Origin of the sequence: Deinococcus fonticola (assembly GCF_004634215.1) — a bacterium.
Classification (GTDB): domain Bacteria; phylum Deinococcota; class Deinococci; order Deinococcales; family Deinococcaceae; genus Deinococcus; species Deinococcus fonticola.
Map to the genome: position 1 here is coordinate 1 of NZ_SMMH01000010.1, position 55884 is coordinate 55884.

Here is a 55884-nt window from a genome sequence, read left to right on the forward strand (position 1 = left end):
CAGCGATGCGTAAATTAGCCCAGCAGATTTATGGGGTCTGGTCATCCCGTCGACCTTACAACGCCACCCACGGACTTCCTTCACTGGAATCTTTTACCGCTTGACTTTCAAGACGGAATCTCCGCTCTTCCTCATGAGTCCAGCCCATGAGTCCAGCACTGAGGAGCCAGCCGCCTGTTGATACTGAACCCAACCTGAACGTTCACTCACGCGCAAGGCCGCCGGGCAGCACACGCTGAGGTATGACTGACGACCGCGACAAGATCATCCCGGTAGACCCCACGCTGTCCGCCCGCCAGCCCGAAACTCGGGATGAACCCGTCCAGGCCGAACAGGGGCCGCCCCCCGCCGATTACGCCGAACGGCCCGCTTCCGGGGCGCCGCTGCCGAACGGGGAAAGGCTCTCCGGCAGTCAGGTCACCGACCTGCTGGGCACCGAAGAGGCCGATACGGTCAATGGCACCAACCGGGCCTTGCAGGAAGCGGGGGGCCTCGATCCGGACGCCAGCCAGAACTGAATACCCCACCTCCAGACGCCGGGCTGCCCCCTGGCGTCCTTACACTGTCAGGTGTGCAAAGCCTCACTGAACTGCGCCAGGTGTGCGCGGCCCTTCCCCACTCGCAGGAAACTTTTCCCTTCGACCTGACCACCCTGGTGTTCAAAGTGACCGGCAAAATGTACGCCCTGACCAGCCTCGACGCCCAGCACCCCAGCGTCAGCCTGAAAGTCAAGCCGGACGACGGCGAGGAACTCCGAAGGGCCTTCAGTGCCATCACGCCCGGCTACCACCTGAACAAACGCCACTGGATCACCGTGCCGCTGGACGGCAGCGTGCCGGACGCCCTGCTGCGCGAGCTGGTTCAGGGCAGTTACGCGCTGGTGGTGCGCGGCCTGACCCGCGCCGCGCGCAAGGAGCTGAATCTATGAAAGGAGTTGGGCCTATGAAAGTGATCCTGGGAGCGGGTGAGCAGCGCTGGGACGGCTGGTTTCCCACCCAGCAGGCCGAACTGGACTTGACCCGTCCGGCCTCGTTCGCCGCGTACTTCGGTGACTCGCGGGCCGACGCGATCCTATGCGAGCACGTCTGGGAGCACCTGCACAGGCACGAAGCTGTCGCAGCGGCGAAACTCGTGTTCGACTTCCTGAAGCCCGGTGGTTTCCTGCGTGTCGCCGTGCCGGACGGCCACCACCCGGATCCGGCTTACCTGGCGCTGGTGGCCGTCCACGGGCCGGGGCCAGCCGCCGACCATCAGGTGCTGTATACCCTGGACACCTTCACCGCCGTGTTCGAGCAGGCCGGTTTCACGGTGCGCCCCCTGGAATGGTGGGACGCCGACCATCACTTTCACCATACCGACTGGAACCCCGAGGACGCGCCCGTTTATCGCTCAAGCCGCCTGGATCACCGCAACGCCGCCTGGCGCGAGGGACATGCCCCGCCCGGCTTCACCAGCCTGATTCTGAACGCACTGAAACCGGCCTGATAAGCGTCCCGTTTGTTTCGTTCTCCCTCCGGCAGAGCACCGGAGGGTTCACTTCACGTCCGGGACGCTTTTTCTTCCTGCTCCCGTTGGTCGGATTGAACAGTTCTTCTATAACTGTTCAACCGGAATCCTTAGGGGCCAGCTGCCACAGTGCATGCCATAGTGCAGGGCGTGACTGCTCAGACCGCGCCCATTGTCCTGGACACCATTCGCCAGCGCCGCACCATCGACCTCCTGAAACTGAAGCCGGATCCGGTGCCGCAGGATGTGCTGGAAGCCATTCTGACCGCCGGAACGTGGGCGCCCACCCACGGGAAACATCAGCCCTGGCGGTTCACGGTGTTCACGGGCGAGGGCCGCCGCAAACTGGCCGACCTGTTCGCCCGCGCCTACGCGGCCAGCAGCGCCAAGGATGCCGGCAGCCCGGACGCGCAGGAAAATCAGCGCGTGCGCGTCATGCGGGCGCCCGTGTGGATCAGCCTGGAGCTGCACGTGCCCCAGCCGCCCCGCTTTCCGCAGTGGGAGGAGGAACACGCCCTGGCCGCCGCCGCGCAGAACATGCTGCTGGCCGCCACCGCCTTTGGCCTGGCCAGCAAGTGGGTTTCCGGCGTGGCCATGATCAGCCCGCTGACCGCCCACGAACTGGGGGCACCGGAACTGCGCGGCTTCATTTTCCTGGGGTACGCCGCCGAGCAGCCCAAGGACAGCACCCGCACCCCGCTGGAAGAAAAAGTCGTGTGGGTCAGGGACTAAAGATCAGGGTCACTGCGGGGTAAGGCCTGTTTCTACAGGTTCTCCTTGAAGAATTGCACGCTGCGGCGCAGGGCCAGGCCCAGGTTGCCGCTGAGGTTGTGGTTGTCGCCCTCGTACCGGAAGGCCGTGAAGGGCTGCTGCGCGGCCCGCAGGTCGCTGGCCAGGTCGACCTGAAAGCTGTACGGAACGTCCTTGTCGGCAGTGCCGTGGTGCAGTTGCAGCGGGCGGCCCCGGAGGTCTTGCAGGTAGGCGTTGGGGCTGAGCAGGCGCAGGTAACGCCGGTTCAGGCTGTCCAGCGTGGGTTTTTCCTCGCCGCCGGGGGGGCGCCAGTCGGTCGCCAGCACGTCGTAACTGGCGATCACGCCAGCCCACAGCGACGCGGCTTTCAGGTCCGGGTCGACCAGCATGGCCCGCAGGCTCAGTTGCCCGCCCATGCTGTGCCCCCACAGGCCCAGCCTTCTGGCGTTGACGCGCGGGTCTTTTTTGAGACTGGCTGCCGCGTTCAGCACGTCGACCGTGTAGCCGGGGTCGTTGTACCCGCCGCCCGCGCTGCCCTCACTGTCGCCGTGGCCCCGGTAATCACTTTTCAGCGTGACGAAGCCGTTGCGTGCAAAGGCGTCCTGGTACGCCACATACCGCTCGGTGGTGCGGTACTCGTCAGGCGGAATGTACCCGTGGTTGAACACGATAGCGGGCCAGCCCCCTTTCGGCGCGGGGCCGTCCGGCACGGTCAGCAGCCCGTAAATCTTCAGCCCATCCGACTGGTACGACACCACGTAGCGAGCATAATTCGCGCCCCGGTTCAGTGTCCTGATTTTGGTCAGGGCGCTGCCGGGGTACTCACGCGCCCGCAACGCCTGAAGGCTGATGGGTTGCTGCGCCACGAAGGTCTTCAGGGCCGCGTCGGTGACGTTGCCGAAAGGATCGGTGCGAATCACGTTGCCCGGATCGCTTTGCACGGGCGTTTGTGGAACAGGCGTTTGCGGAGTGGGCGCACCCGGTTCGCTGGCCGGCGCAGCGCTTTGCCAGGGCACCTCGAAGGGCAGGCGCTGGGGCTGCGTGAAGGCCACGTACCCGGCCCCGCCGATCAGCAGCAGCAGGGCGAGGTTCACCACTCCCCTCACAGGCGCTCCTTGAAAAACGCCACCGAGCGGTTCAGCGCCACGGACAGGTTGCGGCTGAGGTTGTGGTCGTCGCCGGGGTACACGTAACTCTGCACGCTTTTCCCGGCGGCTTTCACCTGCCCCGAGAGGGCCGTGTGAAAGGCCACCGGCACCTCGGCGTCCGCCGTACCGATGTGCAGTTGCAGGGGGCCGCCCAGGTCTTTCAGAAAGTGGTTGGCGCTCAGGGAATTCCAGAAACCCGGGTTCGCCTCTGGCGTGCCGTACTGCGCCACGGCCTGCTTGCGCAGGTTCAGGACGCGCCGCGGAATGCTGCTGGGCGCGCGGTTATGCCACTGGGTCATCATCTGGTTGTAGTCACCGACCACCCCGGCCCAGATCACCCCGACCTTGATGCGGCGGTCGATGACCATGCTGCGCAGGGTGATAAACCCCCCCATGCTGTGGCCCCACATGCCGATGCGCTCGGCGTTCACGCGCTGATCCTGCCGCAGACTGCCCAGGGCGTTCAGAACGTCGGTGGTATAGCCGGGCGTGTAATAAGCGCCCAGTGCCTCACCCTGACTGCTCCCATGGCCCCGGTAATCACTTTTGAGCGTAATGAAGCCGTTGCGCGCAAAAGCGTCCTGGTACGCCACATATTTCTCGGTGGTGCGGTAGACATTGGGCGGAATGTACCCGTGGTTAAACACGATAGCGGGCCAGCCCCCTTTCGGCGCGGGGCCGTTCGGCACGGTCAGCAGGCCGTAAATCTTCAGCCCGTCGGACTGGTACGACACCACGTAACGCCGGTAATTGCTTCCGGCCCGCAGGGTCTGCTCGACCTTCAGGGCGCTGCCGGGGTACTTTTTCGTGCGGGCGGCGGCAATGCTCATGTCGGCAGCGTCCACTTTTGCCAGCGTGGCGGCCGACTGCGCCGGGGCCATCCCGAGAGAACCGAGCAGCAAAGCAGCAAGGAGACGCTTCATGCCGCCACTGTAAGGAATGCGCTGCGGACTGAAGGAAGTGGAAGGCACGCTGGGCCTTATGGCGGCCCTTAGCGTCGCTTCAGCAAAACGGCATAAAAAAAAGTGTTTCTGGAACCCGCCGCAGCTTTCAGCTGAACTCAGGGCAACGTTTGAGGGCTCGGCAGACTGATATCCCGGGATTTCAGTGAAGGCTATGGCCCACTGAAAAAGAATCCGTCAGGCTACGGCCATGCCGCACGAACAACTGGATATGCAGCGCCTGACTGGCGCCTCCGCCGCCCGCGCCTTGAAGGAAAACTTCGGTTTCCTGGGCCTGTTCGTCCACCCCCGCTCACCCAGCGAGGTGGCCGGGAAGGCAGGCATGCCGCCCAACCTGGCGCACCACCACGCCCGCAAACTGGCCGACCTGGGCCTGCTGTTTCAGCAGCGCCGCGAGGGCCGGCGGGTGTACTACCAGCTGGTCGCCCGCGAGTTCCGGGTGCCGTGGGCCGTGGTGCCGCCCGTTGACGAAACCGCCGGGGAACTCGGCAGCATTGGGCGCCTGAGCGCCGCTTTCAGGGAAGCCTATGAAAAGTCGTGGCTGGCCGCGGGAGAAACCGCCGAGTATGTCGCGGGGTTCAGCGACGTGGCCACCCCCAGCCTTTCGCCAGAGGAAGTTCTTGACCCCCCGGCGCAGCCCATGCCGACGCACTTCGACGCCCTGACCCTGCGCCTCCCCCCGGAGCGTTACCGCCAGCTGGCCCGCGACCTCAGCCGTCTGCTGGACGAAGCCATGCAGGAGGGCCTCAAAGAGCAGGGGCACGTCTGCACGCTGGCGGTGCTGGCCTTCGAGGGATCGGCGGAACAGGCTTCAGAGGCCCAGGGGGAGGGCCGGGTGTCCAGGCAGGTCAGCAGTTTCCTGGGGGCGAAAGGGGAAGCGCAGGGGGCCGGCGCTCCTGCCCCGTGACGGGCAAGGAAAGGGGCACTTCTCCGGCCGGCACGGCCCGGCTTGTGCCAGCATGGGCCGCAGAGGAGTAACCCCATGACCGATCCACCCAACACCATTCACCTTCCCGAGCTGGCGCTGGTGGCGCTGGTAGGGGCCTCGTCGGCCGGTAAAAGCACCTTCGCGGCGCGGCACTTCCGGCCCAGCGAGGTGCTCAGCAGCGACACCTTCCGGGCGCTGGTCAGCGACGACGAGAACAGCCTGGAGGCCACCGCCGACGCCTTCGAGAGCCTGTTCTTCGTGGCGGGCAAGCGGCTGGCGCGCGGCAGGCTGACGGTGGTGGACGCCACCTCGGTCAGGCCGGACGACCGCCGCCGGCTGGTGGATTTAGCGCGGCGGCACGACGTTCTGCCAGTGGCCGTGGTACTGGACTTGCCGAGAAATGTGCTGGAGGAACGGCACGCGGCCCGCCCGGATCGGAATTTCGACCCGGCGGTGATCGGGCGGCAGATCGCAGAGTTGCGCCGCACCCTGCGCGGCCTGCCCAAGGAGGGCTTCCGGCACGTCTGGGTGCTGCGCAGCCCGCAGGAGGTCGAGGCCGCGCGGGTCGAGCGGGTGCCGCTGCACACCAACAAAAAGCACCTGCACGGCCCGTTCGATTTCATCGGGGACGTTCACGGTTGCCTGAACGAATTGCAGGAACTGCTGGTGAAGCTGGGTTACACCGTCAATGGCCTGGAGGTCACGCCCCCGCCGGACCGCACGGCGGTGTTCGTGGGCGACCTGGTCGACCGGGGGCCGGACAGCGCCGGGGTACTGCGCCTGGTCATGAATATGGTGAAGTCGGGCGCGGCGCTGGCCGTGCCGGGCAACCACGACGAGAAACTCAAGCGCGCCCTGGACGGCAAGGCGGTCAAGGCGCTGCACGGGCTGGACGTGACCCTGGCACAACTGGAGGCCGCTGGCAGCGATTTTAAAACAGAAGTGCGCGACTTTCTGGAGCGGCTGGTGAGTCACCTGGTGCTGGACGACGGCCAGGTCGTGGTGGCGCACGCGGGCCTGCCGGAGCATTACCAGGGGCGCAGCAGTGGCCGCGTGCGCAGTTTCGCGCTGTACGGCGACGTGGACGGCAGCCAGGACGAACTGGGCCTGCCGGTGCGGCGCGACTGGGCCGCCGCGTACCGGGGCGCGGCGCGGGTGGTGTACGGGCACACGCCGGTGGCGCGGGCCAGCTGGGTCAACAAGACCATCGACATCGACACCGGCTGCGCCTTCGGCGGGTCGCTGACGGCGCTGCGGTATCCGGAGCTGGAACTGGTCAGTGTGGCCGCCCACGCGCAGTATGCTGTGCCGGCCCGCCCGCTGCCGGGCGAGGCCGACCCCCAGCCGGAGCGCGGGTTCGATCTGGCGGACTTCCTGCAACCCGGCCGGGTAGACACGCGCACGCACGGCGGCATTCTGCTGAAGGCTGGCGAACGGGCCGCGGCGGTCGAGACCTTCAGCCGCTTCGGCGTCGATCCGCGCTGGTGCCCCTACCTGCCGCCCACCATGAGCCCGGTGGAAACCAGCACACTGGACGGCTTTCTGGAGCACCCCCAGGAGGCTTTTGCGTACTACCGCGCCCAGGGCATAACGCAGGTGATCTGCGAGGAGAAGCACATGGGCAGCCGCGCCCTGCTGGTGCTGACCCGGAACGAAGACGCAGCCAGCACGCGCTTCGGCGTTCCAGGCAGCAGCGGCTGCATCTACACCCGCACCGGGCGGCCCTTTTTCAACGCCGAGTGGGAGGCGGTCATTCTGGAACGCGCCCGCGCCGCCGTCACGAAAGCGGGCCTGTGGGACGCCCTGAACAGCGACTGGCTGCTGCTGGACGCCGAAATTCTGCCCTGGAGCCTGAAGGCCGGGGAACTGATCCGGGCGCAGTACGCCGCGGTGGGGGCCGCCGGAAATGCCGCTTTGCCCGCCGCGGTGCAGGTGCTGGAAACGGCGGCAGAGCGCGGTGTGCCGGTCCGTGACCGGCTGGAGCGCACGCGCGAGCGCCTGGGTGACCTGCAAGCGTACCGCGACGCCTACCGCGCCTATCTGCGCCGGGTCGAGGGGCCAGACGACGTGAAGATCATGCCGTTTCACCTGCTGGCCAGTGAGGGCGCCGTTCATACGGACAGGGATCACCTGTGGCACCTGAATACCCTGGGCAGCCTGGCGGCGGCGGACGGCACGCTGTTCGGCCAGACCGCGCACCGCGCCGTGACCCTGGGCAGTCCCGACGAACAGGCCGCCACCGACTGGTGGCTTGACCTGACCGCGCGCGGCGGCGAGGGCATGGTGGTCAAACCCCTGGCCTTCCTGAGCGCTGAGCCGCGCAGCCTGCAACCCGCCGTGAAGGTGCGCGGGCGCGAGTACCTGCGCATCATCTACGGCCCGGAGTACACCCGCCCCGAGCACCTGACGCGCCTGCGGGCCAGAGCACTGGGCGCCAAACGCGCCCGCGCCCTGCGCGAGTTTCACCTGGGGCTGGAGGGCCTGCACCGATTCGTGGAGCAGGCCGGCCTGGCCCGCGTCCACGAGTGCGTGCTGGGCGTCCTGGCGCTGGAGGCTGACCCCGGAGACGCGCGGCTGTAACGCTGGGGCCTTACTCGCACGCATATCCAGGCGTGGGCCAAAGACAGCGCGACAGTGGAACGGTCACGGCTGACCCGCACTCCATAAGAGCTATCAGCGAAGTGATCAGCCGCTCATTTGTTTCGTTCTCCGCGCAGAACAACACCGGAGGGCGCATTCCACCTCCGGAACTCTTTCACGCTCCCGTCAGTCGTCCCATCCCAGTCAGTCCATCAATGAGGCGCTTGCGGCCCGCCCCTGGTCAGGATTTACAGTAGGCCATGCCGACTCGCGTTCTCCTCTTCAATGCCGATGGCAACGACACCGAGTTGCCGTTCACCGCAGCGGCGCTGCAAAAACCGGGCGGGCGGCAACTGCTGTGGGTGGATCTGGAAGGCGAGGTGCCGGAGAACCTGGCCGACACGCTGGTCGCGCTGGAACTGGACGCTTCCTCGCTAGGCCGCCTGGCCCGTCCGCCCGCCGGTCACCCTTACCTGACCCACTCCGGCGCGTACCTGACCCTGGGCGTGAAGGCCGCCCAGAACGCGCGGACGTTCATTCCGTTGACGGTGGTGGCCGGTGAGAACTTCGTGGTAACGGCGCACCCGCAGGGCATCGGCCCGCTCTCGACCTTCATGGGGGAAATGCAGGGGGACACGCAGCTGGGGCAACTCGACTCGGCGGCGTTCGTGTCGGTGCTGCTCTCGCGCGTGCTGGAAAGTTACTTCACGGCCATGAACGGCCTGGAAGACCAGACCGATCACCTCGACGAGCGCCTGCTGCGCCCGGATCCGCCCGAAGACCCGCTGGAGGAACTGGTGGACTTGCGCCGTCAGGCGGGCGATCTGCGGCGCGAACTGGCCCGTCACCGCCCGGTGTTCATGCACCTGGCCGGCGCGGACTTCGTGGTGTACGCCGGCGACCAGCACGAGGCGCAGTTCGGGCGGCTGCTCACGCAGTTCGAGCACACCCTGGAAAGTGCCCTGCACACCCGCGACATGGTGGTGGAATCCTTCGACCTGTACATGGCCCGCCTGGGGCAGCGCACCAACGACATCATGCGCGTGCTGACCATCGTGACCCTCACGCTGGGCATTCTGGCCGCCGTGGCCGGCCTGATGGGCATGAACTTCCAGGCGGACCTGTTCAAGACCGGCAACGCCGGCTTCCGTGACGTGCTGATCGGCTCGGCCCTCCTGATCGTGGTGATCCTGGTGATCAGTCGGCGACGCAAATGGCTGTAAACAGGTGGCTGAAAGCAGTGACAGGGCAAAGTCCGATCCCCTGGTGGCGCCATGCCGCCGAACGGCTGGGCGTGAATCTGTCGAGGTTGTTCATCCCTGGGTAACGGCTGGGTGGGCCTGCGGGCTTAGAGTGGGCGCAACTCGAAATCCTGCATTCACGGAGGTTGCCCCATGAAAACGCCGCTGACTCCTCTTGATCTGGTTCGCCGTGGCCTGAAACTCTACCCGAACAACGTGGCGGTCACCGAGCCGGGCGGCCCGCAGTTCACTTACCGCGAGTGGGCGCGGCGCGTTTACCAGCTCGCGCGGGCGGTGCAGGCCGCCGGGTATGCGGGGCGGCACGTGGCGGTGCTGGCCCCGAACACCCACGGGGGCTTACTCACCTACTCCGCGGTGCCGTGGGCGGGCAGCGTGCTGGTTCCGCTGAACACCCGCCTGACCCCGGAGGAATACGACTTTCAGCTCAGGCACGCCGAGGTGAAACTGCTGCTGGTGGACGAAAGCCTGCATGACAGGGTGGCGAAGGTCGCGGGCGACCAGGGCATCGAGGTGTGGGTGATGGGCGCGGCGAACGGCGCGGGGAAGGATTTTGAAGCGAGACTGGCAGCCCAGAACGACTCTCCCCTGCCCCCAGCCGTGCAGGACGAGGACGACACCATCACCATCAACTTCACGAGCGGCACCACCTCGGACCCGAAAGGCGTGATGCTGACGCACCGCAACTGCCTGCTGAACGCCATCGAAACGCTGTACTACTTCAAGGTCGATCAGGACAGCGTGTACCTGCACACCCTGCCGGATTTTCACGCGAACGGCTGGGGCGGGGTGTGGAGTCCGTTCGGGGTGGGGGCCACCCACGTGTGCCTGCCTGCCGTGCAGGCCGACGCCGCTTACGACGCCATCGAGGAGTACGGCGTGACCCACCTGAGCGCCGCGCCCACGGTGCTATCCATGCTGACCGACCCCGCCTGCGCCAGAAAAGTCACCCGCGAAATTCGCGTCGCTACCGCCGGCAGCCCGCCGCACGCCCGCACCATCGCCGACATGAACAACCTGGGCTTTCACGTCATTCAGGTGTATGGCCTGACCGAAGTCAGCCCCCTGATCACCATTGCAGAACTGTCCGCCGATCAGGAGGCGCTACCCATCGAACGCCGCGCCCCCTTGATCGCCAAGCAGGGCTTCGAGATGCTGCTGGCCGGCGAGGTCGAGGTCATGGACGAGCACCTGAGTTCCATCCCGCACGACGGCGAAACGCTGGGCGAAATCATGGTGCGCGGCAACCTGGTGCTCAAGGGCTACTACCGCAACCCCGAAGCTACCGAGAAAGCCATGCATGGCGGCTGGTTCCACACCGGGGACGTGGCGGTGGTTCACCCGGACGGGCGCATTGAAATCCGTGACCGCAACAAGGACGTGATCATCTCGGGCGGCGAGAACATCAGCAGCGTGGAAGTCGAGGGCGTGCTGTACGCCCACCCGGCCGTGCGCGAGGCGGTGGTGGTCGCCATGCCCGACGCGAAATGGGGCGAAGTGCCGTGCGCCTTTATCGCTCTGCACGCGGGCCAGAGAGCCACACCCGAGGAACTCACGCAGCACGTCCGCGCGCACCTGGCCGGATTCAAGACCCCCAAGCACTACGAGTTCCGCGACGATCTGCCCAAGACCGCCAGCGGCAAATTCCAGAAATTCATCCTGCGGGCCGAACTGTGGCACGGCAAGGCGCGGGGCGTGAACTGAGACCAACTCGGGTTGAATCATCGCCCACCGTTCCCCTCCCCCGGCCACACCCGCTGGGGGCATCGGTGCGTTTTCTGTCAGGAAAAACCCGCTACACTAAATGAAGACTTATGGTCAGCGGCGACTTACAGGTGTTTCCCCTTCTTCCCGTGATGCAGATGCTTCTCAGCAGCGGACGCAGCGGCGAATTCACCGTGGATCACCCCCGCGGCGGCACCCTGTGGTTCGAGCATGGCGAACTGACGCACGCCCGCAGCGGCCAGCTGAAAGGCGAAGCGGCACTGCAACTGATGTGCAGCCTCGATCAGGGCACCTTCACCTTCGAGGCCGACCGACTGCCCCCGGAACGCACCCTGAACCTCAAGCAGGACATGGCGCTGCGCCGCATGCTGATTGACAACGAGAGCTGGGCGCAGCTCATGCGGATTTTCCCCGACTGGAGCCGCACCCTGCGCTTCACGCCCCGCTGGACGCCGCAGCAACCCGTCACGCACCCGCAGTACCTGGCCCTCACCCTGGTGGGGCAGGGGCATAACCTCCGCCAGATGATCGACCGCAGCGAACTGCCACCCCGCGTGCTGCTGGACATGCTGCGCCCCTTCGTGGCGAACGGCCTGATCGAAGTGGCCTAGCCGCTCAGGCGCTCAGCTGCACAACGCCTGCATGTCAGCCAGTTAAGTACACTGCGTTTCGATTCTAGAGAAATCGCGCGAAGCGCGTGGCAGAAAAGTGCTGTGAACTGGGAATGGAGAGTTTCCGGCGCTTTCCCGGAAAGTCGCAATGTTAAGTTCTCAGCACTTAAATTCGACGGCCGTTTGCGAGTGTGTTCCCGACAGGCCAAAAATTCCCTTGCCGGATTCCGGTAGCGTGCCGCGCGGTTTGCCTGGAGAATGCACGGCATGACCCTTGACCGCCAGACCATGCTGAGCCGGATGCTGGCGGCGGACGCGGCGTTTGATGGGCGCTTCATTACCGGCGTGATGAGCACCGGGATCTACTGTTTGCCGTCGTGCCGGGCGCGGAAACCCAAACCAGAGAATGTGGTGTTCTATGCGGGGCCGCCCGAGGCGCGGCAGGCGGGGCTCCGTCCATGCCGGCGCTGCTGCCCGGACGCCTTTTACGGTGGGGGTGGAGTTCAGGAAACGCAAATTGAGGCGCTCCATACCCTGCCGGCAGGAGAGTTGCGGGATGTGCCGGGCCTGGCGCGGGTGGCGGGCGTCAGTGTGCGCTCACTTCATTCGCTGCTGCTCGAGCAGTTGGGGTGCTCCCCGGCGGATTACCTGAATCGCCGCCGCGTGCAGCAGGCCCAGGAGGAACTGCTGTCTTCTGATGCCAGCGCTGCTCAGATCGCCTTCGGGGCGGGCTTTCAGAACCTGTCCACCTTTGGAGCGCAATTTCGCCGCCTGACCGGGCTGTCCCCGTCGGCTTTCCGGGCTTTGCCGGGCAGCACGGGCTTTCAGCTGGGTTTGCCGGCCCATTACCCAGCCGCGGCCATGCTGCTTGACCTGGGCCGGAATCGCCTGGGCACCACCGGACAGGTGAACGGCAACACGTACCGCATGGGCCTGAATCTGCCTTCCGGGGCGCAGGTGGTGGAGTTGAGGTTTAGCGGACAGCAGGTCAAGGTGAACTGTCAGCGGCCTCTTAGCGTGGCGGACGCGCCGGCCCTGCACCGCATCCTCTGGCGGGTGCTGGGACTTCACGCTCAACCCGTGAAATTGGGGACGTTCGCGGCAGCTTCCCCGCTTCGCCGGGTGGTGGAGGCCGCGCCGGGGCTGCGGGTGCCGCTCTCGCCCACGCCTTTCGACGCGCTGGTGTGGGCGGTGCTGGGCCAGCAGGTGACCTTCACGTTCGCCTGCACGCTGCGTCAGCGCCTGTGCCAGCGCTTGAACACGGCGCTGGACGCGAACCTGTACGCACCGCCCACGCCCGCCCAGGTGTTGACGCTCAGCGCAGACGATCTCACCCGGTTGGGCTTAACCCGCCGCCGCGCCGAAACCCTGCTGCGGGTGGCGCAGCTGACGCACTCCGGCGAGTTGGACTTCGGCCCCGACATCCCGTTTTCCCGCATTTCAAGGCAGCTCAGCGCCCTTCCCGGCGTCGGCGTATGGACGACCCAGTACGCCCTGCTGCGCGGGTTCGGTGCGCCGGACGCCGTTCCGGTGGGTGACACGGCCCTGGCGACGGCCCTTCAGGACGTGTTTCAACTCCCCCACCGCCCCAGTGCGCCGGAAGTCACCGATCTGATGAAACCCTTCGCCCCCCACCGCAGCCTGGCGACGTTCCACCTGTGGCAGCACTTCGCCCGCTTGCAAAGGGCCAGCCAGCAGCATTCAACCGCCCAATACGAACTCCGATTGAATCGCCCATTCAGGGCGATGAAATCCGACCGGCCTTGCAAAGCTGCGCAGCAGAGGGAGTGGGAGCGAAACGGGTTCCGGGCGTGGAATCCACCATCCGGCGTTTTTCCGGATGATGGATGAAACAGACGGAATCCGTAGAAATCAGATCGTCCAATCACAGAGAACCATTGGCGCACGCCCTGACCCACGCCAGGCAAACCGTAACGCCTTCAAGGAGAGAACACATGACCCAGACCGACCTTTTCCGCCACCTGCACACGGCTGGTTTCCTTTTGCCCAACGCCTGGGACGCCGCGAGCGCCCGGTTGTTCGAGGCGGCGGGTTTCCCGGCAGTGGGAACGACGAGTGCAGGCATCTCTTATGCGCGGGGTCGGCAGGACGGGCAGTCGCTCAGCCGGGCGGACATGCTGCGGGAGGTGCAGGCCATCGTGACGTCGGTGGGCGTGCCGGTAAACGCGGATATCGAGGCCGGGTACGGCGACGCGCCCGACGGAGTAGCGCAGACGGTGAGGGAATTTGCGGCACTGGGCGTGGCAGGCGTGAATCTGGAGGACGCCACCGGACGCCCGGCCTCCCCCCTGTACCCTCTGGAAGATCAGCTGCGGCGCGTGTCAGCAGCGCGGGCAGCGGCGCCGGACATCTTCCTGAACATTCGCACGGACACCTTCATCACGGGATTCGGGCGGGATGACGAGGAGCGATTGACCGAGACCATCCGGCGCGGGCAGGCGTACCTGGAAGCGGGAGCAGACGGCGTTTTCGTGCCGCTGGCGGTGGACGCCGCCACGATTGGTACGCTGGCACGTGAGCTGGCCGGGCCGCTGAACGTGATGGCGTTCCCCGGTGCGCCCAGCGTCCCCAAGCTGCTGGCAGCCGGCGCGAAGCGTGTCAGCGTCGGTCAGAGTGTGATGCTGGCCGTGATGGGTTTCACCGCCCGCATGGCGCAAGAACTCCGCGAAACAGGGACGTATGACGCGATGGGCACGAATTTCTATGGCTTTGGCGAGGCCGAAAGGTTATTCGCCCGGTCTTAAAAAATTTGTAGATTTACGTGAATAGCGTTACGATTGAGTATGCCTATCCCAGATCCCGCGCAGCTTCCCGCTGCCTACGCCGAGGCCGTCTATGCCAGGAACGTCGAGGCTTTCCTGGCGCTCTATGCCGAGAACATCCGCATATTCGACGCCTGGGAAAGCTGGCAGGCGGCCGGCAAAGAAGCGCTGCGTCACTCGACCACCGAGTGGTTCGGCTCACTGGGCGACGAGAAAGTGGTCGTCACCTGCCAGGACATCCAGGTCGTGAGCAGCGACACCCTCGCCACCCTTCACGCCCTGATCGAGTACAGGGCCGTGTCTGCCGACGGGCAGGACTTGCGCGCCATGCAGGAGCGCGTGACATGGGTGATGGAACGCACGACCGCCGGGTGGGTGGTCACGCACCAGCACACGTCGCTGCCCGCCAGCCTCCAGACGGGAAAAGTCATGAAATTTGCTCCTGACTCCGCCATCTGACGCATTGCCAAGCCGCCCCGCCCGGATTTACACTGTGCGGGCAGTGACCGGGAAGAGTACCCGGACAAGCGCCTTCTCAGAGAGTTCAGGTCGTGGCTGAGAGCCTGAGCGAAAGCGCCCCGGAGAACGTCACCCGTGAGCAAGACGGAAGAAAGGCCAGCGAGAAAAGGCAGAGTAGACCCGTCCGGGAGCGCCCGTTACAGCGCGTCAAGAGCGCCAGGGCATCCAGCCCCGGAACAGCGGTGGTACCACGGGAACGTCCATCTCGTCCGCTTAGAGCAGCCCTGCTCGGCGGGCGTTTTTCTATTCACAGGAGTGGACGTATGCCACCAGTCACCCCACAAACCCAGCTTCTTTCCCAGGCCGAAGCCCGCGCCCTGGCGCAGCAGGAAGGCTGGCCTGAAAAGGTGCTGGCCTACATCACCCGCCGGCCTGATGAACTGCTGGTCTTTGAACACACCGCCGAATACCCCGAGGCCGGCATTCAGATGCCGGCCGGCGGTGTGGACGCGGCAGAAACCCCGGAACAGGCCGTGCTGCGCGAGGTCTACGAGGAAACGGGCCTGCGTCTGAGTCACCCGCTTGACCTGGGTTCGCAGCTCTGGACGACGCCTGCACCGTCCAGAATTCGCCATTTCTACTGGCTGACCGCGCCACAGGACACGCCGGACACCTGGTCGCACGTCGTCTCGGACGGCCAGGACGATAAAGGCATGACTTTCCTGTTTCGTTTCGCCCCCTTAAGCGACCCGCAGCTTATTCCCGGTTACGGCTTCGAGTCCGCGCTGCCTGCATTGCAGAAGCTTCAGCAGCGCGACCCTTCAGACACAACACTTTAAAAGGAGTTCCCCGCATGACTGACCCCGCATCCACGACCCTGGCCCCGCAGTTCGACCCCACCGCCATCGAGCCGAAGTGGGCGCAGAAGTGGCGTTCCGAGCCGTTCCGGGCTGACGCCAGCAGCAGCAAGGAACCCTTTACCATCGTGATTCCGCCGCCCAACGTGACCGGGAACCTGCACCTGGGGCACGCGCTGGACAACACCCTGATCGATACGCTGATTCGCTACAAGCGCATGGCGGGCTTCGAGGCGCTGTACCTGCCGGGGATGGACCACGCCGGCATTTCCACGCAGGTGGTCGTGGAGCGGCAACTGCGTGATCAGGGCGTGTCCCGCCATGACCTGGGGCGTGAGAAGTTTCTGGACAACGTGTGGGAGTGGAAGGCCGAGTCGGGCGGCATGATCCTCAATCAGCTTTCGCGCCTGGGCGTCAGCGCCGACTGGACGCGCGAGCGCTTCACCATGGACGAGGGTTTAAGCCGCGCGGTGCGGCACCAGTTCGTGAAGCTGTACGCGGGTGGCCTGGCCTACCGGGGCGAGCGCATGGTGAACTGGGACGTGGCGGCCCAGACGACGCTTTCCGAACTAGAAATCGACCGCGAGAACCGCAAGGTGAAGATGGTCACCCTCTCCTACAAACTGGAGGACGAGAACGCCGCCCCCAGCAACGGGGAGGCGGGTGAGATTCGCATTTCCACGGTGCGCCCGGAAACCATTTTTGCCGACCAGGCGATTGCGGTTCACCCCGAAGACCCTCGCTTCAGGCATGTGGTGGGCCACAAAGCCCGGATTCCCCTCACGGATCGCTGGATTCCCATTATCGCGGACGAGGCGGCGGACATGGAATTCGGCGTAGGGGCACTGAAAATCACGCCCGCGCACGACCCCACCGACTTCGAGGTGGGTGAGCGCCACGGCCTGCCGCGCCCCAGCGTGATCGACCTGGAAGGCAACCTGACCAGCGACGACCTGGTGCCCGCCGAGTTTCAGGGGCTGGAGCGCTTCGCCGCCCGCAAGGCCGTGATGAAGGCGCTCGCAGAGGCGGGCCTGAGCATCGAGGAAAAAGACCACGACGCGCCGCTGGCGATCAGTGAACGTACCAAAGTGCCGGTGGAGCCGATCATTTCCGAGCAGTGGTTCGTGAAGATGAAACCCTTCGCGGATCAGGTTCTGGAAGGCCTGGAGAAAGGCGACATCAAACTCACGCCCGAGCGTTACACGAAAGTAAACCGCGACTGGCTGGAGAACATCCGCGACTGGAACATCAGCCGGCAGCTGTGGTGGGGTCACCAGATTCCCGCCTGGTACGACGAACAGGGCAACACCTACGTCCCGGATCCGGAAAATCCCGACCTGGACTGCGACCTCGACCCCAGGTACGCGGGGCTGAACCTGCGCCGCGACCCGGACGTGTTCGACACCTGGTTTTCCAGCAACCTGTGGCCCTTCTCCACGCTGGGCTGGCCGGACACCGACGCCGAGGACTTCCGCAAGTTCTACCCGACGCAGGTGCTGGTAACCGGGTACGACATCCTGTTCTTCTGGGTGGCCCGCATGCAGATGGCCGGGTACGGCCTGACCGGGCAGGCGCCGTTTTCCACGGTGATGCTGCACGGCCTGTACCTGGACAGCAAGGGCCAGAAGATGTCCAAGAGCAAGGGCAACGGCCTCGACCCACTGGAACTGTTCGACCAGTACGGTGTGGACGCCAGCCGCTTCGCCTTCGCCTTCCTGAGCACCGGTGGGCAGGACATCAAGCACGACCCCCGCCGCTTCGAGCAGGGCCGCAACTTCGCCAACAAGCTATGGAACGCCACCCGCTTCGCGCTGATGCGTCTGGGCGAAGCCATTCCTAACCTCACGGGCGACGACGAACTGACGCAGTATGTGCGCAGCACCACCGTGAAACCCGAGGGAATCAGCATTCGCAGCGAGGATGCACTGGCGCAGGTGAAAGGCCGTGAAGACCTCACGCTGGCCGACCGCTGGATCATCTCGCGCCTGAACGCCGTGACCGCTGAAGCCAGCGCGCAACTCGACGCCTTCGACATCGGCGCGGCCATTCGCACGCTGTACTCCTTTACCTGGGATGAATTCTGCGACTGGTACATCGAGGCGGCCAAGCCCACATTGAGTAGCGGCAACCTGGGCACCCTGGTGACCCTCAAGGCCGTGCTGGAGCACATCCTGAAACTGCTGCACCCCTTCATGCCGTTCATTACCAGCGAGCTGTACGCCGCGCTGGGCCACCGCCGCCAGCTGGCCGTGCACCACTGCCCCCGGCCCGACGCGGCGCTGCACGACGCCGAAGCCACCCAGGCGTTTAATGCGCTGCGCTCGGCGGTGGACAGCGCCCGCAGCCTCAAGAGCGAACTGGGCCTCTCGCCGCAGGACAGGTTGAACGTCGCCGTGGAAGGCGAGCTGGCCGGGATCGTCACCGACAACGCCCGCGTGGTGGAAGGGATCGCCCGCGTGCAACTCGTTCCTGCACTGGAAGGCCGCACATTGAGCGCCGTCGAGCCGGGCGTGACCATCCTCGCCCCGCTGGAAGGCACGGTGGACATCGCCGACTGGCTGGGCAAGCAGAAAAAACGCCTGACCGAGTTCGACAAGCAGATCAAGCAGGCGCAGGGCAAACTGAGTAACGAGGGCTTCGTGGCCCGCGCCCCCGCCGAGGTCATCGAGGAAGAGCGGCGCCGCGTGGAGGATTTCGGCAAGCAGAAAGAGAGGCTGGAAGGCGTGCTGAAGCAGTTCGGCTAAGTTCCTGTCACAGAAAGGACACCCGACATGCCTTATTCCACTGAAATCCTTCCCCCCGAACTGGCCCACTTTGGCGACACGGCCCCGCACCTCCAGCCGCTTCCTGCTGTGGGGAAAGGTGTTCCCCCCGCCCTGACGCCCCGCGCCATCTGGCGGGCGTGGTTTGCCCTCAGAAAGGAACCGCTGCGCGTCACGGTGCGCCTGGCTTTCCCCGAGGTGCGCCCGACAGGCCCCGTTCATCTGGACGCCCTGCTGGGCGCGGCGGTGCTGCGGGCCGCCGATGCGCCGTGGCACTTTGCCGGACGGGAGGCCCGCGTCATTCCCCTGCCGCTCGATCTGCTGGCCGTGGTGGTGGTGGACAGCAGCAAAAACCGCCCCCGTCGCCCCTGCCTGCCCGTGTGGGCCAGTACGGAACTGCGGGAAGTGGAGCCGGGCGTGTGGGAAGGGCTGTGCATCGGACACGCCGACACGTTGCGAGAACTGCTGTCCTACCTGCATGAGATCGGCAAGGCTCCCTGCCGGGGCTGGCAGGTGGAACCCCTCGACAGGCCCCTGGAAACGGCCCGACAGGCCATCCGACAGGCCCGCCCCTTACCGGGCACCGCGCCCCACTTCACGCCCCCGTACTGGCATGACTGGACTGGTGCAGATCGGGCCGAATGAGGCAGAGTCAAGCATGATGAAATCCAAGACTGTCCGGGCGCTGGATCCATTCCTGCAAGACTCCACACTGAAACCCTTCTTCGTGGCCCGTCTGACCGACACCTACAGCACCAGCGAGGCGTCCGAGGTGGCCCGTAACCACCTGAGCCTGCACGCCCACCACGCCGCCCGTGCGCTGCGCGGCGTCAAGATGGGCAGAAATGAAGTCCTGGCCTTGCTGGATGTGGTGCGCCGTTGGTTCATCACCCCCGAATCGGCCCAGTATCTCGCGGTGGAAGTGGAGGATGCGCTGGAGGATGGACTGAGCGAGAAATGGGACATCGACGGCAAGGCCCTGGTGGGCAAGCTCTCCGACATGCACCCCTATGACCGGGCGGTGCTGGCCCTCACGCTCAAGGACGCCTGGGACGTGAAAGCAGCCCACGACAACGATCTGGAACGGACGGTGGTGGCTCTGGGGGTGACAGTCGGGCCTAGCAAGGCGGCAGAATACCTCAACGACGGTGAAAAGATTGACTTTGAGCCGAAGGACAACGCCTGAAGAAGCCAGGCCTGGCCATCGGCAGTACCGGCGTGGAAAAAGAAGCACTTCAGCAGGCCCTCCTTTGATCTGTCGCCCATCCTGTGAAAGAACCCCTCCAAACATAACGACGACACGCCCCGGCCTCTCCTTGAGCTTGCCGGGGCGTCCGTTGGAGCTATACCTACACGCTTTTAAAGCCCTCGAAGGGCTCCTTGCACGAGTCGCAGACGTAGAGCCGCTTGCACAGGGTGCTGCCGAAGCTGGCGGTCATGCAGACGTTCAGGCTGCCGCAGCGGGGGCAGCGGGTGGGTTCAGCTTCCAGCGTGATGAGCTGCTCGCCGGCAGGCGCGGGCGGGGCGATGCCGTACTGGCGCAACCGCTCGCGGGCGTCGGCGTTCATCCAGTCGGTCGTCCAGGGGGGCGTCAGGGTGCTTTTCACCTCGACCTCCTGCACGCCCAGGCCACGCACCGCCTCGCCGATACTGCCTCTAATGACATGCAGGGCCGGGCACCCGCTGAAGGTGGGCGTGAAGGTCACGGTCACCCGTTCGCCCTCCACCTGCACGTCCCGCACCATGCCCATGTCGGTAATGGACACCACGGGAATCTCGGGATCCGGCACGGCGCTCAGGGCCTGCCAGATGCGTTCAGGACTGATTTGAGAAGCGGTCATAGCGGGCCTCCTTGGCGAAGTGGGTTGACCGGCGACGGCTCCGGCGCGGCTGTGCAGACCCAGGACTGTGCAGACCTGGCTTACCAGACCTGGGCGTCGGGGAATTCGCGGGCGGTGCTCTGCATTTCGGTGAGCAGGTAGATCAGGTCTTCACGGTGCTGATCGCGGCTGAGGCGCAGCGGGCTGACTGTGGGAACTTGCAGCTGGCAGCGTTCCAGGTGCGCCCGCACCAGCCCTTCCCAGCGGGCCTTCACGGTGGCCGGATCCGGGGTGATGCCCGCCGTGATCAGGGCGTCCTCGTCCTGGGTTCTGGTGAACAGTTGCTCGGTGTACAGCCACAGGGTGTTCAGGGCGTCCTGCATGCGGCGGCTGGACTCCTCGGTGCCCAGGCCCAGGCGCTCGACCCACAGGGCCGTATGTTGCAGGTGAAATTTCTCCTCGCGCACGGCCTTCTGTGCCACTTCGGCCAGCGGGGCGTAGGTGCTGGCACGCAGGGCGTCGAGGTACAGCGCCTCGTAGGCGTCGTACAGGTACTGGCGCAGCATGGTAAAGGCCCAGTCGCCCCGGGGAAGCTCGACGAGTTGCACGTTGGTGTACTCGCGCGGGCCCCGGAAGTAGGTGAGGTGATCCGGGTTGCTGCCGTCCAGGGCGGCGCGCAGTTCCAGATACATCAGGGCGTGCCCGATCTCGTCCTGCGCGATGTTCGCCAGGGCGATGTCCTCTTCCAGGATGGGGGCGTGGCCAGTCCATTCGCTGTCGCGCTGCGCCAGGATGATCTCGTCGTCCGCGAGGGCCTGAAGGCGCGTGATCAGGGCGGTTTTCTGCTGTTCGGAGAGGTGCTGGGCCGTGAGCGTCATTCGGTCACCTGGGGGGGCTGTGCGGTGGGCTGTGCGGTGGACTGGGTCATGGGCTGGGCAATGGGGTTAGGGGCGTCGGCGTCCGCTTCCAGGCGCGGGCGCACATGCTTGGCGCCGAGCACCGGCGTCTCGTTGACCTGTCTGGGCATCAGGCCGGCGCGCTTGAGTTCGCCCACGTGGCGGCCGATGGTGCCGTAGTACTGCTGCTGCTTGTAGGTCTTCTCGGCGGCGGGCGCGAACCAGCTTTCCACGGTGTCTTCGCTGTCCTCGGTGCGGGCAATCGCGCTGTCCGGAATGACCCACCACGCCAGCGCATCCGGCCGCAGTTCACGGGCCTGACGCATGGCGTCGGCAGCGTCCGTGGCGTCCACCGTGCCGATCAGGTCGACGAAGGTCATGCTGCGCTTGTGGGTCATCTTCACGCCCACGTGGTACACGCCGGCCGGGCCGTGCATGGGTTTGCCAGCGTTGTCGCGCCCCATCTCAGCCAACACCGTCTCGGCGGTGGCCGACACGATGTCGTCTTCCCGCACTGCCCACAGGCTGACGGCGGCGGGCCGGCGCACGAAGATGTTACGCGCCGTGAGCAGCGCGTGCTCGGGGTCACCCGCGTGAACACTTCCTACCGCCTGATACGGGCGGCGGTCATTATCTTTCTTGAACACTTCCCAGCGCGGCCACTGGTCTCCAGTTTTGACGGACATAGCTTCCTCCGGTAAGTCACTTGGCGATGGGCAGGGAGTGGGACAGGGGGCAGAAGTGCTCCTCCGCTCACCCCTCCCTGCTCAGGGCAGGGCTCAGTCCGCCGCCTGGGCGTGCCGGCGGGCTTCGTAGGCGTTCAGGGCTTCACGCACCCACGCGCCCTCGTCGTGGGACCTGTTGCGAGACTCCAGGCGGGCACGGTTCATCTGGCCGCCCCCCTTGATCACTTCAAAGAACTCTTCCCAGTTGATGGGGCCGTGAATCCAGTTGCCCTGCTCGTCCTGGTGCAGGTCCGGATCCGGGATGGTCAGGCCCGCCTCCAGAAGTTCGGGGGCGTGCTCGTTGATGAACTCCTGGCGCACCTCGTCGTTGGTCTTGAGTTTGATGCCCCAGCGCATGAGTTGCGGGGTGTTGGGGCTGTCCTTGTCGCTGGGGCCGAGCATCTGCACGGCGGGCCACCACCAGCGGTTCAGCGCGTCCTGCGCCATCTTCTTCTGCTCCGGGGTGCCTTCGCGGGCATACGCGACGACCATTTCCTTGCCCTGCTTGTGGTGGAAGGTTTCCTCGCTGCAAATGCGCACCATGGCGCGGCTGTAGGGGCCGTAGCTACAGCCGGCCAGCATGGTCTGGTTCTTGATGGCCGCGCCGTCGACCAGCCAGCCGATCATACCGATGTCGGCCCAGGTCAGGGTGGGATAATTGAAGATGCTGCTGTACTTGGCCTTGCCGGTCAACAGGGCGTCCAGCATCTCCTCGCGGGTGGTGCCCAGCGTTTCGGCGGCGTGGTAGAGGTACTGGCCGTGACCGGCCTCGTCCTGCACCTTGGCGATCAGGATCATCTTGCGGTGCAGGTTAGGCGCGCGGGTGATCCAGGCCCCTTCGGGCAGCATGCCCACCACTTCGCTGTGCGCGTGCTGGGAAATCATGCGGATCAGTTGCTTGCGGTACGCCTCAGGCATCCAGTCGCCGCTCTCTATTTTTTCTCCAGCGGCGATGCGGGCCTCGAAGGCGGCGAGTTGCTCGGGCGTTTCGGCAGTCTGCGGGATGGGCTGAGTCATGTGGAGCACCTCCGGGTGACGGTCACTTGAAAAAAAGCAGGAACCTAACTAACGCTTGTTAGGTAAGTATACAGGATGAACCACGCCGCGTTACGGCGAGAGTGACGGTTTGTCTATTCTGCGCCTTTCCAATTTGTCCTGCCAGCCCAGCCGCCCCTGGGAATGGGGGCAAAACCCGCCTGGTTCACGGCCCAGAGCGCCTGACCCTACCGGCACACAAGGAAAACGTCAGACCCCAGCGCGTAGAGTCCCCGCAGTATGTTTCCCACCTGGCCTGGCCGCCCACACACCCTGACCTCCCGCGCCGCCCTGGTGGCGCTGCGCCTGGCCGGCTGGACACCCCTGCTGGCCACCCCGCCCGGCCCCAGGTGCGTGGCCGCCGCCGCGCCGCACACCAGCAACGCCGACTTCTGGCCGGGCCTGTTCTGGACGTGGGCCACCCGCAGTCCTGTGCGCTACGTCGCCAAGGATTCCCTGTTCCGTTTTCCGCTGGGCCTGTTCATGCGGGCGGTGGGCGGCATTCCGCTCGACCGCCGCCAGGCCCGGGCCAACTTCGTGGACGGCGTGGTCGAGATCATCCGCCAGGAGCCGGAGATCATGCTGCTGGTCGCGCCGGAAGGCACCCGCGCCCACGCCCCGTACTGGAAGACCGGCTTTTACTACATGGCCCTGGAGGCGGGCGTGCCCATTGGCGTGATGGTGCTGGACTGGGGACGTAAACGCATCGGCGTGGTCGGGTACGTGACCCCCACCGGGGACGTGGAAGCCGACTTCGCCCGAATCCGCGACCTGCTGGGCGACACCAGGGGCAAAAAACCCCAGAACCAGGGCCCAGTCATGCCCAGGCCGAAAGACTGAGGCTGGGGCAGCTCCTTTTGACCGGACGAAAGAGGCCTACTCCTTGTCTTTCAAGCCCTGGATTTCCTCGATGAACCTTTCGAGGCTGTCGAAGTCGCGGTACACGCTGGCGAAGCGAATGTAGGCCACGTCGTCAAGGGGCCGCAGGAAGGTCATGGCGCGGCGGCCTATCTCCTCGCTCTGGATTTCGGGGAGCTGCACGTCGTCCTCGAAACCGTAGGCGAAGGCGCGCAGCTGCTCGGCGTTGACGGGGCGCTTCTCGGTGGCGAGCATCAGGCCGCGCAGGAGCTTGTCCGGATTAAACGCCTCGCGCAGGCCGTGGCGTTTGACCACCATCAGGGGTTCGAGCTGGGCGCGTTCGTAGGTGGTGAAACGCCGGGCGCACTTCAGGCACTCGCGGCGGCGGCGGATGCTGGCCCCGTCGTCGCTGGGGCGGCTGTTCACGACCTTGCTGTCGGGCGCCGAGCAGTAAGGGCACTTCATAGGTACTGAAGGTCAGGCAGGCGCACCTTGGGGGCAGGGGCCAGGGGAATTTGCATCACGTTTCCGCGCAGGCTCTGTAAGCATGTGGTCGCCAGGGCCAGCACGGCGTCGGCCACCGGGGCGTCCAGCATTTCCTCGCCGCTGCTGGCGCGGCCCGGCAGCAGCAGGTTGACGCGCAGTTCCTCACGGTGCGCGTGCTCTACCAGGCCCTGAAGGGCGCCACGCTGGGGGTAGGCTTGCAGGCCCGGCTCGTCGAGGTGCGGGCCGATCACGGTCAGCCAGGTGCCGGGCAGGCGGCGGGCCAGAATCTGCGCGATGCCCACGGTGCTTTTTACGTTGCAGTTGAACAGGTCCATCCACTCGTTCTCGGTGAGCATGGCGAAGGTGGTGCTGGCGCGCCGGTCGGCCAGGTGCACCACGCCGTGCAGCGCGCCGAAAATTTGCAGAATCCGTTCCTGGGCACTGATGAAGTCCAGCGGAACACTCACGTCGGCCTTGAGGGGAATGATCTCTGCGCCGTACTGCTCCAGGACACTGGCAGTGGCCGCGAGGGTCTCGGTGTTGCCGCCGATCATGACGACGCTCGCCCCGGCCCGCGCCAGGGCCTGGCTGACCAGCCGGCCATACCCCTGGTCGGCGCCGGTCACCGCGATCACCTGCCCGTTCAGGGCGGCAGCAGAAAAAGGAGGACGGCTCATAGGGGTTAAGCGTATAGGCTTGAGGGAAGCGGAACAAGCGAAACGCCGCGCCCTCTTCCCTCGGCGGCCCACGTTTTATGCAGACTCGGACTAAACCGTTTGCAACAACGATTTAATCCGAACAGAATTGCAAAGCTGCGCAGCAGAGCGAGAAGGAGAAAAACGGGTTCCGGGCGTGGAGTTGACCAAGCGGTTCTGGTGCAATTTGTCAACGAAACAGACGGAATCTGTGTTACAAGTCGGGTTCGCCGTCGCCCTCGGTTTCCGCAACCGCCGTGACCACGCCGTTCTCGCCCACCCGGCGGCGCTTACGCAACATGGCGGGTTCGTGGTCGAGGTTGAAGGTGAAGTGCCGCGGGCGGCGTTCACGCAGCCAGGTTTCCAGCGACACCAGGCGCGGGCGGAAACGAATGAACTCGCGCAGTTGCCGGATCGGCACGAAGCGCGCCTCCTGCACGTCCCGGTCCGGGTCGCGGGGTTGCAGGTCGCCGCTGACCTCGCGGGCAGTGTAGAAGAACTGAAGGTGATGCCCCCAGGTCTGCGCCTGAAACTCCACGATGAAGGCCAGGTCACGCAGTTCCACGACCAGGCCCGTTTCCTCGAAGGTTTCGCGGCGGGCGCCGTCCTGCACCAGTTCGCCGGCTTCCAGGCCGCCCTTGGGCAGCGACCAGCGGCCCCGCTCGCGCACCAGCAGAATCTCGTCGCCGCGCAGGATGATGCACCCCACGCCGATGCGCGGCTCGGCCAGCGGCTTTTTCTGCCCGCGTTTCTTCGGGGTGGCCGGCACCGGCACCGCCGTGGTGTTGGTCACCTGACCGGGCCGAAGTGACTGCTGCGGCTGGTTACTGCGCCTGCGCCGGCGCCGACGCTGATTGTTGCCCTGATTGCCGGGCTTGGCCTGATCTTCCGCCATTACACTCCCTCCGGCGCAAGATCGTTAAACCGAACGTGTGCGCTATGAAACTGCAACTTCACCGTGCCCACCGGGCCGTTGCGCTGCTTTCCCACGATAATTTCCGCGATGCCCTGCTGATCGGTTTCCTTGTTGTAATACTCGTCGCGGTAAATGAACATCACGATGTCCGCGTCCTGCTCGATGGCCCCCGATTCACGCAAATCCGACAGCATCGGCCGGTGGTTGGGCCTCTGTTCCACGGCGCGGCTCAATTGACTGAGCACAACGATAGGCACTTCCATCTCACGCGCCAGGCCCTTCAGACCACGCGAGATGGTGCTGATTTCCTGCTGGCGGTTGTCGCTGCCGCCATTACTTTTCCCGCCGGACATCAGCTGCAGGTAATCGATGACCACCAGGCCCAGTTGCCCGTGCTGCGCGGCCATGCGCCGCAGCTTGCTGCGCAGGTTGTTCAGCGTCAGGTCGGCCTCGTCGTCGATGACCATCGGCGCTTCGGCCAGGCGGCCCGCCGCATGCGCCAGGCGCTCGAAATCACGCTCGTTGAGCTGCCCGCTGCGAATGCGGTTCATGTCCACCCGCGCTTCACTGCACAGCATGCGCAGCGCCAGTTGCACGCTGGGCATTTCCAGGCTGAACACCGCGACGGTCTTCTCGCCGCGCAGGGCCACGTTCTGCGCGATGGACAGCGCGAAGGCGGTCTTTCCCATCGAAGGCCTGGCCGCCAGCACGTTCAGGCTGCCTTTCTGCAGGCCGCTGATCTGTTCGTCCAGGTCACGGAAGCCGGTGCTGACGCCGTCTGGGATGCCCTTGTTGGCGTGCAGCAGGGTGATGTACTCGAAGGTGTCGTGAACGACCGAGTCCATCGCGGCGAAGCCCTCACCCTTCTTCTTTTGCTCAGCGACTTCAAAGATCATCTTCTCGGCGCGGTCGAGCAGGTCTTCCAGGGGAAGCTGGGCGTCGTAGGCGAGTTGCATGGCCTTGCCGCTGGCGCTGATGAGCTGGCGCAGGGTGTGCTTCTCCTGCACGATGCGGGCGTAGTTCTCGGCGTAGGCGGCGGTGGGCACCTGCTCGGACAGGCCGATCAGGTACGTGATGCCGCCCACCTCGTCCAGCAGGCCCCGGACACGCAGGTCTTCGCTGAGGGTAATCAGGTCGACCGGGTCGCCGCGGTCTTGCAATTCGCGCATGGTCGTGAAGATCTTGCGGTGACCCTCGCGGTAGAACATCTCGGGGGTGACGGTATCGCCCAGCTGCGACAGGACATCGTTGTCGAGCAGAACGCTGCCCAGCACACTGATTTCAGCGTCGTTACTGTGGGGGGGGACGCGGGGGGTGAGTTCCAAATTCGGGCCTCTCTCACGGCACGTCCAGCCTGCGGGCGCGTGAGGGCGGGCGCAGAGACGGGCCTTTCTGTTGAAGAATTAAAGGGTAGGGAGGAGACTCCCTTTTCAACTCACCGGGGCAAGTTGAACTGCCCCGAAGCATACCATCTCCGGATCTTCATGCAGCGGGGGGTGACCCCCGGCCATCGGGGCGGCCACCGGGGGAACGTCCCTGGCCGGATGCCCGGCTCAGGGCCGCCACTGAGCCGGGCAGCCGCTCCTGCACGGCAAAAGCCGCAGGAGTAGCTGACCCCAGCTGGCGTCCACGGGCGCGGGCAGGCGCGAAGGCGACACAGTCAAGTTGGCCAGTAAAGCTACACCGAAAAGCTAGACAGAAATCGGGTGGGCAGCAAAGAGCTTCATGGCCTCGGCCGTCACCACGTCGGGGCGTTCGTCGGCGAGGTAGTGGGCAGCCCCGTCCACCAGGCGCAGGGTCATGTTCGGGGTGTATTTCTGGTAGCCGCCCAGGAAGGTCGCGGGGAGGGTGGCGTCATGTGCGCCGTGCAGGGCGACGGTGGGGGTGGTCAGGTGTTTTTTCCTGTACCAGCCGCCCAGGATGAAGGCCACTTCGCGCAGGATAAAGCCCCGGTACAGCGCGCCGGCAGCGCGGGCGCGGGCGGGCTGGCGCAGGGGGGCCAGGAACGGCTCCAGTTCCGCCTCCGTCCACTGACCCGGCCGGGCAGTGTGGGCAGTGAATGTGGGCAGTGAAGAGGTAACGGGCCAGGGGCTGCCAGCCACTCGCGAGGAAATGCGGGCCGATGGAGGGCGTGGCAATGGCGTACTGAAACCACAGGCGCCACATGCCCGGCAGCATGCGCGGGTTGAAGGTCACGAAGGGGTGAGGCCCCAGCGCCACGTAACTGGCGACGCGCTGGGGCTGTTGCAGGCACAGCTCTGATAGCCGATCAGGGCGCTCCTGTCGTGCGCGATCAGGTGCACGCGGGGCAGGTGCAGGGCGTTGAGCAGGTTGAGCACGTCCTGCAGAAGTGGCCCGCGCTGGTAGCCGCCGGCAGGAGCGTCGGTCTGCCCGGCTCCGCGCAGGTCCGGGGCGATGACGTGGTAATGCCGGGCCAGTTCGGGGAGGATGTGCCGCCATTCGTGGCTGTGCTGCGGGAAGCCGTGCAAGAGCAGCACCGGCTCGCCCTGTCCGGCTTCGGTGAGGCGCAGGTGCAGGCCGGGAAGGGGCACGGTGCGCCGCCTGAAGCCAGGAATGGTCGTCATGCCCAACGGCACTACATCTATAGTGCAAATACTATATCTGTAGTGTCAGGAAGGCCGCCCTATAGTGAGGGCTGTGTCCTTGACCCGCACCCGTTCCCTTCAGGCCGCTGTGGAACTTGTCGGCTCGGAGGGCCTGCGCTCCCTGACCCACGGCCGGGTGGACGAGAAGGCCGCCTTACCCAGGGGCTCGACCTCCAACTTCTTTCGCAGCCGTCAGGCGCTGCTGGTCGGCGTCGTGAATCACATCGTGGAGCAGGAGCTTCAGATGGTGCAGCCGATCTTCCACCCGGGCAGTCCAGAGGAACTGATCGATGTCCTGTGCGGCCTGATTGATTTCACGACTGGCCCCAACCGGGTGCCAAGCACCGCCCGCATCGTGCTCTTTATGGAGGCCAGCCACGACCTGGCCATCCGCGAACCCGTGGCCAGAGCGCGCGCCGTCATGGAAACGTCCATCACGGGGGCGCTGCGTCACCTGGGGGCCAGGCAGCCGCAGGTGGGCGCGGCGGCCCTGATGGCCTGCGCCGAGGGCATCATCCTGCACCGCCTGGCCCACCACGACGCCACGGACGCCCGGCCCATCGTGAGCATGGTGGCGCGCTCTGCGCTCGCCTGAACGGGGCCTTGAGCCGCCAACGGTCAGCGTCCCCCCACCCGCCTGAAGAGGGGCAGCGCAGGTGACCTGCCCCAGCGCGTCGGCCTGACTGGCGAGGCTGTTCACAGTGGCGCGGGAACCCGGGTTCAGGCCCCGGTTCAGCCAGGCGCTGTACAGCGGGACGTACAGGCTGCGGAACACGCCGTGAGCCACCAGCGCCGCCGCGGCCCACCAGAAACCGGGTGCGAACGCGAAGACCAGCAGCGCCAGCACGGACAGAAGTAAAAGGGCCTGTACTGCCCGCGAGGCCTGCGCGGGGTCGGCGGGATCGAGGCGTTTGCGAAGCGGTTCGGTGACCAGCCAACCGATCAGGTTCGAGGCGAGAGCAAGCCCCGCAAACAACGTGGCGGGCGTCATCCCCGCAGGCAGACCGACCTCCTTGACCAGCAGAAACTCGTTCAGGCGATCCAACGCTTCGGTGCTCGCGCCGTACAGCAGCGCGGCGACCATCAACAGGGTCAGGATGGAACTGCGCCTCACCTCGCCGACGCCCTGCCGGAAGGTGGCGGTCAGGGCCCTCCACGACTGGCGTTCTTCGGGCGGAGCGGGGTGAAACCCGTTCTCCGGCATGATGAGCTTCAGATAGCCGGCCAGCAGCAGCAGCAGGCCCCCGGCCACCAGCATGGGCAGACTCAGGCCCCAGGGCGCCAGGGCCACCACCAGCAGAATCCCGGCGATGCGGGCCACGCGGGCGTACTGGCTGGCGAGCAGGAACAGGTGCGCGGCGTGTTCCCCGCCGACTTCGTCCGCGATCCAGGCCTGCTGGGCGCCGCTCAGTAAGGTGTAGCCGGCGGCACTGACGAACTGCGCCAGGAAAATGGGCCAGAAGCTGGGGAAACTGGCGACGAGCAGCACGGCGGCGCCCAGGCACAGAAAGCCCAGAACCACCGAGCGGCGGCGCGAGTACACGTCTGCCACGACGCCCGTGGGGATTTCCAGCAGGAAGGCCGATGCTTCCAGGGCCGCGCCGATCAGCAGAAGTTGCAGGGGCGTCAGGCCCACCGTCTGCACGAAGTACAGCCCCTGCAAGGTGAACGCCAGCGCGAAGGCCAGCGTCGTCACGGTTTCCATGACGAGGTAAACCCGCCTGGGGTGTGTGGAGTCAGTCATTTCATTCGGGTCTCCAGGGATGAATAAGCCTGCACCCAGCCCAGGTGGGCGGGTGAATGAAACGAGTGGTGTGTTCAAGTCAGGCTTTTAGAGCAGTTCTCCGAATTACGCGCTCTGTGGAAGGGCACCCCAGAGCGCTCCATTCTTCGTCCTGCTCATTTAAATTCACTCGCTCTGCTCGGACAAAAGCACTGCGTTCTTTTGTCAAATGCTCTAGGCATGGCGCATCACCCTGAAGAAGGGATACCGGGACTGTAACAAACTCCCGCCCGCTGGCGAATAAGCGAATTGGCCTGTCTTCCCTTACCACCTGCCACAGTTCACGCTCTACGATTCCTGGCATGTTGACGTTTGGTGAAGCGCAGGGTCGCCCGGTGTCGGAGGTGGGCGCGGAAACGCACCGGCTGGCGGAGCATTTCGTGCCGGGCATGCTGGTGCCCGCCAGTTTCGAGGAAGCGTATTACCGCAATTTCAACCTGCCGGAGCAACTCCGCGTCATTTTCAAGGGCATCAACCCCTACCGTGTGGACGAGGACGCGCTGGAGGATCTGTGCGAGAAAGCGCAGGCGCTGGTGCGTTCCAGCGTACTGGTGGATGACGCGGTTCAGGTGTTTTACCGGGCGCTGGGCAACGCGGGGCTGAATACGGGCGAAGTGCACGCGCGGCGTCCGGGCGAGCTGTACGCCGAAACGGCGCAGCGCGTGACGCCCCCCGGCACGGCGGTGTTGCACGCCATGAAGCGGCTGTGGGCACACGACTGGTCGTTTGGGCCGGTGCTGCGCCGCCTCGACGACACCGGCGGGTTCGGGCTGGACGCGCGTCCGACGCTGCTGCTGGCTGGAATGCCGGGGGTGCAGGACGAACGGCAGGCGCAGGCGCTGGGCGTGCCGACGGCGCTGGTGAACGCGGGCGGTCTGGTCGGCCTGCCTTGAGCGCCCCGCGCCGCGTGTCCCCGCTGCTGCTGGCGGCCCTGGGAACGCTGGTGTTTCTGAACGTGTATGCCCCGCAAAGCCTGCTGCCGGTGCTGGCGCGCGAATTTCACGCGGGCGCGGCGCAGGTGGGCGGCGTGATCGGCGCGACGATGCTCTCGATGGCGCTGGCGTCGCCGCTGGTAGGCGTGCTGGCCGACGCGGTGGGCCGGCGCAGAACGGTGATCTGGGCGTTCGCGCTGCTGGTGCTTCCGGCCGTGCTGGCGGTGCTGGCACAGACCCTGCCTGTTCTCAATGGGGTGCGGTTCCTTCAGGGCCTTCTTATTCCGGGCGTCATGGTGGGCCTGAACGCCTACATTGCCGAGGAAATCCCGGCGCCCGAGCGCAGCCGCGCCCTGACCGCCTACGTCACCGGCACGGTGCTGGGCGGCTTTCTGGGGCGTTTTCTATCTGGCCTGGTGGCGAACTGGGGCGGGTGGCACGCGGCGTTCTGGCTGCTGGCGGGCACCTCCCTGGTGGGCTTCCTGCTGGCGCGGCGGCTCCCGCCGGAAACGCAGTTCAGGCCGCACCGTGACCCGCGCTCGGTGCTGTGCAGTCTGGGCACCCACCTGAAAAACCCCGCGCTGCTGGCCACCTGCGGGGTGGGGTTCCTGATTCTGTTCACGCTGGTGGGCGTGTTCAACACCCTGACCCTGCGCCTGGCCGACGCGCCCTATCACCTGAACTCCGCGCAGACCGGGTTTATCTTCGCGGTGTACCTGCTGGGCGTGGTCATCACACCCATTGCCGGGCCTTTTCTCGCTGCGCGCGGGCCGCTGGTCACGCTGATAAGCGCCGCGGCGTGCAGCCTGCTGGGCCTGCTGGTCACGATGTCCTCTCCCCTGCCGCTGATCATCGCGGGGGTGGCGGGGGCGGCGTGCGGCGTGTTCCTGTCACAGTCGGCCGCGCTGGCCGCCGTGCAGCGCAGCGTGACCCAGGCCCGCAGCCTCGCCACCGGGCTGTATCACCTCGCGTACTACGGCGGGGCGGCCGTGTCCAGCGTCGTGGCCGGACACGTGTTCGAGGCCGCCGGCTGGGGCGGCGTGGTGCCGCTGGTCATGGGCAGCATGGGCCTGGCCGCGCTGGTGGGCCTGCTGGGCTGGCGCGGGAGCAGGAGCTCATACGGATGAACAGGAAGGCAATCACGGCAAGTTCAGACTAGATTCGGGGAGCTGTGCCAGCCCAGCGAGCAGCAAAAAGGCCGACCAAGTGAAGGAGCGACAGCGCAGCGCAACAGGCAAATGCTTTAGCCTGAGCGCATGGCTGACCTTTCCGATACGGCGAAACTCACGGCTCCGGGCGCGTACCCCGGCCTGAATGTCACTTTTCACGCCGGTGGGATTCTGGAGGTTGTCATCAGCAACCAGAAGACGCTGAACAGCGTGAACGACAAAGGTCACCAGTCGCTGGCGGGCATCTGGCGCGACATCGATGCGGCGGCAGGTGTGAGGGCCGTGCTGATTCGCGGCGAGGGGCGCGGCTTCTCGTCAGGTGGGGACTTCGAGTTGATCGAGGAAATGGCCAGCGATTTCACCGCCCTGGCCCGGGTGTGGCGCGAAGCGCGTGACCTGGTGTACAACGTCATCAACTGCGGCAAACCCATCGTGAGCGCCATTCACGGCCCCTGCGTGGGCGCGGGCCTGGCAGTGGCGCTGCTGGCGGACGTGAGCATCGCCGCGAAAAACGCCCGCATTCTGGACGGCCACGTGGGGCTGGGCGTGGCCGCCGGGGATCACGCCGCCATCATCTGGCCCCTGCTGTGCGGCCTGAACAAGGCCAAGTACCACCTGATGACCGGAGAGAGCGTGAGCGGCGAGGAGGCCGAACGCATCGGGCTGGTCAGCCTGTGCGTGGAGGAAGACGAACTGCTCGACCGGGCGTGGGCCGTGGCGCGAAAACTGGCGAATGGCAGCCCCAGCGCCGTGCGCTGGACGAAGTACGCCCTGAACAACTGGCTGCGCATGATGGGACCGACCTTCGACACGTCACTGGCCCTGGAATTCCTGGGCTTCACCGGCCCCGACATCCACGAAGGGCTCGCCGCCAGAAGGGAAAAACGCGAACCGAAGTTTATGGAAGACGCGCCGATTTAGAGCATTTGACAAAAGAACGCAGTGATTTTGTCCGAGCGGACTGGCACAGCTCGTAGAGAGCGAGTGAATTTAGACGAGCAGGACGGACTGGCACAGCTGCGCAGGAGAGAATGGAGCGCTCTGGGGTGCCCTTCCCCAGAGCACGGAATTCGGAGAACTGCTTCAAGCCGCTGGCCTGGCGTCTAAGCGCCAAACTCTATGCCTGAGAACCAGACGCAGCAGCCCAGAGAACATCATCCCAGCCCTGTTTTTTCACGATTACATTCCAGACACCGAGGTGAGGCATGAGCATGTTCAGCGACAGGCGCGAGGCGGGGCGGCGGTTGGGGGAAGCGTTGGTGGCCTGGCGGGACGAGCCGCACCTCGTGGTGCTGGGGTTGCCGCGTGGGGGCGTGCCGGTGGCGGCGGAGGTGGCCCGCACCCTGGGGGCGCCGCTGGACGTGTTCGTGGTGCGCAAACTGGGCCTGCCGCAGTACCCGGAAGTGGCGATGGGCGCGGTGGCGGTGGGGGCGCGCTGGTTGAATACCGAACTGATCGCGCAGGTGGGCGTGACGCCGGACGACCTGGCGCGGGTGGAGGCGCGCGAACAGCAGGAACTTCAGAGGCGCGAGCAGGTGTACCGGGCCGGGAAAGGGCCGCTGGACTTGCGGGGCAAAACCGTGCTGCTGATAGACGACGGGCTGGCGACCGGCGCGACCATGCACGCCGCCGTGCAGGCGGTTCGGGCGCTGGAAGCCGCAAAAATCGAGATAGCAGTGCCGGTCGCCGCGCCGGACACGCTGCTGGCACTGGGGCGCGCGGCGAACGAGGCCTTCAGCCTGCTGGCCCCGCAGGGCTTCCGGGCAGTGGGCCAGTTTTACCGGGAGTTCGGGCAGACCAGCGACGCCGAGGTGCTGGCGCTGCTGGAAGCAGGGAAACCCGATTAGAGCCGTTCTCCGAATTCCGTCAGGCGTGGAAGGGTACCCCGCATAACTCTATTCTTCGTCCTGCTCGTCTGAATTCAGAACTATGCCAGTCCGCTCGGACACAAAGCACTCGGTTCTTTTGTCAAATGCTCTAGAGGCTTCTGTCATCCGGGCCGGGACGGGCCTCTGTTAAAACAGCCGCATGAAACGCTTCTGGCACGACAACGCCCTGACCATCGTGTTGATGCTGCTGTTCCTGCTGTTCTGGACGGCGCAGGCCCTTAGCGGCTGGGCGGTGCACAATCAGGAGTTGCAGGACGCGCACCAGCACCTGCTGACGTTAGGCGCCTACCTGCGTTCGGCGCACTTCTGGTCGGCCACGGCCGAAAACTGGGAAAGTGAATTCTTGCAGATGGCGGCCTTCGTGGTGCTGACGGTGTACCTGCGCCAGCGCGGCAGCGCCGAGTCGAAGCCCTACCCGGAGGAGGAAACCCAGGAAGACCGCGAGCAGGAGAAGCGCGACAGTCAGGTCAAAGGTTTCTGGCAGCGCAACTCGCTGTCGCTGGTGCTGTTCGCGCTGTTCGGCGCTTCGATGTTGACGCACCTGTTGAATTCCTGGAAGGACTACAACCTTGCGGAAATGGCGCAGGGAAAAACCGCCGAGACGCTGGGCCAGTTCCTGCACGAACCGGAGTTCTGGTTCGAGTCCTTCCAGAACTGGCAGAGTGAATTCCTGGCGGTGGCCACCATCGTGGCGCTGACCATTTTCCTGCGGCAGATCGGTTCCTCGCAGTCCAAGGGCCTGACGGAGCCCAACCGCAAAACCGGGGATGCCTGAGCAGTTTGCCTACCCCTCCGTGAAGGAATGACCGGGTGAGGAAATAACTGAGCAGGGCCGAACGAAGCGAACAGGAACAACCAGCAGCCCGGAGGTGGAGTTTTCCCTCCGGCGTTTTGCTGACAGGAGAACGAAACCAACCGGGTAGCCTATGCGGCCGGCCTACTCCATGTCACGCTTGAAAATCACGATCAGCACACGGAAAATCAGGATCGCACTGAGGATGCCGACATTGAAGCCGATCACCTGATACAGCGTGAAGGACTGCGTGAGTTGCGGCCCGCCGCGGCTGGTCATCAGCAGCACGGACGCCAGGGTCAGCACGGTGCCGAGCAGCGTCAGCAAAACCTGGTTCATGATCTGCCACACCACCACCCGGTCACGCCGGTCAGCGAAGAGGCGCACGTTCATGCCCAGGCGGCCCTCCTCAACCATGCCGGCGACCTGATCGACGTGGCGGGGCAGGCGGCGCAGCAGCGGCAGCACCGTCACCAGTTCCTGCTCCAGCGTGCGGCGCAGGTTGTGCGGCAGCAACTCGTCCTGAAGCTGCCGGGCCGCGATTTTGCGCGCCTCGCCGATCAGGTCGAACTCCGGGTCGAGGACACTCAGGGTGCCCTGCACCACCGCCAGCGAGCGCAGCGCGGTGGACAGTTCGCCGGGAACGTGCAGGCCCTGGCTGGTGATCAGGCGCAGAAGTTCGTTGAAGAGGCCCACGTCCATGGGGCCTTCGCGCCGCAGCTGCGCGACCATGAATTGCCCCAGCACGCGCCGCAGCCGGCCCTCGTCGATGTGCTCGGGGCGGCCCAGGGTGTCCAGCAGGGCGTCGGTAAAGAGTTGCGGGTCGCTGTACTCGACGCCCATGATGAGCTGCTGCAACCCCGCCTGCATGGTGCGGTCGATGCGGCCCACGCTGCCGCAGTCCAGGAAGGCCAGTCGTTCGGCGGCCGGTGACCCTTCGGGTGCGTCCGGTTCGGCATCCAGCAGCATGATGTTGCCGGGGTGCGGGTCGGCGTGGAAAAGGCCGTCTACGGTCATCTGGCGCAGAATCGAGTGGAAGATGCGCCGCGCGAAGGCCTGCCGCTGTGCGCTGCTCAGCGAGGCCAGCAGCGCGTCGTCGCTGAGGGTGCGGCCGCGCAGTTCCTCCATGACCAGCACGCGCGAGGTGCTCAGGGTCGGTTCATAGCCCGGCACCACCAGCCGCTCGGCCTCGGGGTGGCGCTCCAGCGCGGCCTTCAGGTCGGTCATGTTCCTGGCTTCCAGGCTGAAGTCCAGTTCCTGGCGCAGGTCGTCGGCAAAACTGTGGGCCAGCTGCGCCGCGCCCATTTCCCGGCCCCAGTCCGTGCGGCGTTCCAGGGTCTGCCCCAGCTGCTCGGCGATCTCCAGGTCGCCCTCCACCACTTCGCGGATGCCGGGGCGCTGCACCTTGACCACCACCGGCCGCCCACTGCGCAGCGCGGCGCGGTGAACCTGCCCGACCGACGCGGCGGCCAGCGGTTCGGGGTCGATGTGGCCGAACACCATTTCCAGCGGCGCGTCCAGTTCCCGTTCCAGCACACTCCGGATGTCGTCCCAGGGGGCGGGTTTCACCTGCTGCTGCAACTGCGAGAGTTCGCGCGTGACTTCGGGCGGCAGCAGGTCGCTGCGGGTCGAGAGCACCTGCCCCAGCTTCACGAAGGTCACGCCGGACTCTTCCAGCGCGGCCCGCAGTTGCTGGCCCTGCCGGCGCGTGGGCTTCTGAAAGGAGTGGCGCGTGCGCGCGCTCAGGGGGTTCAGGCCGTGCCGAACCAGAATGCCCATGATCTGCGTGCTGCGCCGCGACTGCCGCAGCGTGCGCTTCAGGGCGGCCCACCAGCCGGGCAGCGGCGGAATGCGGCCCTGCGGCACCAGCAGCTCGGACACCAGCACGAACATCAGCACGGTCAAGACCAGCAGCCCGAACTTCAAACCGGGCGAACCGCCCCCCGCCCACTGCACCCGCGTGCGGAACCACACGCCCACCAGCGCCCCGAACAGCCAGGCCAGGGCCAGCCGCCCCGAACCCAGCGGCAACCCGATAAAACGCCCCACCACCGCCCGCAGCAGCGCCAGTACGCCCGCCAGGGCCAGCAGGTCGAGAAGAAGGGGGGGCCAGGCAAGCATCATGCGCAGTACTCCACGCTGGCATTCTGCGCAAGGTCACTGACCCGCACATGACAGACTTTAAGCTCCCCTTGAGAGTGTGGGGGCAGACCCGCCCGGCCAGAAAGAGGGCCAGGCCAGCGGGTGGGGCGAGTTTCAGAAGGGCAACGACAGCAGCAGCGCTTCGTTGCCGCGCTGCACCGACAGCTCGACCTGCCCCTGGGCCGGGCCGCCCAGCAGCAGCAGCACGGTGCTCAGGGCCGGGTGAGGCTGGCCGTTCACGGCCACGATCCGGTCACCCAGTTGCAACCCCGCCTGCTGGGCCGCGCCGCCGTCCTCCAGCGCCGTGACGACCAGTTGACCCGTTGCGTTCACGGCCAGGGTCAGGCCGGTCACGATGTCCGTCCCGGCCATGTCCTGGGCCGCCAGCGCCGGTGCAGCGCTGGCCGGGGGCGGGCTGATCGGCGGTTGGCTGATTGGGGGTTGGCTGATTGGAGGCTGGCTGACCGGAACGGCGGTGGCCGCTGCGGTGGACAGCCCCAGAACCGTGAGCAGTCCTGCGCGGCCCAGCCTCAGCAGGTCAGGCAGCAATCCTCTGGAAAGCATGTGCTTCATCTTCTGGCTCCTTTTCCTCCCCTCGTAGCGGACACAGTGCGCCAGGGGGCGCTACAGGGTCGTTAAAAGAGGGGTCAGGTCACCTCTACGCGCATGACGATGTAAGGCGCGCCATCGGGCGTGAAGCCCGCCTGACCCAGGGCAAGTTGCGCGTCCACGTTCGCGGCGCAGCACAGGCACACCAGTTGCGCGGCCCCCTGCTGGCGGGCCAGGGCGTCGGCAAAAGCCAGGCAGCGGGAGGCGTCACCACTGAACAGCAGGACGTGCTGGGCCTCCTCCGGACTGAAGCGCGCCCCCAGCACCACCACGTCGTCGCCGCTGGCGTATACCATTTCGCGCCGCGCCAGGTCGGCGCACACCGCTTCACTAAAGGGCAGAAAGGTGCGGTTCATGACCAGAAATTCCCCCCAGCTGGCCCGCAGCGGTAGCAGCAGCGCGGCGGCCCCGGCCGCGTCCGTGACGGCGCGAAATGGCGTGGAAGCGTCCCCTGTGCCGGTGTAATCCGCTGTGACGGGGCGTGTGAAGCCCATGAACGTTTCCTCCAGCCGAAAGCCGAAGTGCTCGGCCAGGCCCCGGCTGACCACGTTGCCGGCCCCGGTGTACATGCGCATGGTGCGGACGCCCTGCTCGCGTGCCAGCTCGAAGAAACGCCGGTACATACGCTTGCCCAGCCCGCGCCCCTGCGCCTCTGGAACCACCCGCAGCGTCTCCAGCCACGCCGACCCGTCCGGCAAGCGGGTGTACTTGGCGCAGCCCAGCACCTGCCCCGCTTCCTCGGTCAGCATAAATTCACCCTGCGGCGCGTCGGCCAGGAACTGTTCGTACACCGCCGGCAGATAGCGCAGGTTGGGGGTGGACTGCGCCTCGACTGCCAGCAAAAGGGGTTTATCCGCCGCCGTGACAGGACGTAAGAGCATGCCCCAGCATAGGCCCGGACTTGCACCTGACTCTTTCACCCGCCCCCCTGTGATGAACCCGACAGAACCCGCCCACTACACTGAGAGCATGGAGGAGGCCTCCAGCTGGAGTACATGGCCCGAACAACGCCGCCAACGGGTGTTCGGCTGGCTGCTGCTGCTGGTTTTCCTGATTCAAAACCTGGGCATCTGGACGGCCTGGCAGGCCGGCAGCCCCATGCAGACCACCCTGAACGTCCTGGGCGGCGGCTGCACGCTGTACCTGCTGCTGAGCAACGTTCGCAGCGCCGTGGCCATGCCCACCACCTACCGAGTCGGGGCAAGCTTCCTGGCCCTGCGCCTGAGCGCGGAACTGCTGAACAATTTCCTGACCGCCCAGCCTATGACCACCGTACAGTACCAGGAAGCCGCGCTGCTGATGGCCTTCCTGGTCGCCATTTTGCCCCGGCGTGTCAGTGCCGCGCTGACGGGTCTGCTGCTGAGCGGCATTCTGGCCCTTACCGTGAAAAACGGCCTGCACCAGATCTTTGAATTTCTGATGCTGCTGGTCACGGCCGGGGTGCTGCCCTTTACCGCCGAGTACGGACGCCAGGCCCTGAACGCCCGGCGCCGCGTGGAGGAACTGGAACGGCAACTGATCTGGGATCCGCTGACCGGCGTGGCCAACCACCAACTTATTCAGGAACGCGCCCGGACGTATATGCTGAGCCCCAGCCGCAGCACCCACCTGACCGTGCTGATTACCGTCAATGAAAGCACCACCACCTCCGAGGGCCGCCAGGCCCTGCAACTGGTCGTGAAGGCCATTAAACCCCTGCTGCGCGAAACCGACAGCATAGGCCGCTGGAACGACGACACCCTGCTGCTGCTGTTTCCGCACGTGCACAGCGAGCAGCGCCAGAAACTGCTGCGCACCCTGTCGAGCGCCCTGACTCACCTGAAGACCCGTGGCCTGCTGCCCCAGGACGTGCAGATCAGCAGCGCCTTCCTGAACGAAGCGCCCACCCCTGAAGAAGTGGTCACGCTGGCCCACGCGCAACTGCGGCCTGTGACCGCCTGACTGGAATAAACCCCCACAGGCTGCCAGGGGTCACTTTGACAAGAGAGCGGACGCCGACCTTCCTGCCGCCCCTTAACGCGACCCGGTTTCCTCCGCCGCCCGCTCCTGCGCCCGCAGCGCCACCCAGTCCTCGTAAGCCAGGGCGGGCAGCAGCGCGAAACTTCCCGCGAACAGCGACGCCAGCGCCGCCGGCACCCGCACAGCCGTTTTACCGTTCAGCACCAGATAAAGCGCCCCCAGGGTACTCAGCACGCCAATGTCCATGAACATGACCCGCGCAAACGAACTGCGTTTCAGCGTGTCCAGTGTCCCCAGTTCACCGGGCCGCCCGCGCCCCAGCACCGCCGTCAGCACCAGCATGAGCAGCAGGGACAGGTAAAGGCGAACACGCTCCCGCGAAGGCTGACGGTAAGGGGAAAGAGGCATGCTTCAGGGTAAGACTTCAACAGTGGGGCAGATAGGTGCGGCTGGATCGTGCAGGAGGGGGAGTTTCTGTACGTCCGCCACACTCTGAGCCGAAGCCCCCAGCCCAAGCACAAGTAGAAAAGTCAGGAACGCGGAGAGGGAGCGCATAGGTTTAGCGTAAAGGACGGTGGAGATTAAGGTGCACCAACGTAATGCCGCGGCGAGAACAGCAGGATCAATACCTTTAGCGCGGGAAGGATATGCGACAATCCTGAAACGAATTCACTCATGCTCAATCACGGGCTTTTTCGTAACAGGAAAAGCAATTGGATTTTGAGCACCTTTTGTAAAATACGCGCTAACTGAGTGATTCAAATATCGGTCACGGATTTCTGCCGGAGCGACGTGACCAACAAATTCCCAGCGCCCGATCCCGCTATCCGGAGGGAAGGAGCGCGTGGTATACGGTGTTGATTGCGCTTTATGCCAGCTTTCTATTTCGTAAACCTCGCGAACTACACTTTCAAAAACGGCAAGGGCGTATTTGACAGATGCACGTCGCCATTCTGCAATTTTCCAAATCCCCCTAGTCACCTCATAAAGTTCCTCAGCACTCATGCCGTGGCGGTAATTCTGATTGATGCGAATCAGCATGACTGAATCTGAAATGATTGCAGGGGGCGCAGCGTAGTAAGCAATCAACTCTGAGAGGGTTTTGCGCCCAGATTTTACGCTTTGCCAACCCCTGACGAGATTTGACAGGTTATCCAGTCCCAGTAAGTCAATGACCGCCGCCTCAATACGGAAGGCTGTGACTTCGTCAGGTAGACCATGCACAAGTACTTCTATTCTTGGTTGAAGTCCATCATCGCGTAGCTCTTTTAGGATGCGTACCTTCCGCGTTTCACCGGTCTGCGATAGGTGAGCAAGCACCCTGCCCCCCTGACCTTTCCCAACGTAGAACACTTTGTTGTTACGCGGATCAATGTACAGGTACACATAAAAGCCGAGGTGTTGAGCTACTTCGGGAGGAATTATGTAGGTACTTTCCGACGAGTTGCAGTTAAATTCCGGCGTTGGCTTCAAAGCGCTGCCCGATTTATCTTTATCCGCATTTGCTGTAGCCGCACGCCTGGCACTTGAGGCAGCCTTCTTCGCGGATCACGGCTTTTTCTTCGCAGACGGGGCAGCGTTCGCGTTGCATGCCGTCGGTGCTGACGCCGTGCGTGGTGGTGCTGGTGGGGGCGGGCGTGTCGATGCTGCCGCCGGCGAGGGGCGGAAGCTGGGCCGCTTCCATGTCCTTCTGGAAGGTGTCGAGAGCCACGGCGATCAGGTCGGCTTTGCTGCCCACCAGGCGGCCGTTGTAGCTGCCGTACAGCCCGCCGTTGATGCCGCGCAGGGTTTTGATGATGGCGCGGGCAGGCACGCCGTACTGGAGGGCAATACTGACCACGCGGCCCAGCGCTTCGCTGTCGGCGTTGGCCTCGTCTCCGGCACGGCCCGAAATGACCATGACTTCCACGGGTTTCTGGTTCAGGTGGTTGACCGTGACCAGGAAGCTGCGGCGGTGGCCGCTGGTCGGGTCGGTCAGTTTCACCATGTCCGTGATGCCCTGAAGGCGCGTGGGGCGCTCGTAGTGGGGTCTGGCGGGGGTGGTGGCCTGTGGCTGCTGGGCGGTGGGCAGGGTGGGAGCGGGGGTGGTGCCTGCGGCGGCCTGCCCCTGACCTTCGGTGCTTTCCCCCATGACTTCCGCGGCGGCGTCCACCTGGGGTTCTTCTTTCTTGGCTTTCTTCTTGCTGGTGCTCAGCACCTGGAACTGGCGGCTGCCGTCGCGGTACACGGTGATGCCCTTGCAGCCGGTCTTGTACGCCTCGCTGTAGGCGTCCTGCACGTCCTGCACGGTGGCGCTGTTGGGCAGGTTGATGGTCTTGGACAGGCTGTTGGCGGCGTGCTGCCCGCCATCGTCGAAGGCACGTTGCACGGTGCCCTGCATACGAACGTGATCGACGGGGCTGATGTCGTGGGCGCACACGAAGACGCGCTGCAATGCCTCGGGAATGAAGGTCAGGCCGACCACGCTGCCGTGGTTCTCGCTGACGGCCTCGGTGACCTTGTCCCAGTCCCAGCCGCCCTGCCCATCTGGCTGCGCTGTGCTCATGCCCTGCGGGGCGGGGTAGGTTTCGAGCAGTTCCACGAACAGCGGGGCCAGCAGGGCGCGGTACTCACTGCCAATCTTGCGCCAGATGAAGGGCGAAAAGACGGGTTCGATGCCGCTGGAAACGCCCATCAGCATGCTGGTCGTGCCGGTGGGCGCGACGGTCAGCACGGCCACGTTGCGGCGCGGCGCGTGCGGAATCTTATCCGCGTAGCGTTCATACACGGCGTAGATGCCGCGCTCTGCGCCCAGGCGCTCGCTTTCGGCCACGGCTTCCTCGCGCAGGGCGCTCATGATGTCGTAAATGGCCTGCCGCCCGGCCTCGTTGTCGTAGCGCAGGCCCATTTTGATCAGGGCGTCCGCCAGCCCCATGACGCCCAGGCCCAGGCGGCGCAAGTCCTGACTGGCCACGCGGTTGTCGTCCAGCGCAAACACATTCACGTCCAGCACGTCATCCAGGAAACGAACGCAGGTTCTGACATCCTTGCGGAACGTCGGATAATCGAAGTCGCTGCCTTTGACGTACGCGGCGAGGTTGATGGCGCCCAGGTCGCACGGTTCTCCAACCGTGAGCGGAATTTCACCACATGGATTCGTGCTGCGGATTTCATAGCGTTTCCCCAGATTCTTCAGGGCGCTGTATTCATTGACGCGGTCATTGAAGATCAGTCCAGGTTCGCCGGTGCTCCAGGCGTGCTGGGCAATCTCGTCCCACAGCCACCCGGCGGGAATGCCTTTCCGGCCGTCTTTGCTGGTGTACACCGGAACGCCACGTGCGCCGTCTTCGGCGCGTTCGGGCAGGGTCGGGAGCTGGCCCTTGAACTGGCCCTTCTGTTCGGCCAGGTAGTACTTGCCGGGCACGTCCTGCGCCTGGATGGGCCACACGCCGCCGGCCTGGAGGGTTTCCCAGAAGGCGGTGCCCACCAGAATGCTGATGTTGAAGGTGGAAATGTCGCCCTCGGAGGCTTCGCGGTCGAGGTCTTTGGCGGTCAGGAAGTCCAGCACGTCGGGGTGCTCGATGGAAATGGTCGCCATCCCAGCGCCGCGCCTGGTACCGCCCTGCCTGACCACACGCAGCACGGGCGCGTATACGTAGCGCAGGGTGTTGATGGGGCCGCTGTGCTCGCCGCCCCGGTTGGCCCATTCCAGAAAGTTGTCGAAGATTTCCAGCAGGAAGCTGACGGGGCCGCTGGACGTGCCGCCCGAACCCTTGATGGGCGCCCCTTCCGCGCGCATGTCGGAAAGGTCGATGCGGGGTTCCAGGCCCAGTTTGGCGGTTTCGGCCACGCTGCGGGCCGCGTCGATGATGCCGCCCATATCGTCGGGAACGGCATGAACGCCTTCAGGCAGGGTGCGGACGACGGAAACGCCGTGGGCGCGGGCACGGGCGACCAGTTCGGGGGCCATGGCGTGGCCGTACACCACGCGCGTCCAGTTGCGCACGGCGATAGGCTGCTTGTCCCCGTCGGGCTGGGTGGGCGGGCGCATCAGGCCCTCAATGAAATCCTGCACGTCGGCGTGCGCCGCGCTCATGTAGACCCAGCCGCGCACGCCGCTGTCCGAGCGGCTGCTCTGGGCGCGGGGGGTATACACGTCGAGGTTCACGCCGTTGCCGCCGCCGACTTTGGTGACCAGCGCCAGTTTCCGGGCGACTTCCATGACCCCCTCGAAGGAGCTGGGTTCATGGTCGGTGGCGCCCTGCACGAAGCAGTTGAGGACGTTGCCGTGCTGCGTGCCCGCGCCGGCCAGCACGCGCCCGCCGGGGCAGAATTTCTTCTCGGCCATCAGGTCGTAGTATTCCTGCGCCCAGCTCTGGCGCATCTCCGGCTGCTCCGCCCCGGCAACCCAGTCGGCAATGCGCCAGAACATGCCGCTGATGTTGCCGTCCCCCTCCTGCAAGTACTGGCGCCCCGCGATGTGCTGGGCGTTCTCGTCGAAGTGCTGGGCGGTCTTATCGGTGCGGGAGGTAACGGTCATGGCAGGAAACTCCTTGCGGCAAGGCGAAAAGTGGACGGCAGAACGCGGCCGCCCCGTTCAGAGAGAGCAGCTCGACAACAAAAAACAGTGGCGGGATTCTTACCCGCGCTTAATCTCTGAAGCAGACTGTAGCACTCGTGACACACCAGATCTAGCACCCAGTCCAAAACAGATACAACATATTGATCCCGACGCCACTTCGGCACCGGGATCAGCGGAAAGCAGGGTATGCGGTCAATTCTAGCGCAGCCAACCCCCGGAATAGGCCCAGGTTGAGCGCTCAGGCGTCCAGTTTAATCAGGAAGCGTCCGCACGAGGGACACTTCACGGGCGGCAGCTTGTTCTGCGCCACCTTCTGCTGAATGTTCACGGGCAGCATCACGTTACAGGCCGCGCAGCGTCCCGCCTTGACCTCCGCGATGCCCTGGCCTTTCTTGGCCTTGCGGATCATGTCGTATTCCTTGACGGTGCGGGCGTCCAGGTTTTTCACCAGTTCGGCGCGCTCGTTGCGGGAATCCTCGCCCTGGGCACGCAGGTCGGCAATGCGCTGCTCGTCCTGCGTCTCCAGTTCCGCCAGGCCCGGACGCCCGGCACGGTACTGCTCGCGCAGGCCGCCCGCCTTCCCGGTCAGTTCACGCTGGCGTTCACGCAGCGGGGCCAGGTCTTCTTCCATTTCCTCGCGGCGTTCCTCGAGTTGCTGAATGCGGCTGCCGTACTGGCTCTGGGCGCGGGCATCGAAGGCATTTTTCTCCTGCTCGTCACGCGCGTGGGCAATCTGGTCACGCACGCTGGTCAGGTCGAACTCGGCCTGCTTGAGGCGCTTTTCCACGCCTTCGAGCGTGATCTCGGTTTCTTCCAGTTCATTGTTCAGGCGATCCTGCTCGGCGCGGGCGGCCCTCAAAGCTTCAGGATAATTTTTTTCCTCGGCACGCAACTGGTCGAGGCTCAGATCGAGTTCCTGAACTCGGTGCAGGCGTTCAAGGGGGGTCTGGTCAGTCATCGCTTCCAGTGTACCCCCGAGCAGCGTCAACACGCCCGCATGAAAAGCCAGATGAAAAGCCGGACGAAAAGACAGTGTGCCGGTCAGGCGGTCACTGGCCGGCGCACCGCGCGGCGGTACAACCCCAGGTAAATGGCCACCACACTGCCCAGGTACATCAGCAGCGTCCACCCGAACAGCAGGTTGAAGGCCGCGCCGAACGGCAACCAGCCGCGCACCACGCCCGACAGGATGGAACTGGCCGCCCAGCCCAGGTCCCAGGCGATGGTGTTGACCGCCGAGTACATCTGGCGGTCTTCCTCGGGCAGGCTGGACATGGCGTAGGCGCTGTACACCGGGCCGGCGGCGTTCATCAGCGCCCCGCGCGTGAACATGGCCGCCGTGACCATCCACAGCTGCGGCGCGAAGCCCAGCATGGCCAGGAACGGCAGGCTGCTGGCCTGCACCACCAGCACCGCCTGAATCTGGCCCATTTTTTTGACCAGCAGCGGTTGCAGCAGCGCCGTGGCCGCCGTGGCCAGGCTCGTCCAGGCGAAGAGGCTGCCCAGGCTGGCGTAATCCACGTCAAATTTCCCCTCGATGAACACGTTCAAGAAGGGAATGGTCGCGCCGGCACCCAGGCCCACCAGCACGTTCGGCAAGACCAGCCGCGCCATGGTGCGCTTGTCCTTGACCGCGAAACTGCGCCCCACCGGCCGGGGTTGCCCACTGGGGCGCAGCAGCAGCACCGGCAGCAGGCCCAGCACCTGCAAGCCCGTGGCGACCAGCAGGGCGGTGCGCAGGGCATCGACCCCCTGGGCGGGCACGTGGTTCACGGCGGCGTACCACTCGGGAATGCGCCCCCCGATCATGTTCCCCACGAAGCCCGAACCGGTCATCAGGGCGCTTTGCAGGCTGAACAGGGTCACGCGGTTTTTCTCGCTGCTGTTGTTCGCCATAAAAGGCGTGGACGACACCACCGTCAGGGCCGCCCCCGCCCCCTGAAGCAGGGCGCCCAGCACGATCAGGGACGCGCCCGGCGCCAGCGTAATGATGAGGGTGCCCACCAGCGCGAACACCGCCCCCAGCTTCAGGGTGTTGGCGTTGCTGATGCGCCGGGCCAGCGCCACCGCCGGCAGGCTCAGCAACGCCAGCGTAATGGCCGGCAGGGCGTTCAGAATGCCCTGCCACTGCGTGCCCAGCCCCAGGGCCCCCAGGTAGAAGTTCAGGAAAAGCATCATGAAGGCCTGCGACAGCCCGAACGCGAACGCCGACGCCAGGTACAGCCAGATTTGCCGCGAGAACCGCCAGTTCACCGTTCCCCCCAGCGTAGGGTGCAGAACCAGAGGCCAGCAGAACGTCTAGGCTTCGGCATGCTCCACCCCCACTTTCGGGCAGAAGGTGGCCATCAGGCACGCGGCGCAGTGGGGTTTGCGGGCGTAACACACGCGGCGGCCATGCAGGATCAGGCCGTGGTGCGTGAAGACCCAGCTGGCTTTCGGAAAGAGGCTTTCCAGATCGCTTTCCACCTTGTCGGGATTGGTCTGCACGCTCAGCGCCAGGCGGCGGGCCAGGCGGCCCACGTGCGTGTCCACCGCGATGGCAGGGTAACCGTAGGCGTTGCTCAGCACCACGTTGGCAGTTTTGCGGCCCGCGCCAGGCAGCGCCACCACCGCCGCGAAATCGTTCGGCACTTCACCGCCGTGACGCTCCACGAGTTGCCGCGCCAGGCCCACCAGGTTCTTCGCCTTGGCGCGGTACAGCCCAATACGCCGGATAAACGGTTCGATGTCCTCCGGCTCGGCCTGGCTCAGCGCCAGCGCGTCGGGGTAGGCGTCAAACAGCGCGGGCGTGCAGGCGTTCACGCTGACGTCCGTGGCCTGGGCGCTCAGGACGGTGGCCACCAGCAGCTCGAAGGGCGTGCGGAACTCCAGTTCGCAGGCCGCGTCCGGGTACAGGGTTTCCAGGGACGCCAGCACCTGCGGCGCACGCGTTTTCGCCCCCCTGGGCAGGCGAACAGAGGATGAAGAGGTCACATGGGCCAGCCTACACCTGCCTTCCCCCGGCGGCAGTGACCAGATGGCGTATTGACGAAACGTTCCCCTGCCCGCAGCACCAGGAATGGACGTCCTGTCTTTACAGGCATGAGGCTGTTTGCCTGATGCTCGGCCTGCTGGCTGGCCTGGCTGGGTCTCCCGTTGGGCAAGCTGGCTTTTGGAGGCTGGGCCGTGAGCACATCGCCACGACCTGAATGCCGTGATGACCGCCGTGGTGCTGATTCAGTTGATGCCAGGCAGCGGCGTGCCTCAAGTCTCTGAGAGCATTCGCAGGAGGACGCCGAGGTTCTCTTCCGGTGTTCCCTGCGCGCTGTCCAGCACCAGGCGGGGGCACTTCCAGGCCTCGTACCCTGCCGCACTCTGCTGCACCTGCGCCCAGTCAGGGGGCTGCCACTTCCCTTCCCGCTGGGTGGTGTCGGCGCGGCGAAACTCCACACGGCGGCGGTGCTCGGTCAGGTCGGAGCAGATGACTTCGATATTCACGAGTTCTACACCACCTTCCAGGGCGACGGTCGCCCAGGCCTCGCGCGTGAGGTCGATGGGATTCACGCTGTCCACCACCACGTTCAGGCCCTGATTCAGATTGTCGGCCGCGACCGCGTAAGCCGCCGCATACCCCTCAATGCTGGCCGGGGTTCCGGTGGCGTTCAACAGGGCCGCCTCGATGGAATCGACGCGCAGGTAAACAGCCTTCAGGTGCCGCGCCAATTGGCGAGCCAGCGTCGATTTTCCGGTACCGGGCAGACCACCGAGGACATATAGCACGTTACTTCTTGTGCGGCGGCCGGTTTCTGGCACGTTTAATGGTGCCTATGCCGGCGTCACTGTGCATGACCTGCGTGAAAAGTGTCCAGAACTGCCGGGCCTGATCCGGGTCGCGGGTCAGGTTCTCGAAGCGGTAGTAGGCGGCCTCCCCGCCGGGCAGCACGAAGGTGGGGGTGCCAAACACCCCAATTTCACGGGCGTCGTCGAATTCCCGGCGCAGGGCGGCGCGCAGTCCGGCCTCGTCCTGGCGGTCTTGCTCCCACTGCTTCAGGTCCAGGGCGGCTTCCTGGGCCGCCTGGGCAAAAGCGGGCTGATCCAGTTCCTTTTTCTGCTCGAAGTGGGCGCGGTACAGGGCCAGCGTGAAGGCCCAGGCTTTCTCCTCGCCCTGCCGGTAGGCGGCCTGCGCGGCCAGGAACGCGCCGTAACTGGGCCGCTGGTGCTTCAGGTATCCCTCGCCGCCCGCGGCGTCGGTGGGCTGGTCGGTCAGTTTCCAGGTCAAGTTCCCGGCGTTGTCCGGGTGGTTGCCTTCCACCAGCGAGAAGAAGCGCAGGCGGAACGGCTCGCCCTGTTCGCGCAGGGCGGCGGCCAGTTCCACCCCGCGCCAGGCGTAAGGGCACAGGAAATCGAAGAAAAGGTCTGTCATGCCCCAGTGTAAGGAGATCCGAGCGCCGGAAAGCAAGAGTGAAATGTGGTTTTCTTCCATTTTTTAAACGCTTTGGCCCGGCTATGCGGTGACGGATCAGGTTCAGGCGCTCCCTCGAAAAGGAAAGGCAAGGTATGGCAAAGACTGCCATTTTCGCGCGCCCAGCCGCACTAGAGCATGGATACCGCGCGGCAGGCTGCTTTTTTGAAGCGCATTCTGAACAGGCTTTAACCCCACCCGGCACTGCCTGCCAGGACGGCTGCGCTACACCGGAAGCATGAGCACCCTTCCCCAGCAGTTCGAGAACGCCGTCGCCAGCAACGAGGCCGCCGAGCAACTGGCCCGTGAGCTGCAACCCCTGGTGAGGCAGGCCGAGGCACTGCTGCCTCAGGCCGTGCAGGACGCTTTGCGCGGTGAATGGCTGGGGCACCCGCTCCACCCGGCGCTGGTTCACCTGCCGCTGGGCGGGTGGATCGCCGCCGCTGCCCTGGACGCCTGGCCCGGCGGGGACGAGGACACCGAAAAGGCCGCCGACCTGGCGTTGCTGCTGGCGACCCTGGGGGCCCTGCCGACGCTGGCTGCAGGCTGGACGGAATGGGCAGAGTTGCAGCGGCAGCCGCGCCGCACCGGCGTGGTTCACGGGTTGATGGAGGAAACGGCGTTCTTTCTGAACGTCACGTCTCTGCTGGCCCGCAGAAAGGGCAACCGCCGCCTCGGCAAGCTGCTGTCCGGCGCAGGTCTGGGGCTCGCGCTGGCGGGCGGGCTGCTGGGCGGTCAACTGGTGTACGGGCACGGCGTGGGCGTCAAGGAGACCAGGCGTTAGATGGTTTCGGCGCACATCTGAGAAGGGCGACCAGAAGAATGAAGATCCCGGACGTGCTCATTCAAGCGGGCATCGATCATCGCTCGGTTAAGCCGCTGCACGGCCCCTCATCCGTTACCCTGCTGATATGAACCGTTCCCCTGACCTGGTGAAGCTGGCCGTGGTGCAGATGCACATGACGGACAACCTGGACGACAATGTTTCCCGCGCTATGGCGCACGTGCGCGACGCCGCACGGCAGGGGGCGCAGGTCATTTTGCTGCCAGAGCTGTTCGAGAACCTGTACTTCTGTCAGGTGGAGCGCGAGGAGTACTTCGACCTGGCGCACGAGGTCGAGGGGCACCCGTTTATCGGGAAGTTTCAGGAGCTGGCGAGGGAACTGGGCGTGGTGCTGCCCCTGTCGTACTTCGAGAAGGCCGGGCAGGCGCACTACAACAGCCTGGTGTGCATCGACGCCGACGGCACGCTGCTGGGCAATTACCGCAAGACCCACATCCCCGACGGCCCCGGTTACGAGGAAAAGTATTACTTCAATCCGGGCGACACGGGCTTCAAGGTGTGGGACACGCGCTTTGGCCGCATCGGCGTGGGCATCTGCTGGGATCAGTGGTATCCCGAGACGGCGCGGGCCATGATGCTGCTGGGCGCGGATTTCCTGCTGTACCCCACCGCCATTGGATCGGAACCCGCCGAGGTGGAGACGCCCAACACGCACCACATGTGGCAGCGGGCCATGGTGGGCCACGCGGTCAGCAACAGCACGTATGTGGGCGCGGCCAACCGCATTGGCACGGAGGTCGTGAACGGTCAGGAGCAGACCTACTACGGTCACGCCTTCATCAGTGACTTTACCGGCGAGCTGGTCGCGGAATTCGGCGCTGTGGAAGAAGGCCCGCTGCTGCACGACCTGAACCTGGCCGAGGCCCGCAAGTTTCGCGCTGGGATGGGCTTTTTCCGGGATCGCCGCCCGGAACTGTACGGCCCGCTGCTGACCACCGACGGCGTGACCCGGCGCGGGTAAAACCTCAGCAAGAAGGGAGGCGGCGTGTGGCAACGCCGACTCTCCTCTTTTTCTATTTCTATGTCCTGCCTTCAGAACTTCCGGTTTTACGGGCAGAGGTCAGGGGCAGTGGCCGGGGCCGGTGAGGCCGTTGTTGTAGTCGTCCAGGGCGCTCATCCAGGCGTTGACCTGGGCGCGGTCGGCCTTGCTGAGGGTGGCCCAGCTTGCGCTGTCATGGAGGGCCAGGAAGGGGTCGGCGGCAATGACGCTGCTCACGGCAACCGCGTTCATGACCGCAGGGTACAGCGGCCCACGTTGCCCCCTGCACGACTAGTCGACCGGGCGGCTTGAAGGTCGAGTTGTGCCTCTGTCACCCTGGAGCATGACCCTGCCTGTCCATGCAGCCAGCAGCCCGGACGTCCTGAGTGCCGTGAACGCGCTGTGGGAACCCTCGGCCATCCCCGATCCTTACGGGCGCTACGAGGCCGTGCGCGGCCTGAGCCGGGACGGGCTGCTGTTCCTGCCGGAGTGGAACGCCTGGTTTGCCACCGGGTACGCGGCCAACAGCGCGGTGTTGCGCTCGCCGGCAGCCCTGAGCGGCCAGTGGCTGGCGGGGGTGCCGCAGGGCGCCGTGTCGGACGGCATGCAGCTCCTGCGTCACATGATGCTGTGGCACAACGGCCTGCCGCACGCGCGCCTGCGTGGGCTGGTGCAAAAGGCCTTTACGCCCAGGGTCGTGGAGGAGCAGCGCGACCTGGTGCGCTCGCTGCTGGCCGATCTGCTGCGGGACGCCCAGAAGCGTGACAGTGCGGGAGAGACAGAAGAAGTGGAGATCGTGGCCGCCCTGGCGCACCCCCTGCCGGCCCGCGTGATCATGAAGATGCTGGGCTTACAGGGCGGGGACGAGGAGAAATTCCTGCGCTGGTCCGGCAGTGTCGCGGAGCTGCTGGGCGGCGCGGATCAGTCGCCTGCCCTGCTGGCGCGCATCGACGCCGACGCCCGCGAGATGCGGTCTTTTTTCCGTGACCTGGCCGATGAACTGCGCCTCCACCCGCAACCCGGCCTGCTCTCGGCCCTGGCCGCCGCCCAGGACGGGGGGCAGCAGCTCAGCGGCGACGAGCTGCTCTCGAACGCCGTGCTGCTGCTGACGGCCGGGCACGAAACCACCAGCAACCTGATTCCCGGCGGGCTGCTGGAGCTCTCGCGCCAGCCCGGCGCCTGGGCGGCGCTGGTGCATGACCCGCGTCACCCGGGCGTGGCCGACGAACTGCTGCGCGTGGTCGCCCCGGTGCAGTTCGACGGGCGGCAGCTGGGGGCCGACCTTCAGGTGGGAGACCAGACCCTGAAAGCCGGACAGGGCGTGCAGCTGATCCTGGCCGCCGCCAACCGCGACCCGCAGGTCTTTGCGGATCCGGCCTGCCTCGACTGGGACAGACCGGGCAGCAGCCGCCACCTGGCTTTTGCCGCTGGGCCACACTACTGCCTGGGGGCCAGCCTGGCGCGCCTGGAAATTACGGAAGTATTCGCGGCGCTGGCCGGGCGTTTCCCGAATCTGAAGGTCACGCAGCCGCACCCGCCGTACAAACCCAACCCGGTGCTGCGCGGCCCGCAGGAACTGCACGTCCGGCTGGGCTGAACCGGTCGTCTTACTCCCGGGGTCAGGTGTCCTCGGCCTGGGGCGTCAAGGTGGGCTGATCCGGCAACGTGAACGAGAACGTCGCGCCCGCGCCCGGAGCGCTGTTGACCCAGATGCGCCCCCCGTGCTGCTCCACGGCGCTGCGCGTCACCGACAGGCCAATCCCGCTGCCGCCGTACTGGCTGGCGTGGTGCAGCCGCCGGAACGCCTCGAAAATCCGCTCGTGGTACTTTTCCTCGATGCCAATGCCGTTGTCCTGCACGTGAAACACCCAGGCGTCGTCGCCCCGCTCGGCCCGCACGCCGACCAGCGGGGCACGCGCCTCGTCCCTGAATTTCAGGGCGTTGCCCAGCAGGTTCAGGAACACGTGGTGCAGCAGCTCGCGGTTGGCGGTCACGGTCGGGAGCGGCCTCACGTGCAGTTCGCCCTGCACCTCGGCCAGGCGCGTTTGCAGTTCCTGACGCACTTCACCGAGCAATGTGTTCAGGTCGACCGCCGTGGCCGTGCGCGTGGAGCGCTGCACCCGCGAGAACACCAGCAGGTCCTGAATCAGGTTCTTCAGGCGGTGCGTGGCCGACATGATGAATTCGACATACGTGTCGGCCCGCTCGTCGAGTTGCCCGCTGTAACGCCGGGCCAGCAGCTCGGTATAGCTGCCGATGGTGCGCAGCGGCTCCTGAAGGTCGTGGCTGGCCACGTAGGCGAACCGCTCCAGTTCACCGTTGCTGCGCTGCAGGTTCTGGTTGACCTGCTGCAGGTTCAGGTTCACCTGTTCCAGCGCCGCGCGCTGCGCCTGAAGCTGCTGCTCGCGCTCGGCCACCGCCGCCGCCATCTGGTGCACCTGACCGCCCAGTTCGTCCAGCTCACGAACGCGCAGCGGCTCGATGCGGCGCCCGTACTCGCCCGAGGCGATGCGGCGGGTGTTCTCGGTCAGGGCGCCCACGTACCGCGCGAGCAGCCGCAGCACCTGCCGCCCGGCCCACGCCAGCAGCAGCAGCCCGCACAGCACGCCCAGCGGCAGCAGCCGCAGGCGGTTCAGGGCGGCGCGGCTGTCCGCCACGGCGCCCGTCAGGCGGGTGTTCTCGAAGCTGATCATGTCCGCGAGCACCTGCTTGGCCCGCACGGTGTGGGCCAGCCCCTGCCCCCCGCTGACGAGCTGCACGGCCCGCTCTAGCGACTCGCGCCGCGCCGCCATTTCCGGTTCGGCGGCCTCCCGTTGCCACAATTCCACCTCGTTCAGCAGCCGCGTCAGGTGGCGGCGTTGCCGCTCGCTGATGATGCGCGGGCGGTACTCGGCGACGTGACCCTGAAAATCCAGACGGCCCTGCGTGTACGGTTTCAGGAAGGCCGCCTGGCCGGTGATCACGAAGCCGCGCTCGCCGTTCTCCATGTTCGAGAGGTCGGTGACCATGTGCCGCAGCAGCGTCAGGCGGGCCTGCGAGTCGGTAACGAGCCTGTTGCCGCTGGCGATGGTCTGCAAACTGCTGATCAGGACGCCCAGCGCCAGCAACAGCAGCACCAGCGGCAAAATCAGGGGTTCGAGCAGCACCCTGGTCAGCGAACGGCTGCGCGGGGGACGGAAAGGACGCTGGGCAGGAAGGGCGGAAAAATCGGCGTGGTGGCCGGGGCCTGGAGACATCGCACTGCCAACTATACGGCGCCGCGTCGGCGGGGATGGACAGCGCCTGGAATGACGCTGCCTTCACCGGTGGGGGCTACACTGGCGGCCGTGCTGTGGACGGATGCCCGCGTGATGCTGCGCCTGCTGGCGCTGCTGCTGACCAGCGAACTGGTCAGGACGGGCTTTTTCGTGGCGGTGCTGCCACTGGTCGGCCCCCGGCTGGGCCTGAACGCCGGGGTCATTGGCCTGATGGTCGGGGTGCACTACCTGATGGACGCCCTGGCCAAGGGGCCGCTGGGCCTGGTCGCCGAACGCTGGGGCGTGGGCCGCCTGCTGCTGCTGGGAACCCTGCTGGGTGGGGCGACGCTGGGGGCGGTGAACCTCTGGCCCTCCGCGCTGCTGGCCACGCTGCTTAGTGGACTGTGGGGGCTGCTGTACGCGGCGCTGTGGCCTGGCGTGATGAACGCCTCGCACGCCCTGGCTCGCCCGGAGCGGCTGGCCCGTGCCCTGGCGCTCAGCAACCTGAGTGTCGCCCCGGCCATTCTGGCGGGCGTGCTGCTGGTCGGCCCGCTCACGCAGAAAGACCCGGCCCTGGCGTGGACGGTGCTGTTCGCCGCGCAGGCGCTGGCCCTGGGGCTGGCCCTGAGCCTGGTGAAGCTGCGCGTGCAGGCCGTGGGCCCCGGCGCGAACCTGTTCGGCAGCTGGCAACGCGTGGGGGTGCTGCTGCCGGCAGCGTTCACGCAGACCCTGGCGCCCGGCCTGCTGGTCACGCTGTTTTACCCGCTGCTGGACAAGCTGAACCTGAAGCTCAGCAGCCTGATCGCCCCCGGCTTGCTGGCCGCCGGCGCTTTTGCCCTGAGCCTGGGCGTGCTGGGACGCCTGGCCGACCGCGTTCACCCACGCCGCGCCCTGACGCCCGGCCTGCTCCTGCTGGCGCTGACCTTCGGGCTGGTCGCCTTCACCGACACGCCGCCCGTGACGGATCAGCTGTGGCTGCTCGCGCCGCTGCTCGGCAGCGGATACGGCGCCTTCATCGCCGGCTGGAACGGGCTGGTGGGGCGCACCCTGCCGGAAGCCCACCGCGCCGCCGGGTGGGGCACGGTCATGACCGTCGAGTCGCTGGGGTATGCCATCGGGCCACTGCTGGGCGGCCTCACCTGGCACCTCGCCGGGCAGCGCGGCGTGTTTCTGCTGGGGGCCGCCGCTTTCCTGCTCACGGAGCTGTACTACCTGTGGCCCGCCAGGCAGCTCAGCGGCACCCCGAGCCCGGAGCACGAACACCTGCAAAGCGCTGGTCTTGCTCAGCCACCCCCGGTTCCTTCCGCGACCAGGGCAGAGGGAAAAAGCCGGTCATCCTGAGGGCAGACCGCCTGGCCAGGGCAATAAGTGTCCGGCCCCTGCTGGCAGTGAGACCGTCAGACGGCTTCAGAATCTATTTCATGACTCCGGGCAGAGTGCCTGAATTCACTCCAGGCCGTTCAACGTCGTCCTGGCTCCAGCGTCCTTACAGCGCCTTGACTTTTTCCAGCACGTCGTCGGGGCGCACAGTGTATTCGCCGGGCGTGGTTTCCACGTGCTGATAGCGCACCTGGCCTTCCCGGTCGATCAGGAACACCGCGCGTCCGCTGATGCCGCGTTCATCCAGCGCCACGCCGTACCTGCGCGCCACGTCCAGGTTCAGGTCGGCCAGCAGCGGCAACTCGATGCCGTACTCGGCGGCCCAGGCCTTGTGGGTGTAGGCGCTGTCACGGTTGATGCCCAGCACCACCGTGTCCGCGTCGGTGAAGTCGTCCTGGCGGCCACTGTACTCGGGAAGCTGCATGCTGCACACCGGGCTGAAGTCCAGCGGGTAAAACACCAGCACCACGTTCTTGTGGCCCCGGTAACTGCTGAGGGTAATGTCCTGTCCGGTGCTGGCAGGAAGGGTGAAATCGGGCGCGGGCTGACCGGTCAGCGTCATACCGCCCAGTGTAGTGCTCCCAGGGAGCCGCGAGTTGCCCTGACTGCCAAGAAGTTCGGCGAGACTCAGGGGAGCGAGGGGGCGGCGGGCACGCGGCTGGACACACCCGCCAGCTTGCGGGGCACCCGTTTTTCTAAAGTCCGAGCCAAGTGCAGGGCGCGGCGTGGGTGTTAAGCTCAGCGTATGCGCATGGTCGTCATGATCATCTTTCTGGTGCTGTTTGGCCTGCTGGCCATTC

General features: G+C 65.7%; 55 protein-coding genes and 1 pseudogene (1 of these 56 only partly in view). 29 read left to right on the forward strand and 27 right to left on the reverse strand.

Annotated elements, in window-relative coordinates; genetic code table 11:
- Positions 1–242 precede the first annotated feature (242 nt).
- From E5Z01_RS07385 to E5Z01_RS07400, 4 genes are all read left to right on the forward strand, one after another.
- Positions 243–518 (forward strand): hypothetical protein, encoded by a 276-nt coding sequence (locus E5Z01_RS07385; RefSeq protein ID WP_135228784.1) that lies wholly within the window; start codon positions 243–245, stop codon positions 516–518.
- A 53-nt stretch (positions 519–571) separates the two neighbouring features.
- Positions 572–928 (forward strand): MmcQ/YjbR family DNA-binding protein, encoded by a 357-nt coding sequence (locus tag E5Z01_RS07390; protein ID WP_135228785.1) that lies wholly within the window; start codon positions 572–574, stop codon positions 926–928.
- Positions 929–942: 14 nt separating this feature from the next.
- Positions 943–1485 carry a class I SAM-dependent methyltransferase gene (locus E5Z01_RS07395; protein ID WP_135228786.1) on the forward strand — a complete coding sequence of 181 codons (543 nt, stop codon included), beginning with the start codon at positions 943–945 and terminating at the stop codon, positions 1483–1485.
- Between the two features lie 171 nt (positions 1486–1656).
- Entirely contained in the window at positions 1657–2238 is a 582-nt protein-coding gene (locus E5Z01_RS07400; RefSeq protein ID WP_167757820.1) for a nitroreductase family protein, read from the forward strand.
- Between the two features lie 32 nt (positions 2239–2270).
- On the opposite strand, the gene E5Z01_RS07405 is transcribed toward E5Z01_RS07400, so the two are convergent.
- A complete protein-coding gene (locus E5Z01_RS07405; RefSeq protein WP_135228788.1) occupies positions 2271–3362 on the reverse strand; it encodes an alpha/beta hydrolase family protein in 1092 nt (363 codons plus the stop codon).
- Positions 3359–4327 carry an alpha/beta hydrolase family protein gene (locus tag E5Z01_RS07410; RefSeq protein WP_135228789.1) on the reverse strand — a complete coding sequence of 323 codons (969 nt, stop codon included), beginning with the start codon at positions 4325–4327 and terminating at the stop codon, positions 3359–3361. The genes E5Z01_RS07405 and E5Z01_RS07410 overlap by 4 nt, the downstream gene beginning before the upstream one ends.
- A 229-nt stretch (positions 4328–4556) precedes the next feature.
- Here E5Z01_RS07410 and E5Z01_RS07415 point away from each other — a divergent pair, with 229 nt between their 5' ends.
- The 12 genes from E5Z01_RS07415 (at position 4557) to E5Z01_RS07470 (ending at position 19516) form a co-directional block, all read left to right on the forward strand.
- A complete protein-coding gene (locus E5Z01_RS07415; protein ID WP_135228790.1) occupies positions 4557–5273 on the forward strand; it encodes a winged helix-turn-helix domain-containing protein in 717 nt (238 codons plus the stop codon).
- A 75-nt stretch (positions 5274–5348) separates the two neighbouring features.
- The gene (locus tag E5Z01_RS07420) at positions 5349–7874 is read left to right on the forward strand and encodes a polynucleotide kinase-phosphatase (RefSeq protein ID WP_135228791.1); all 2526 of its coding nucleotides are present in this window, start codon (positions 5349–5351) and stop codon (positions 7872–7874) included.
- Between the two features lie 260 nt (positions 7875–8134).
- Complete coding sequence (locus E5Z01_RS07425; protein ID WP_135228792.1) at positions 8135–9097, forward strand: CorA family divalent cation transporter; 963 nt, start codon at positions 8135–8137, stop codon at positions 9095–9097.
- Between the two features lie 171 nt (positions 9098–9268).
- Entirely contained in the window at positions 9269–10837 is a 1569-nt protein-coding gene (locus tag E5Z01_RS07430; RefSeq protein ID WP_135228793.1) for an AMP-binding protein, read from the forward strand.
- A gap of 110 nt (positions 10838–10947) precedes the next feature.
- Positions 10948–11469, forward strand: coding sequence for a DUF4388 domain-containing protein (locus E5Z01_RS07435; protein WP_135228794.1), 522 nt, complete (start codon positions 10948–10950; stop codon positions 11467–11469).
- 267 nt (positions 11470–11736) lie between these two features.
- Positions 11737–13320: a DNA-3-methyladenine glycosylase 2 family protein gene (locus tag E5Z01_RS07440; protein ID WP_167757821.1), complete on the forward strand. Its 1584-nt coding sequence runs from the start codon at positions 11737–11739 to the stop codon at positions 13318–13320.
- A gap of 104 nt (positions 13321–13424) precedes the next feature.
- Entirely contained in the window at positions 13425–14234 is an 810-nt protein-coding gene (locus E5Z01_RS07445) for an isocitrate lyase/PEP mutase family protein (RefSeq protein WP_135228796.1), read from the forward strand.
- A 39-nt stretch (positions 14235–14273) separates the two neighbouring features.
- On the forward strand, positions 14274–14711 hold the full coding sequence (locus tag E5Z01_RS07450) for a YybH family protein (protein ID WP_135228797.1): 438 nt from the start codon (positions 14274–14276) through the stop codon (positions 14709–14711).
- 323 nt (positions 14712–15034) lie between these two features.
- The gene (locus E5Z01_RS07455) at positions 15035–15550 is read left to right on the forward strand and encodes an NUDIX hydrolase (RefSeq protein WP_135228798.1); all 516 of its coding nucleotides are present in this window, start codon (positions 15035–15037) and stop codon (positions 15548–15550) included.
- A gap of 14 nt (positions 15551–15564) precedes the next feature.
- The gene (locus E5Z01_RS07460; RefSeq protein ID WP_135228799.1) at positions 15565–18312 is read left to right on the forward strand and encodes a valine--tRNA ligase; all 2748 of its coding nucleotides are present in this window, start codon (positions 15565–15567) and stop codon (positions 18310–18312) included.
- Between the two features lie 27 nt (positions 18313–18339).
- Positions 18340–18975 carry a hypothetical protein gene (locus tag E5Z01_RS07465; protein ID WP_135228800.1) on the forward strand — a complete coding sequence of 212 codons (636 nt, stop codon included), beginning with the start codon at positions 18340–18342 and terminating at the stop codon, positions 18973–18975.
- Between the two features lie 13 nt (positions 18976–18988).
- Complete coding sequence (locus E5Z01_RS07470) at positions 18989–19516, forward strand: hypothetical protein (protein ID WP_135228801.1); 528 nt, start codon at positions 18989–18991, stop codon at positions 19514–19516.
- 163 nt (positions 19517–19679) lie between these two features.
- Here E5Z01_RS07470 and paaD read toward each other — a convergent pair whose 3' ends face one another.
- The 4 genes from paaD to paaA all read right to left on the reverse strand — a co-directional run bounded on the left by paaD (position 19680) and on the right by paaA (position 22788).
- Complete coding sequence (gene paaD / locus E5Z01_RS07475) at positions 19680–20171, reverse strand: 1,2-phenylacetyl-CoA epoxidase subunit PaaD (protein WP_135228802.1); 492 nt, start codon at positions 20169–20171, stop codon at positions 19680–19682.
- A gap of 80 nt (positions 20172–20251) precedes the next feature.
- On the reverse strand, positions 20252–21028 hold the full coding sequence (gene paaC / locus E5Z01_RS07480; protein ID WP_135228803.1) for a 1,2-phenylacetyl-CoA epoxidase subunit PaaC: 777 nt from the start codon (positions 21026–21028) through the stop codon (positions 20252–20254).
- Positions 21025–21732, reverse strand: a complete 708-nt coding sequence (locus E5Z01_RS07485) for a phenylacetic acid degradation protein (protein WP_135228804.1) — start codon at positions 21730–21732, stop codon at positions 21025–21027. The genes paaC and E5Z01_RS07485 overlap by 4 nt, the downstream gene beginning before the upstream one ends.
- Positions 21733–21825: 93 nt before the next feature.
- Positions 21826–22788: a 1,2-phenylacetyl-CoA epoxidase subunit PaaA gene (gene paaA, locus E5Z01_RS07490; RefSeq protein WP_119764539.1), complete on the reverse strand. Its 963-nt coding sequence runs from the start codon at positions 22786–22788 to the stop codon at positions 21826–21828.
- 258 nt (positions 22789–23046) lie between these two features.
- Here paaA and E5Z01_RS07495 point away from each other — a divergent pair, with 258 nt between their 5' ends.
- Complete coding sequence (locus E5Z01_RS07495; RefSeq protein ID WP_135228805.1) at positions 23047–23646, forward strand: 1-acyl-sn-glycerol-3-phosphate acyltransferase; 600 nt, start codon at positions 23047–23049, stop codon at positions 23644–23646.
- A 36-nt stretch (positions 23647–23682) separates the two neighbouring features.
- Here E5Z01_RS07495 and nrdR read toward each other — a convergent pair whose 3' ends face one another.
- The 6 genes from nrdR to E5Z01_RS19760 all read right to left on the reverse strand — a co-directional run bounded on the left by nrdR (position 23683) and on the right by E5Z01_RS19760 (position 28346).
- Positions 23683–24129, reverse strand: a complete 447-nt coding sequence (nrdR, locus tag E5Z01_RS07500) for a transcriptional regulator NrdR (RefSeq protein WP_135228806.1) — start codon at positions 24127–24129, stop codon at positions 23683–23685.
- Positions 24126–24827: an SDR family NAD(P)-dependent oxidoreductase gene (locus E5Z01_RS07505; protein ID WP_119764533.1), complete on the reverse strand. Its 702-nt coding sequence runs from the start codon at positions 24825–24827 to the stop codon at positions 24126–24128. The genes nrdR and E5Z01_RS07505 overlap by 4 nt, the downstream gene beginning before the upstream one ends.
- 232 nt (positions 24828–25059) lie before the next feature.
- Complete coding sequence (locus E5Z01_RS07510; RefSeq protein WP_135228807.1) at positions 25060–25740, reverse strand: NUDIX domain-containing protein; 681 nt, start codon at positions 25738–25740, stop codon at positions 25060–25062.
- A complete protein-coding gene (gene dnaB / locus E5Z01_RS07515; RefSeq protein ID WP_119764529.1) occupies positions 25740–27086 on the reverse strand; it encodes a replicative DNA helicase in 1347 nt (448 codons plus the stop codon). The genes E5Z01_RS07510 and dnaB overlap by 1 nt, the downstream gene beginning before the upstream one ends.
- A 366-nt stretch (positions 27087–27452) precedes the next feature.
- A complete protein-coding gene (locus E5Z01_RS19755) occupies positions 27453–27863 on the reverse strand; it encodes an alpha/beta fold hydrolase (protein ID WP_205750473.1) in 411 nt (136 codons plus the stop codon).
- A 90-nt stretch (positions 27864–27953) separates the two neighbouring features.
- Positions 27954–28346 (reverse strand): alpha/beta fold hydrolase, encoded by a 393-nt coding sequence (locus E5Z01_RS19760; protein WP_205750474.1) that lies wholly within the window; start codon positions 28344–28346, stop codon positions 27954–27956.
- 265 nt (positions 28347–28611) lie between these two features.
- On the opposite strand from E5Z01_RS19760, the gene E5Z01_RS20360 reads away from it, so the two are divergent.
- Positions 28612–28962, forward strand: coding sequence for a hypothetical protein (locus E5Z01_RS20360; protein ID WP_420810835.1), 351 nt, complete (start codon positions 28612–28614; stop codon positions 28960–28962).
- 78 nt (positions 28963–29040) lie between these two features.
- Here E5Z01_RS20360 and E5Z01_RS19765 read toward each other — a convergent pair.
- Positions 29041–30111: pseudogene (locus E5Z01_RS19765) on the reverse strand (MFS transporter); the annotation flags it as partial.
- 341 nt (positions 30112–30452) lie between these two features.
- Here E5Z01_RS19765 and E5Z01_RS07535 point away from each other — a divergent pair.
- From E5Z01_RS07535 to E5Z01_RS07560, 5 genes are all read left to right on the forward strand, one after another.
- Positions 30453–31043: a hypothetical protein gene (locus E5Z01_RS07535; RefSeq protein WP_135228809.1), complete on the forward strand. Its 591-nt coding sequence runs from the start codon at positions 30453–30455 to the stop codon at positions 31041–31043.
- Positions 31040–32209 (forward strand): MFS transporter, encoded by a 1170-nt coding sequence (locus tag E5Z01_RS07540; protein ID WP_240738231.1) that lies wholly within the window; start codon positions 31040–31042, stop codon positions 32207–32209. The genes E5Z01_RS07535 and E5Z01_RS07540 overlap by 4 nt, the downstream gene beginning before the upstream one ends.
- A 129-nt stretch (positions 32210–32338) precedes the next feature.
- Positions 32339–33172, forward strand: coding sequence for an enoyl-CoA hydratase/isomerase family protein (locus tag E5Z01_RS07545; protein ID WP_135228810.1), 834 nt, complete (start codon positions 32339–32341; stop codon positions 33170–33172).
- Positions 33173–33456: 284 nt separating this feature from the next.
- Positions 33457–34098: a phosphoribosyltransferase gene (locus tag E5Z01_RS07555; RefSeq protein WP_135228812.1), complete on the forward strand. Its 642-nt coding sequence runs from the start codon at positions 33457–33459 to the stop codon at positions 34096–34098.
- 181 nt (positions 34099–34279) lie between these two features.
- A complete protein-coding gene (locus E5Z01_RS07560) occupies positions 34280–34915 on the forward strand; it encodes a DUF6766 family protein (protein ID WP_135228813.1) in 636 nt (211 codons plus the stop codon).
- 162 nt (positions 34916–35077) lie between these two features.
- On the opposite strand, the gene E5Z01_RS07565 is transcribed toward E5Z01_RS07560, so the two are convergent.
- The 3 genes from E5Z01_RS07565 to E5Z01_RS07575 all read right to left on the reverse strand — a co-directional run bounded on the left by E5Z01_RS07565 (position 35078) and on the right by E5Z01_RS07575 (position 38565).
- On the reverse strand, positions 35078–37057 hold the full coding sequence (locus E5Z01_RS07565) for an ABC1 kinase family protein (RefSeq protein WP_135228814.1): 1980 nt from the start codon (positions 37055–37057) through the stop codon (positions 35078–35080).
- Positions 37058–37189: 132 nt separating this feature from the next.
- Positions 37190–37648, reverse strand: a complete 459-nt coding sequence (locus E5Z01_RS07570) for a PDZ domain-containing protein (protein ID WP_135228815.1) — start codon at positions 37646–37648, stop codon at positions 37190–37192.
- Between the two features lie 74 nt (positions 37649–37722).
- Complete coding sequence (locus tag E5Z01_RS07575; RefSeq protein ID WP_135228816.1) at positions 37723–38565, reverse strand: GNAT family N-acetyltransferase; 843 nt, start codon at positions 38563–38565, stop codon at positions 37723–37725.
- A gap of 88 nt (positions 38566–38653) precedes the next feature.
- On the opposite strand from E5Z01_RS07575, the gene E5Z01_RS07580 reads away from it, so the two are divergent.
- Complete coding sequence (locus E5Z01_RS07580; RefSeq protein WP_167757822.1) at positions 38654–39625, forward strand: GGDEF domain-containing protein; 972 nt, start codon at positions 38654–38656, stop codon at positions 39623–39625.
- A 72-nt stretch (positions 39626–39697) separates the two neighbouring features.
- Here E5Z01_RS07580 and E5Z01_RS07585 read toward each other — a convergent pair whose 3' ends face one another.
- The 8 genes from E5Z01_RS07585 to E5Z01_RS07620 form a co-directional block, all read right to left on the reverse strand.
- A complete protein-coding gene (locus E5Z01_RS07585) occupies positions 39698–40051 on the reverse strand; it encodes a hypothetical protein (protein ID WP_135228818.1) in 354 nt (117 codons plus the stop codon).
- A 261-nt stretch (positions 40052–40312) separates the two neighbouring features.
- Positions 40313–41116, reverse strand: a complete 804-nt coding sequence (locus E5Z01_RS07590) for an LEM-3-like GIY-YIG domain-containing protein (protein WP_240738232.1) — start codon at positions 41114–41116, stop codon at positions 40313–40315.
- Between the two features lie 19 nt (positions 41117–41135).
- Positions 41136–44162: an adenosylcobalamin-dependent ribonucleoside-diphosphate reductase gene (locus E5Z01_RS07595; RefSeq protein WP_135228819.1), complete on the reverse strand. Its 3027-nt coding sequence runs from the start codon at positions 44160–44162 to the stop codon at positions 41136–41138.
- 280 nt (positions 44163–44442) lie between these two features.
- The gene (locus E5Z01_RS07600) at positions 44443–45162 is read right to left on the reverse strand and encodes a zinc ribbon domain-containing protein (protein WP_135228820.1); all 720 of its coding nucleotides are present in this window, start codon (positions 45160–45162) and stop codon (positions 44443–44445) included.
- Positions 45163–45245: 83 nt separating this feature from the next.
- Positions 45246–46457: an MFS transporter gene (locus E5Z01_RS07605; protein WP_135228821.1), complete on the reverse strand. Its 1212-nt coding sequence runs from the start codon at positions 46455–46457 to the stop codon at positions 45246–45248.
- Between the two features lie 45 nt (positions 46458–46502).
- Positions 46503–47177, reverse strand: a complete 675-nt coding sequence (gene nth / locus E5Z01_RS07610) for an endonuclease III (protein WP_135228822.1) — start codon at positions 47175–47177, stop codon at positions 46503–46505.
- 270 nt (positions 47178–47447) lie between these two features.
- Positions 47448–47963 carry a P-loop nucleotide/nucleoside kinase family protein gene (locus E5Z01_RS07615; protein WP_135228823.1) on the reverse strand — a complete coding sequence of 172 codons (516 nt, stop codon included), beginning with the start codon at positions 47961–47963 and terminating at the stop codon, positions 47448–47450.
- A gap of 1 nt (position 47964) precedes the next feature.
- Positions 47965–48606: a DsbA family oxidoreductase gene (locus E5Z01_RS07620; RefSeq protein ID WP_135228824.1), complete on the reverse strand. Its 642-nt coding sequence runs from the start codon at positions 48604–48606 to the stop codon at positions 47965–47967.
- A 277-nt stretch (positions 48607–48883) separates the two neighbouring features.
- On the opposite strand from E5Z01_RS07620, the gene E5Z01_RS07625 reads away from it, so the two are divergent.
- Positions 48884–49429 (forward strand): DUF2231 domain-containing protein, encoded by a 546-nt coding sequence (locus tag E5Z01_RS07625; RefSeq protein ID WP_135228825.1) that lies wholly within the window; start codon positions 48884–48886, stop codon positions 49427–49429.
- Positions 49430–49556: 127 nt separating this feature from the next.
- Positions 49557–50450 (forward strand): N-carbamoylputrescine amidase, encoded by an 894-nt coding sequence (gene aguB, locus E5Z01_RS07630; RefSeq protein WP_135228826.1) that lies wholly within the window; start codon positions 49557–49559, stop codon positions 50448–50450.
- Between the two features lie 99 nt (positions 50451–50549).
- On the opposite strand, the gene E5Z01_RS19455 is transcribed toward aguB, so the two are convergent.
- Positions 50550–50720 carry a hypothetical protein gene (locus tag E5Z01_RS19455; protein ID WP_167757823.1) on the reverse strand — a complete coding sequence of 57 codons (171 nt, stop codon included), beginning with the start codon at positions 50718–50720 and terminating at the stop codon, positions 50550–50552.
- Between the two features lie 91 nt (positions 50721–50811).
- On the opposite strand from E5Z01_RS19455, the gene E5Z01_RS07635 reads away from it, so the two are divergent.
- Positions 50812–52065 (forward strand): cytochrome P450, encoded by a 1254-nt coding sequence (locus tag E5Z01_RS07635; RefSeq protein ID WP_135228827.1) that lies wholly within the window; start codon positions 50812–50814, stop codon positions 52063–52065.
- 22 nt (positions 52066–52087) lie between these two features.
- Here E5Z01_RS07635 and E5Z01_RS07640 read toward each other — a convergent pair whose 3' ends face one another.
- Positions 52088–53704: a sensor histidine kinase gene (locus E5Z01_RS07640; RefSeq protein ID WP_135228828.1), complete on the reverse strand. Its 1617-nt coding sequence runs from the start codon at positions 53702–53704 to the stop codon at positions 52088–52090.
- A 90-nt stretch (positions 53705–53794) separates the two neighbouring features.
- Between E5Z01_RS07640 and E5Z01_RS07645 the strand changes: the two genes are divergently transcribed.
- Positions 53795–55045 carry an MFS transporter gene (locus tag E5Z01_RS07645; protein ID WP_135228829.1) on the forward strand — a complete coding sequence of 417 codons (1251 nt, stop codon included), beginning with the start codon at positions 53795–53797 and terminating at the stop codon, positions 55043–55045.
- 145 nt (positions 55046–55190) lie between these two features.
- On the opposite strand, the gene E5Z01_RS07650 is transcribed toward E5Z01_RS07645, so the two are convergent.
- Positions 55191–55646, reverse strand: a complete 456-nt coding sequence (locus tag E5Z01_RS07650) for a peroxiredoxin (protein ID WP_135228830.1) — start codon at positions 55644–55646, stop codon at positions 55191–55193.
- 183 nt (positions 55647–55829) lie between these two features.
- Here E5Z01_RS07650 and E5Z01_RS07655 point away from each other — a divergent pair, with 183 nt between their 5' ends.
- Positions 55830–55884: the beginning of a LapA family protein gene (locus tag E5Z01_RS07655; RefSeq protein WP_119764453.1), read on the forward strand. It continues 410 nt past the right edge of the window; 55 of the gene's 465 nt are visible here — the first part of the coding sequence; the start codon lies at positions 55830–55832; the stop codon falls past the right edge of the window.

Coding starts and splice junctions, on each gene's coding strand:
- E5Z01_RS07385 (WP_135228784.1), top strand. CDS start 243: ATGACTGACGACCGCGACAAGATCATCCCGGTAGACCCCACGCTGTCC.
- E5Z01_RS07395 (WP_135228786.1), top strand. CDS start 943: ATGAAAGTGATCCTGGGAGCGGGTGAGCAGCGCTGGGACGGCTGGTTT.
- E5Z01_RS07410 (WP_135228789.1), bottom strand. CDS start 4,327: ATGAAGCGTCTCCTTGCTGCTTTGCTGCTCGGTTCTCTCGGGATGGCC.
- E5Z01_RS07415 (WP_135228790.1), top strand. CDS start 4,557: ATGCCGCACGAACAACTGGATATGCAGCGCCTGACTGGCGCCTCCGCC.
- E5Z01_RS07420 (WP_135228791.1), top strand. CDS start 5,349: ATGACCGATCCACCCAACACCATTCACCTTCCCGAGCTGGCGCTGGTG.
- E5Z01_RS07425 (WP_135228792.1), top strand. CDS start 8,135: ATGCCGACTCGCGTTCTCCTCTTCAATGCCGATGGCAACGACACCGAG.
- E5Z01_RS07430 (WP_135228793.1), top strand. CDS start 9,269: ATGAAAACGCCGCTGACTCCTCTTGATCTGGTTCGCCGTGGCCTGAAA.
- E5Z01_RS07435 (WP_135228794.1), top strand. CDS start 10,948: ATGGTCAGCGGCGACTTACAGGTGTTTCCCCTTCTTCCCGTGATGCAG.
- E5Z01_RS07440 (WP_167757821.1), top strand. CDS start 11,737: ATGACCCTTGACCGCCAGACCATGCTGAGCCGGATGCTGGCGGCGGAC.
- E5Z01_RS07445 (WP_135228796.1), top strand. CDS start 13,425: ATGACCCAGACCGACCTTTTCCGCCACCTGCACACGGCTGGTTTCCTT.
- E5Z01_RS07450 (WP_135228797.1), top strand. CDS start 14,274: ATGCCTATCCCAGATCCCGCGCAGCTTCCCGCTGCCTACGCCGAGGCC.
- E5Z01_RS07455 (WP_135228798.1), top strand. CDS start 15,035: ATGCCACCAGTCACCCCACAAACCCAGCTTCTTTCCCAGGCCGAAGCC.
- E5Z01_RS07460 (WP_135228799.1), top strand. CDS start 15,565: ATGACTGACCCCGCATCCACGACCCTGGCCCCGCAGTTCGACCCCACC.
- E5Z01_RS07465 (WP_135228800.1), top strand. CDS start 18,340: ATGCCTTATTCCACTGAAATCCTTCCCCCCGAACTGGCCCACTTTGGC.
- E5Z01_RS07470 (WP_135228801.1), top strand. CDS start 18,989: ATGATGAAATCCAAGACTGTCCGGGCGCTGGATCCATTCCTGCAAGAC.
- paaD (WP_135228802.1), bottom strand. CDS start 20,171: ATGACCGCTTCTCAAATCAGTCCTGAACGCATCTGGCAGGCCCTGAGC.
- paaC (WP_135228803.1), bottom strand. CDS start 21,028: ATGACGCTCACGGCCCAGCACCTCTCCGAACAGCAGAAAACCGCCCTG.
- E5Z01_RS07485 (WP_135228804.1), bottom strand. CDS start 21,732: ATGTCCGTCAAAACTGGAGACCAGTGGCCGCGCTGGGAAGTGTTCAAG.
- paaA (WP_119764539.1), bottom strand. CDS start 22,788: ATGACTCAGCCCATCCCGCAGACTGCCGAAACGCCCGAGCAACTCGCC.
- E5Z01_RS07495 (WP_135228805.1), top strand. CDS start 23,047: ATGTTTCCCACCTGGCCTGGCCGCCCACACACCCTGACCTCCCGCGCC.
- nrdR (WP_135228806.1), bottom strand. CDS start 24,129: ATGAAGTGCCCTTACTGCTCGGCGCCCGACAGCAAGGTCGTGAACAGC.
- E5Z01_RS07505 (WP_119764533.1), bottom strand. CDS start 24,827: ATGAGCCGTCCTCCTTTTTCTGCTGCCGCCCTGAACGGGCAGGTGATC.
- E5Z01_RS07510 (WP_135228807.1), bottom strand. CDS start 25,740: ATGGCGGAAGATCAGGCCAAGCCCGGCAATCAGGGCAACAATCAGCGT.
- E5Z01_RS19760 (WP_205750474.1), bottom strand. CDS start 28,346: ATGACGACCATTCCTGGCTTCAGGCGGCGCACCGTGCCCCTTCCCGGC.
- E5Z01_RS20360 (WP_420810835.1), top strand. CDS start 28,612: ATGGTGCAGCCGATCTTCCACCCGGGCAGTCCAGAGGAACTGATCGAT.
- E5Z01_RS07535 (WP_135228809.1), top strand. CDS start 30,453: ATGTTGACGTTTGGTGAAGCGCAGGGTCGCCCGGTGTCGGAGGTGGGC.
- E5Z01_RS07545 (WP_135228810.1), top strand. CDS start 32,339: ATGGCTGACCTTTCCGATACGGCGAAACTCACGGCTCCGGGCGCGTAC.
- E5Z01_RS07555 (WP_135228812.1), top strand. CDS start 33,457: ATGAGCATGTTCAGCGACAGGCGCGAGGCGGGGCGGCGGTTGGGGGAA.
- E5Z01_RS07560 (WP_135228813.1), top strand. CDS start 34,280: ATGAAACGCTTCTGGCACGACAACGCCCTGACCATCGTGTTGATGCTG.
- E5Z01_RS07565 (WP_135228814.1), bottom strand. CDS start 37,057: ATGATGCTTGCCTGGCCCCCCCTTCTTCTCGACCTGCTGGCCCTGGCG.
- E5Z01_RS07570 (WP_135228815.1), bottom strand. CDS start 37,648: ATGAAGCACATGCTTTCCAGAGGATTGCTGCCTGACCTGCTGAGGCTG.
- E5Z01_RS07575 (WP_135228816.1), bottom strand. CDS start 38,565: ATGCTCTTACGTCCTGTCACGGCGGCGGATAAACCCCTTTTGCTGGCA.
- E5Z01_RS07580 (WP_167757822.1), top strand. CDS start 38,654: ATGGAGGAGGCCTCCAGCTGGAGTACATGGCCCGAACAACGCCGCCAA.
- E5Z01_RS07585 (WP_135228818.1), bottom strand. CDS start 40,051: ATGCCTCTTTCCCCTTACCGTCAGCCTTCGCGGGAGCGTGTTCGCCTT.
- E5Z01_RS07595 (WP_135228819.1), bottom strand. CDS start 44,162: ATGACCGTTACCTCCCGCACCGATAAGACCGCCCAGCACTTCGACGAG.
- E5Z01_RS07600 (WP_135228820.1), bottom strand. CDS start 45,162: ATGACTGACCAGACCCCCCTTGAACGCCTGCACCGAGTTCAGGAACTC.
- E5Z01_RS07620 (WP_135228824.1), bottom strand. CDS start 48,606: ATGACAGACCTTTTCTTCGATTTCCTGTGCCCTTACGCCTGGCGCGGG.
- E5Z01_RS07625 (WP_135228825.1), top strand. CDS start 48,884: ATGAGCACCCTTCCCCAGCAGTTCGAGAACGCCGTCGCCAGCAACGAG.
- aguB (WP_135228826.1), top strand. CDS start 49,557: ATGAACCGTTCCCCTGACCTGGTGAAGCTGGCCGTGGTGCAGATGCAC.
- E5Z01_RS19455 (WP_167757823.1), bottom strand. CDS start 50,720: ATGAACGCGGTTGCCGTGAGCAGCGTCATTGCCGCCGACCCCTTCCTG.
- E5Z01_RS07635 (WP_135228827.1), top strand. CDS start 50,812: ATGACCCTGCCTGTCCATGCAGCCAGCAGCCCGGACGTCCTGAGTGCC.
- E5Z01_RS07640 (WP_135228828.1), bottom strand. CDS start 53,704: ATGTCTCCAGGCCCCGGCCACCACGCCGATTTTTCCGCCCTTCCTGCC.
- E5Z01_RS07650 (WP_135228830.1), bottom strand. CDS start 55,646: ATGACGCTGACCGGTCAGCCCGCGCCCGATTTCACCCTTCCTGCCAGC.